This window comes from Streptomyces adelaidensis (genome assembly GCF_016598475.1).
Lineage (GTDB): Bacteria > Actinomycetota > Actinomycetes > Streptomycetales > Streptomycetaceae > Streptomyces > Streptomyces adelaidensis.
In genome coordinates, this window is sequence record NZ_JAEMUX010000010.1 from 115343 (window position 1) to 171123 (window position 55781).

Genomic DNA, 55781 nt, shown 5'->3' on the forward strand with positions numbered 1-55781 from the left:
GCTCGCCGACCACATCAGGCACAGCGTCGAGGAGGGCGAGATCCCGCCTCCCGCCGCCCTGCCCGAGACGCACTGGGAGTGGCACGCCCGCTTCCCCGAGCTCGGCCAGTTCCTGGGCGGCTGGTTCTCGCAGGACATGCCCGACGAATTCGGCGACCACGACGCCGCCGTACGCGACTACGGGAGCACGACCGACCGCACACTCGTGGCCCGCCTCGTCGGCGAGCTCCATGAGCTGCTCACTCTCGACCTGGACGAAGGCGACTACTCCCTCGCCGTCGCCGAACTCGGCATGGAGGTCGACCCCCCGGCCCCGTACGGACCCAGAGGCTGGCTCGCCCACGTCGCCGACCGCCTCGCGAGTCCACGCGCGGAGTACGGGCCTCCGAGCCCGGAGGACGGCGCCGGAGAATGACCCCGTGGCTCGGCCCCACGCCCGAGACGTTGGTCACAGGCCTCGGCCGTGACCGGCGTCACTCACGTCCTGCGCCTCGTCCTCCCGCCAGGTGAACCCCACCGGCCCGGACGAAGCTCCCTTCTCCTCGGCGGCCCGGCCGCTGCCCGACCGCACCAGCCGGACCGGCCCCGTCGGCCCTCCACCTCACCAGAATCATGAAGACGGGGCAGGTCAGGACCAGGGTCGTCGTGCCGAGGAAGCCGTACTGGGCCGGCCTCCATGGGGCCTGTTCCTCGCCGCGGCCCGCACGCTCGCAGGTCCCGTTCCCCCGTTCGCCGCCCACCGTCGGCGGCGTTGTCGGCGGTGCCGCTCGCGCGACTCCAGGTTGTCCGCCACGGCTGCCCCGGTACACCACGTAGCGGAACAGTCGCGCGCTGGTGATGGTTCCGGAACGGCGAAGTGGCGCGGACGTGGTATCCGTGGAGGTGGGAATCGTCCGGGCACCCCCGGACGTTTAGACGATGGGATTCGCGGGCAACCCCGGCGTTCCCTGGGAGCCCCGAGGTCCACCCGCCCGAAAGGCGGATGGGCATACCCATCACTGCCGATACGTATGCGTTGAGCGACCGAAAACTTCCCCTCAGGGGCTGATTTTTTGTTGATCGTGGGTTAGTCGGTCGCCCGATCGCCCTACCCTTCAGAGGGTGAACCAACTGATGTCCCGAGAGTCCGAGGCCGATCTGCCCGGGGAAGCCGAAAACCTGCTCCCCGGCGCGTTGCCGGAAGCCCTGCGTGCCGAACTCGTCGCGTTCCGCCGTGACTTGCACATGCACCCGGAGCTTGGCAACCAGGAGTTCCGCACGACCGCCGCGATCAAGGCACGCCTGGAGAAGGCGGGCCTTCATCCGCGCGTGCTCGACACCGGAACCGGGCTCATCTGTGACATCGGCGACTGGGACGGCCCCGACCAGTCCGCCCTCGCCCTGCGCGCCGACATCGACGCGCTGCCCATCCCGGACACCAAGGTGGACTGCGACTACCGCTCCACCGTCCCGGACCGCGCCCACGCCTGCGGCCACGACGTGCACACCACCGTCGTCCTGGGCGCCGGCCTCGTCCTCGCCGAGCTGCACCGCGAGGGCCGGCTGCCCCGCCCCGTACGGCTGATCTTCCAGCCCGCCGAGGAGGTGCTGCCCGGCGGTGCCGCCGACGTGATCAAGACCGGCGCGCTCAACGGCGTCGGGCGGATCATCGCCGTGCACTGCGACCCGAGGGTCGACGCGGGCCTCATCGGACTGCGCCACGGACCCATCACCTCGGCCTGCGACCGGCTGGAGATCTCGCTGGACGGGCCCGGCGGCCACACCGCCCGCCCCCACCTCACCACCGACCTCGTCACCGCCGCCGCCCGCGTCGTCACCGACGTGCCCGCGCTGGTCGCCCGCCGCTTCGACGCCCGCGCCGGGCTCGTGGTGACCTGGGGCCGCGTCGAGTCGGGCCACGCCCCGAACGTCATCCCGCAGCACGCCGAGCTCTCCGGCACCGTGCGCTGCCTGGACATCAACGCCTGGCGGCAGGCCCCCGACCTGATCCATGAGGCGGTCCAGGAGGTCGCGGTCATGCACCGCGCCAAGCCCGAGATCAACTACATCCGGGGCGTCCCCCCGGTCGTCAACGACCCCGTCGTCACCGAACTGCTCCAGGACGCCATGACCGCCCGCCGCGGCGCCCACTCCGTCGAGGACACCGAGCAGAGCCTGGGCGGCGAGGACTTCTCCTGGTATCTGGAGCACGTCCCGGGCGCCATGGCCCGCCTCGGCGTCCGCCGCCCGGGCGACCTCACCGTCCGTGACCTCCACCAGGGCGACTTCGACGCCGACGAACACGCCATCACCGTAGGCGTCGAACTCTTCACGGCGGCCGCCCTCCTGGACGCCCGCATGCGCGCCCTCCACCCGGCGGGCCTGTAACCCGTTCGAGATCCGTTCCGGTTGCGCCCCGCCCACCCTCGCGGCAGCCTGGTGCGCGTGTCCGTACGACCCCGTACGGTGCGCGCACCGACACGCTGAAGTCACCCCACGTACACGGAACGCCAGAGGCGCGAGCGGGCTTATGCCCCAAGCGCCCCTTTCGGTCCCATGGTTCACGAGGACGTAACCGGCCATCGGCACGAATGGATAACGGCCAGTCGAAACCCCGTTCCCAGGAGTGTCTACGCGCGTTAATGTGCGCCGAACTGAGCACCCGGATGCGGGGCTTTGGAGAAGATGGGGAACTTCAAGATGCGTCGGATTTCCAAACTGACCCGCGTCGCGGTGGGGGTCGCGTCGCTGGCGCTCGCCGCCACGGCCTGTGGTGGTACCAGCAGCGACAGCAGCAGTGACAGCGAGACCACGAAGGGTGCGAAGGGCCTCGCGATCGCGTACGACATCGGCGGCAAGGGCGACCAGTCCTTCAACGACGCCGCGTACGCGGGCCTGGAGAAGGCGAAGAAGGAGTTCGGGTACGAGACCCAGGACATCGAGCCCACCGAGGGCGAGACGGACGCGGACAAGCAGCAGCGCCTGGAGTCCCTGGCCAAGCAGGGCTACAACCCGGTCATCGGAGTCGGCTTCGCCTACGGCCCCGCGATGGAAGCCGCCGCCAAGAAGTACCCGAAGGTCTCCTTCGGCATCGTCGACTCGGTCGTCGAGGGCGACAACGTGGCGTCCCTCGTCTTCGCCGAGCAGGAGGCCTCGTACCTCGCCGGTGTCGCGGCCGCCAAGGCCACCAAGACGAACACCGTGGGCTTCGTGGGCGGTGTGGACATCCCGCTCATCCACAAGTTCGAGGCCGGCTACAAGCAGGGCGTCGAGGACACCAGCGGCGGCAAGGTCAAGGTCATCTCGCAGTACCTGACCCAGACGGCCGAAGAGGGCGGCTTCTCCAGCCCCGACAAGGGCAAGGCCGCCGCCGAGGGCCAGATCGAGAAGAACGCCGACGTCGTCTACCAGGCCGCCGGTCTCTCCGGCCAGGGTGTCATCGAGGCCGCCGCCAAGGCCAAGGTCTGGGCGATCGGCGTCGACTCCGACCAGTACGACCAGGAGGCCCTGGCCCCCTACAAGGAGTACATCCTCACCTCGGCCCTGAAGGACGTCGGCGGCGCGGTCTACGCCCTCGCCAAGTCCGTCGAGGACGACAAGCCCCTCACCGGCACCCAGACCTTCGACCTCAAGGTCGACGGCGTGGGCCTCGCCGACTCCAACCCGGAGATGTCCGAGATCGCCGGCCTCTCCGACGCGGTCGCCAAGGCCAAGAAGGAAATCATCGACGGCACGATCAAGGTGAAGACCGAGTAGTCCCACCTCTCCGAGTGCCGTGAAGCGGGCGGGTGTCCCTGGACCCCCGCCCGCTTCGCTTTTTCCCCCGGTGGGAACGGCGCCGCCGCTTTGAGGGGCGCGGGGAACTGAGCGACCAGCCACAACGAACCCGCACCCGACGCTCACCCCCCACCCGCCCACACCACCCCCGCCGCACCCCGCAACACGGCCCCATAACAACGTGGTCCCCCGCCCTTTCCCGCCAGGTCTACGCGCGTTACCCTCGCCGAAAGCCATAAGGCGCCGACGCTGTGCAGCACCACCTGGCAGTACCCCCGGCGCTTGTACGACAGGAGCACCAACACATGCGCCGGGTTTCCCGTACAGCGGTCGCAGGCGCAGCGGCCGCCTCCCTCGCCCTCGTCCTCTCCGCCTGCGGCGGCACCTCGACCGAGGCGTCGTCCGCCGCCGACTCCGAGGGCGACAAGGGCCTCGCCATCGCCTACGACGTCGGCGGCAAGGGCGACCAGTCCTTCAACGACGCCGCGTACGCGGGCCTGGAGCAGGCCAAGAAGGAGTTCAGGTACGAGACCCAGGACATCGAGCCCACCGAGGGCGAGACGGACGCCGACAAGGAGCAGCGCCTGGTCTCCCTGGCCAAGCAGGGCTACGACCCGGTCGTCGGCGTCGGCTACGCGTACGCGACGGCCGTGAAGGCCGCCGCCGAGCAGTACCCGGACACCACCTTCGGCATCGTGGACGACTCCACCGTCCAGCTGGAGAACGTCGCGGACCTGGTCTTCTCCGAGGAGCAGGCCTCCTACCTCGCGGGTGTCGCGGCCGCCAAGGCCACCAGGACGAACACCGTCGGCTTCGTCGGCGGTGTGGACATCCCGCTGATCCACAAGTTCCAGGCGGGCTTCGAGCAGGGCGTCAAGGACACCAACCCGAAGGCCACGGTCCTCTCCCAGTACCTCACCCAGACGGCGGAGGAAGGCGGCTTCTCCAGCCCGGACAAGGGCAAGACGGCCGCCGAGGGCCAGATCGAGAAGAAGGCCGATGTGATCTACGCGGCGGCCGGTCTGTCCGGCCAGGGCGTGATCGAGGCCGCCGACACCGACCAGATCTGGGCGATCGGCGTCGACTCGGACCAGTACAAGCAGGAAGCCCTCGCGAAGTACCGGGATTCCATCCTGACCTCGGCGACGAAGGACGTCGCCAAGGCGGTGTACAACCTGGCGAAGTCGGTCGAGGACGGCAAGCCCGAGACCGGTATCGTCAGGGGCGATTTGAAGACGGGCGAGGTCGGCCTCGCCGAGTCCAACCCGAAGTTCAAGAATGACACCGAGCTCCAGAAGGCCATCAGCACAGCCAAGGCGAAGATCATCAGCGGTGAGATCAAGGTCGAGACCAGCTGACCCAGCTACACCACGAGCAGCCGGGTGACTCCGGGGAGGTTCAGGCCCCTCCGGAGTCGCCAGTAACCGCGGGGTTACCTGCGCTCAACGGGGTACGGGGAGTATCGCTCCCTGTACCCCGTTGTCCGAGCGGCCCCGGGGGAGTCGAGGTACGTGCCCACGCCCTTCGACTTCCCCGGCACCGCTGGGTGCGTAGCCCGCTTTCGATGCCGTAGGGGCGCTACGCGCGTAGACGACCCCCTTTCCCAGGAGAGTGCGCCATCAACGCGTCCAGCAGCCCTCCGGCCGACGTGGCGGTCAACGAGTCGGTGACCGCCGTCGAACTCGCCGGGATCACCAAGCGATTCCCCGGCGTGGTGGCCAACCACGACATCCACCTCACCGTCCGCAAGGGCACCGTCCACGCCCTCGTCGGGGAGAACGGCGCCGGCAAGTCGACCCTGATGAAGATCCTCTACGGCATGCAGAAGCCGGACGAGGGCACCATCGAGGTCGACGGCGAGCAGGTCTCCTTCTCGTCCCCGGCCGACGCCATCGTGCGCGGCATCGGCATGGTCCACCAGCACTTCATGCTCGCCGACAACCTCACGGTCCTGGAGAACGTGGTCCTCGGCAGCGAGAAGCTGTACGGCATCGGCGCCAAGGCCCGCCGCAAGATCAAGGAGATCTCCGACCGGTACGGCTTCGGGGTGCGCCCCGACGTCCTGGTCGAGGAGCTGGGTGTCGCCGAGCGCCAGCGCGTGGAGATCCTCAAGGTCCTCTACCGCGGCGCCCGCACCCTGATCCTGGACGAGCCCACCGCCGTCCTGGTGCCGCAGGAGGTCGACGCGCTCTTCGCCAACCTGCGCGAGCTCAAGACGCAGGGCCTCGCGGTCATCTTCATCTCGCACAAGCTGGGCGAGGTGCTCTCCGTCGCCGACGAGATCACCGTCATCCGGCGCGGCACGACCGTCGGCACGGCGATCCCCGCCGAGACCACCTCGCGCCAGCTCGCCGAGCTGATGGTCGGCAGCGAGCTGCCCACCCCGGAGACGGCCGAGTCGACGGTCACCGACCGCCCCGTCATCACCGTCAAGGACCTCCGTCTCGAGGCGGCCGGCGGCAAGGCGCTGCTCGACGACATCACCTTCACCATCCACGCGGGCGAGGTCCTGGGCCTGGCCGGCGTCGAGGGCAACGGCCAGACCGAACTGGTCGACGCCCTCATCGGCCTGAAGTCCGCCGACTCGGGCACCATCTCGCTCGCCGACGACGAGATCACCGGCTGGGCCACCCGCAAGCGCCGCGAGCAGGGCGTCGGCTACATCCCCGAGGACCGCCACCGGCACGGGCTGCTCCTGGAGGCCCCCCTCTGGGAGAACCGTATCCTCGGCCATGTGACCGAGCGGCCCAACGCCAAGGGCGTCTGGCTCGACCCGAAGGCCGCCCAGGAGGACACCCGCCGGATCGTCGCCGACTACGACGTCCGCACCCCCGGCATCGACGTCACCGCCGCCTCGCTGTCCGGCGGCAACCAGCAGAAGCTGATCGTCGGCCGCGAGATGAGCCACAAACCGCGCTTCCTGATCGCCGCCCACCCCACCCGCGGTGTGGACGTCGGCGCGCAGGCCCAGATCTGGGACCAGATCCGCGAGGCCCGCCGCGACGGCCTCGCCGTTCTGCTGATCTCCGCGGACCTGGACGAGCTGATCGGCCTGTCCGACACCCTCCGGGTGATCTACAACGGCAAGCTGGTCGCCGACGCCGACCCGGCCACCGTCACCCCCGAGGAGCTGGGCTCGGCCATGACCGGGGCCGTCACCGGCCACCTCGAACACGAAGAAACCCCTGGGGCCCCCGAGTCCCCGGAAGACGAGGCCCGCTGATGAAGAAGTTCGACAGGGAGCGCGTGCTCCTCGCGGTGGCCGGACCGGTCCTCGCGCTCGCCGTGGCCTTCGCCCTGACCGCGATCGTGCTGCTCGCCTCCGGCAAGAACCCGATCGAGCCGTTCACGCTCATGTTCGAGCAGGCCTCGTTCTCCGACATCCAGGTCCGGATCATCAACCAGGCCTCGCTGTACTACATCGCGGCACTCGCGGTGGCCATCGGCTTCCGGATGAACCTGTTCAACATCGGTGTCGACGGCCAGTACCTGCTCGGCGCCATGATCACCGCGATCGTCGGCGCCCACGTCGACCTGCCCGCGGTCATCCAGATCCCGCTGCTGATGCTCACCGCGATTCTCACCGGCGCCTTCTGGGCCGGCATCGTCGGTGTCCTCAAGGTCACCCGGGGCGTCAGCGAGGTCGTCGCCTCGATCATGCTGAACGCGATCGCGACCTCCGTCATCGGCTACCTCTGGCTGCCGAACGTCTTCGGCGTCAAGGTCGGCAACAACAACACCACCGGCGAGATGGCCGAGTCCGGCTGGGTGCCCGGCATCGACATGGGCGACGCCGGCGAGATCTACGGCCTGGTCGTCCTCGCCGCGCTGCTCGGCATCGGCTACTGGGTCGTCATCAGCCGCACCCGCTTCGGCTTCGACCTGCGCGCCTCCGGCGCCTCCGAGTCGGCCGCAGCCGCCAGCGGCGTCGACCCGGGGCGCATGGTGCTCACCGCGATGCTGCTCTCCGGCGGCGTCGCGGGCCTCGCCGGCCTGCCGATCCTGCTCGGCGACACCCACACCTACAGCCTGAACTTCCCCACCGGTATCGGCTTCCTCGGTATCGGCATCGCCCTGCTCGGCCGCAACAGCCCCGTCGGCATCGCCTTCGCCGCCCTGCTGTGGGCCTGGCTCGACAAGGCCTCCCCGGAGCTGGACTTCCACGGCTACGACAAGGAGATCGCGGTCATCATGCAGGGCCTGATCGTGCTCTCGGTCGTCGTCTCGTACGAGACCGTCCGCGAGTGGGGTCTGCGCCGCCAGCAGCGCCGGGTCGGCGCCGAACTCGCCGCGGGCCATGTCCTCGGCGCCGACGGCTCCGCCGACAACAACGTCAAGAAGGAGGTGGCTGGCCGATGACCACCGCAACCGACGTCAACCAGCCCACGCTGCAGCCGGCCGCCCCGACCGGCCGCAAGCTGTCGCTGCCCGTGCTGCTGCTGGTCATCGCCGGCGTCCTGGCCCTGACCTCGATCGTCCGCATCATCACCGGCGCCGACGGCATCACCAACGTCAGCCAGATGTCCACCGCGCTTGAGCTGGCCGTCCCGATCGGCCTGGCCGGTCTCGGCGGTCTGTGGGCCGAGCGCGCGGGCGTGGTCAACATCGGCCTCGAAGGCATGATGATCCTCGGCACCTGGTTCGGCGCCTGGGCCGGTTTCCAGTGGGGCCCGTGGACCGGTGTCCTGGTCGGCATCGCCGGCGGCGCGATCGGCGGCCTGCTGCACGCCTTCGTCACCATCACCTTCAACGTCAACCACATCGTCTCCGGTGTGGCCATCAACATCCTCGCCCTCGGCGCCACCCGCTACCTCGCCCCCCTCGCCTTCGTGGGCCACCAGGGCGGCTCGGCCAAACAGTCCCCGCCGGTGGACTCCCTCGGCGACTTCACGGTCCCAGGACTCTCCGACGCACTGCGCGACCTCAACGACCAGGGCTGGTTCTTCATCTCCGACATCGCCGGCCTGCTCGGCGGTCTGGTCACCGACGTCTCCTGGCTGACCCTCCTCGCCGTCGCGCTGATCCCCGCCACCTGGTGGATCCTGTGGCGCACCGCCTTCGGTCTGCGACTGCGCTCCTGCGGTGAGAACCCGGTCGCCGCCGAGTCCCTCGGCGTCAACGTCTACAAGTACAAGTACCTCGCCGTGATCATCTCCGGCGGTCTGGCCGGCCTCGGCGGCGTCTTCCTCGCCATCGTCGCCAACCCCTTCTACCTGGAGGGCCAGACCGGCGGCCGCGGCTACATCGGTCTCGCCGCGATGATCTTCGGCAACTGGATGCCGGGCGGCCTCGCCATCGGCGCCGGCCTCTTCGGCTACACCGACAGCCTCAACCTGCGCGGCGGCTCCGAGAACGTCCACGCGCTGCTGCTGCTCGGCGCCCTGCTGCTGATCATCGGCGCGATCTGGCAGGCCGTCCGCAAGAAGTACGTCGCCGCCGCGATCACCTTCGTCATCGGCGCCCTGCTTCTCACCTGGTACTCCGTCACCAACGAGGTCCCGAACCAGGTCGTCTCCGCCACGCCGTACGTCATCACGCTGATCGTCCTCGCGCTCTCCGCGCAACGGCTGCGGATGCCGAAGGCGGACGGCCTGCCGTACCGGAAAGGACAGGGCAAGTGACCGCCGGCGCACTGGCCGAGGCCGACTGGGACGAGCTGCGCTCGGCCGCGCGGGACGCCATGTCCCACGCGTACGCCCCCTACTCGGGCTACCCGGTCGGCGTCGCCGCCCTCGTCGACGACGGCCGCACGATCTCGGGCTGCAACGTCGAGAACGCGTCGTACGGCCTCGGCCTGTGCGCCGAGTGCGGGCTGGTCTCGGAGCTGCACCGCACGGGCGGCGGCCGCCTCACGCACTTCACCTGCGTGGACGGCCGCGGCGAGATCCTCGTCCCGTGCGGCCGCTGCCGGCAACTGCTGTACGAGTTCGGCGGCCCGGACCTGCTCCTGGAGACCCCGGCGGGCATCCTGCCCCTCTCGCAGATGCTGCCCCAGGCCTTCGGCCCGGACCATCTCACCAAGTAACTCCCGTGCGGCCCCTCTGAGTTGCGCTCAGGGGGGCCGCGCACTTTCCCGCACAACCCTGGAAGGAACGCCATGGCCATGTCGATGGACGCCATCTCCGTCATCCGCACCAAGCGCGACCGCGGCGAGCTCAGCGACGAACAGATCGACTGGGTCATCGACGCCTACACCCGCGGCGAGGTCGCCGACTACCAGATGGCCGCCCTCAACATGGCCATCCTCCTCAACGGCATGGACCGCCGGGAGATCTCCCGCTGGACGGCCGCGATGATCGCCTCCGGTGAGCGCATGGACTTCTCGTCCCTGTCCCGCCCGACCGCCGACAAGCACTCCACGGGCGGCGTCGGCGACAAGATCACGCTCCCGCTGGCACCCCTGGTGGCGGCCTGCGGCGCGGCCGTCCCCCAGCTCTCCGGGCGGGGCCTCGGCCACACGGGCGGCACCCTCGACAAGCTGGAGTCGATCCCGGGCTGGCGCGCGCTCCTCTCCAACGAGGAGATGCTGTCCGTGCTGGACGGCGTCGGCGCGGTGATCTGCGCTGCGGGCGACGGCCTGGCCCCGGCGGACAAGAAGCTCTACGCGCTGCGCGACGTGACGGGCACGGTGGAGGCGATCCCGCTCATCGCCTCCTCGATCATGTCGAAGAAGATCGCCGAGGGGACCGGCTCGCTGGTCCTGGACGTGAAGGTGGGCACGGGCGCCTTCATGAAGACCATCGAGGACGCCCGCGAGCTGGCCTCCACGATGGTCGGCCTGGGCACCGACCACGGCGTGAAGACCGTCGCCCTGCTGACGGACATGGCGACCCCGCTCGGCCTGACGGCGGGCAACGCCCTTGAGGTCCGCGAGTCGGTCGAGGTCCTCGCGGGCGGCGGCCCCGCGGACGTCGTGGAGCTCACCATCGCCCTGGCCCGCGAGATGCTCGACGGGGCCGGCGTGAAGGACGCCGACCCGGCGAAGACCCTTGCCGACGGCTCCGCGATGGACACCTGGCGCCGCATGATCGCGGCCCAGGGCGGCGACCCGGACGCGCCGCTCCCGACCTCCCGCGAGCAGCACGTGGTGAAGGCGGGCGCCTCCGGCGTCCTGACCCGCCTCGACGCGTACGACATCGGCCTCGCCGCCTGGCGCCTCGGCGCCGGCCGCGCCCGCAAGGAGGACCCGGTGCAGGCCGCCGCGGGCGTCGAGATGCACGCCAAGCCGGGCGACACGGTGACCGAGGGCCAGCCGCTGCTGACCCTCCACACGGACACCCCCGAGCGCTTCGAGTACGCCCTGGAGGCCGTGACCGGCTCCTTCGACATCGCGGCCCCGGGCACGCCCTTCACCGCGAACCCGATCGTGCTGGACCGGATCGCCTGACCCCACGTCGGGCGCCGTCGCCCTCCGCGATGAGTTCCGGGGCCGTGCCTGGTCTACCGATCGTGGACGCGACGACACCCGCCGTACTCGTACTGCCAGGCCCCGTCACCCGGGACGAGGTGCCTCGGCTCTGTGACGAGGTGCGCGCGCATCTGGAGGGGGCCGGGGGCGGCATCGTGGTGTGCGACGTCGCCGGGATCGGGCCGCCGGGCCTGGGCGTCATCGACGCACTGGCCCGGCTCCAGCTCACGGCGAGACGGGCCGGCGGCCGGATACGGCTCCGGGACCCCGACCCGGCGCTCCGCGCGCTACTGGGTCTCGTCGGGCTTGCCTTCGATGTGGAGGGGCAGGCCGAAGAGGGGGAACCAGCGGGCGGTGTCGAGGAAGCAGTGGAACCCGGCGATCCGGCCCGCTGAGATCTCCAGCACCTGCACGGCCCACGCGCTGAAGCCGCCCTTCTCCGGGTCCGGCTTGTACTGCGCGAAGCCCGGCAGGCCGTTCACCGCGACCGGCACGAGGTGCGACCCCGCACAGGGCGCGCCGAGCGTGGTCATGAACCCGGTGATGTCGCTCGTCCCGGTCAGCCACAGGTCGAACGGCGGCATCGTCATGACCGCGTCCTCGTGCAGCAGGGCCGTCAGCGCCGCCATGTCGTACCCCTCGAACGCGGCGACATAGCGGTCCAGGAGCTTCTGCTGCTCCTCGTCGAGCGGGTCGGACACCTCGGCCGCCGCCGCGTGCCCGTCGCTCACCGCGAGGGTCGCGCGGGCCCGCTGCAACGCGCTGTTCACCGAGGCGACCGAGGTGTCCAGCAGCTCGGCGACCTCACTGGCCTTCCAGGCCAGCACCTCGCGCAGAATGAGCACCGCGCGCTGCTTCGAGGGCAGCTTCTGCAGCGCGGCGACGAAGGCCAGCCGCACGGACTCCTTCGCCACGGCCGCCTCCGCCGGGTCGGCGGTCGACGGCAGCACCCGAGCGTCCGGCACCGGCTCCAGCCAGGTGTTGTCGGGGCGCGGTGCGAGGGCGGCTTGCGCGAGGGGGGTGGACTCGGTGAGATCCATCGGACGGGCCCTCTTGTTCCCCGCGGTCAGCATGTCCAGGCACACGTTCGTGGCGATCCGGTACAGCCACGATCTCAGCGACGACCGTCCCTCGAACTTCTCGTAGCTCCGCCAGGCCCGGATCATCGTGTCCTGCACGGCGTCCTCCGCCTCGAAGGACGAGCCCAGCATCCGGTAGCAGTACCCGGTCAGCTCGACCCGGTGCTTCTCCAACCGCACGTCCAGCTCCGCTGTCGCCGTCGCCGTACCGTCACTCATGGCCAACCCACCCCTGTGGCTCATCCGGTCGCGCGCACCTTCGCGCACCAACACCTCGGAAGCTACCGCAGCCCACTGACACTGGCTCCTCGAAGAGAGGAAAGCGCAGGTCAACCCCATCCGGCCCAGCTCCCGGGTGGGGTACCGGTCGTCTCAGTACGCCGCCGTGACCCTGCGCTCGGCGCGGGCCGCGCGTGTGCCCAGGACGGTGATGGACACGACACCCACGACCGCCAGCAGCCCCAGTGAGACGGTCCCGGCCCAGCCGCCCGCGTGGAAGGCGACCGCACCCAGCGTGCTGCCCGCGCTGGACCCCACGTAGTACGCGGACTGGTACAGCGCGGATGCCTGCGCCCGGCCCTCCCGGGCCGTGTGGCTGACCGCCGACGAGGCGACCGCGTGGCCGGCGAAGAAGCCCGCGGTGATGAGCACGAGGCCCAGCAGTACCAGTACGAGGGAGTCGGAGAGGGAGACCAGCAGACCGGCGGTGGTCGTACCGCCCGCGAGGTACAGCGCACCGCGACGCCCCAGGCGCCCCACCAGCCGTCCGGCGGTGGACGCCGAGACCGTACCGACCAGGTAGACGAGGAAGATCGAGCCGATGACGCCCTGCGGGAGGGAGAAGGGGGCCTCGGTCAGGCGGTAGCCGATGACGGTGTAGACGGCGCCGAAGACGGTCATGAAGAGCGCGCCGATGGCGTACAGGCGGCGCAGCAGCGGGTTGGCGAGATGCGTGCGGACCGTGCGGGCCAGCACCGCGGGCCGCGGCGAGCCGCTCACGAAGTGCTTCGGCGCGGGCAGCAGCAGCCGGAAGGCCACCGCGCAGCCCACCGCGATCAGCCCGAGCACACCCAGCGCCACCCGCCAGCCCCACTCCTGCGCGACCCATCCGGTGACGACCCGCCCGCTCATGCCGCCGACACTGTTGCCGGCGACGAACAGACCGATCGCGGTGATGAGGGCCTTGGGCCGGACCTCCTCGGCGAGGTAGGCGGTGGCCGAGGCCGGCACCCCGGCCAGCGCGGCGCCCTGCACGGCCCGCAGCACGACCAGCGCGCCCAGCGACGGCGCGAAGGGGATCAGCAGCCCCACCGTGACCGCGACAGCCAGCGACGCCGTCATCAACGTACGCCGCCCGAACCGCTCCGACAGCGCGCTCATCGGCAGCACGAACAGCGCCAGCGCCCCGGTCGCCGCCGACACCGTCCAGCTCGCCGCGCTCGCCGTGCTCCCGAAGCCGTCCGAGATCAGCGGCAGCAGAGCCTGCGTGGAGTAGAGGAGGGCGAAGGTCGCGACACCGGCGAGGAACAGCGCCAGACTCATCCGGCGGTAGCCGGGGCCCCCGGGGGCCACACGGGAATCGACGGCGGACGCGGACGGGGACGCGGACGGGGACGCGGACGGGGCGATGGCTGATACGGCGCCCACGGTGGTGGGCGCCTCGGTACTGGCGGAAGGCATGCCTCGAAATTACGTACGACGCCACTCATCCGTCCAATGCACGGAACCCCCATAATCGTTCCCGTGATGCATCAGCAGAGGTCAGAGCCGCGTCTGTCACCGTCCGGTGACACAGAAGACATCGAACGCACCGAGCGGGCCGAAGGTATCGAGCGCGTCGAGCGCCCCCGGCGCATCGAGAACACCGACACCTTCGAGGACATCGAGGACATCGTCCTGCGCCTCGCGCCCCGCCTCGCCTACTTCGCCGGCGTCGCCCGCACCGAGCACGTCACCCGGGCCGCGCAGGAGATGCAGGTCCCGCAGTCCACCCTGTCGCGGGCGATGGTCCGGCTCGAACAGGACCTGGGTGTCGACCTGTTCGCCCGCCGGGGCCGCACGGTCTCCCTCACTCCCGCCGGGCGCACCTTCCACGCCTCCGTCGAACGCGCCCTCGCCGAGATCGAGCGCGCCGCCGACGAGGTGCGCGCCGACGCCGACCCCGCCACCGGCAAGGTCGCCTTCGGCTTCCTGCACACCATGGGCGCCGAGACCGTCCCCGGCCTCCTCCAGGCCTTCCGCACCGAACACCCCCGCGTCCGCTTCAGCCTCGTCCAGAACTACGGCGAGGCCATGCTCGAACGCCTGCGCGCCGGCGAACTCGACCTCTGTCTCACGTCCCCCGTCCCGGACGCCCCCGACCTCGTGGCCCGCCGCCTGGACGAGCAGAAACTCCGCCTCGTCGTCCCCGCCGAGCACCGCCTCGCGGCCCGCAAACGCGTCCGCCTCGCCGAGGCCGCCGACGAAACCTTCGTCACCCTCGAACCCGGCTACGGCATGCGCCGCATCACCGACGACCTCTGCAAGGAGGCCGGCTTCAAACCCCGTATCGCCTTCGAGGGCGAGGAGGCCGAGACCCTACGAGGCCTCGTGGCGGCAGGCCTGGGCGTGGCTCTGCTCCCGCCCCCGGCCGTCCCGAGACCGGGTGTCGTGGAACTGACGGTCACCGCCCCACGAGCGGCCCGGGAAATCGGCGTCGCCTGGCTCGACGGCCATCCGGACACACCCCCGGTGGCAGCCTTCAAGAAGTTCCTGCTGTCAAGGCGAGGCCGGCTCCTCCACGACTGACCTGCGCCGCCGCCTTGGCTTCAGGGGCGCGCGGAACTGCGCGACAAGCCTCCACCGACCCACAGCCGCTACACAACCTCAGCCACCCTGACGCGAGCGAGCCACCCCGAAGCCGGAGGCAAGAGGCATACGCAACCCCAACGGCGGCGGAGCCGCCAACGCGTCCTCCACCGGCCGCGAGAACGCCCGCCCGAACAACACCCCCATCACGAAGTCCGAAGCCAACGCGTGCACCTCGTCGCGGTACTGCTGCAACCCATGCCGATCCGCGTGCACCTCGAACCGGCAGATATCGGGGTTCGTCTTCTTCGCCCGCGCCGCGAACCGGAACGACAACTCGGGATCCACCCGCTCGTCGTTCGTGCCGTGCACGATCAGCACCCGCCGCCCCGACAGCTGTTTCACCGGTTCGGGCGGCGCGGCCACATCCTCCTCGGGCAGCCACGGGGCGATCGCCAATACGGAGTTGACGGCGTCGTGCCCCCCGGCGTGCAGCGCCGCCCGCGCACCCATGTGGAGCCCGACGAGACAGACCGGCACATCGCCATGGCGCCGCACCACCTCGTCCACGGCCCACTCCGCGTCCCGCGCGAGTCCTGCCTCCGTGCCGTTCCAGCCCCGGTAGCGGTAGTGCACGACATGCGTGGCCAGGCCCTCCGTACGGCCCGCTCGGGCGAGCCGGCGGCCGAGGGTGAGCACGGAGGCCGCGGCCATCATGGGGGAGGGTCTGCGGGTGGATGCCTCGTCACCGGCCGGGAGCAGCAGAACGACTCCGCCGACGGTGCCCGGCTCAGGGCCGATCGCCCGCCCAAGTCGGGGCGTACGGACCGGCATTGCTTGCTGCGCCATGACAGAACAGTGTCAGAAGTCATGGTGTACGCCACCCGTCCTGTGGGTCACCGTTGGGTATCGACGGAACCGCCCGACAGGCGCTCTACGCGCGTAGGCGTTATCGTGCGAAAATGACGAACCAGACCGACCCGACCGGTAACACCCCGGACTCGGACCAGATCCGCCGGGCGCCCAAGGTTCTGCTGCACGACCACCTCGACGGGGGCCTGCGCCCCGCCACGATCGTCGAGCTCGCCCACATCTCGGGCTACACCCCCCAACTCCCCGAGGCCGACCCCGACCGGCTCGGCGTCTGGTTCCGCGAGTCCGCCGACTCCGGTTCGCTGGAGCGGTACCTGGAGACCTTCTCCCACACAGTCGGCGTCATGCAGACCCGCGACGCGCTCCTCCGCGTCGCCGCCGAGTGCGCCGAGGACCTCGCCGCGGACGGCGTCGTCTACGCCGAGGTCCGCTACGCCCCCGAGCAGCACCTGGGCGGCGGGCTCAGCCTCGAAGAGGTCGTCGAGGCCGTCAACGAGGGCTTCCGGGAGGGCGAACGGCGAGCCAGGGCCGCAGGCAACCGCATCCGTGTCGGCGCCCTGCTCACGGCCATGCGCCACGCGGCCCGCTCCCTGGAGATCGCCGAACTCGCCAACCGCTACCGCGACCTGTCGGGCGGCGGTGTCGTCGGCTTCGACATCGCGGGCGCAGAAGCCGGCTACCCGCCCACCCGGCACCTCGACGCCTTCGAGTACCTCAAGCGCGAGAACAACCACTTCACCATCCACGCCGGCGAGGCCTTCGGCCTCCCCTCCATCTGGCAGGCCCTCCAGTGGTGCGGAGCCGACCGGCTCGGCCACGGCGTACGCATCATCGACGACATCCAGGTCCAGGACGACGGCTCGGTGAAGCTCGGCCGCCTCGCCTCCTACGTCCGCGACAAGCGCATCCCGCTGGAACTCTGCCCCAGCTCCAACCTCCAGACCGGCGCCGCCCGTTCGTACGCCGAGCACCCCATCGGGCTGCTGCGGCGGCTGCACTTCCGGGTCACCGTGAACACCGACAACCGGCTGATGTCCCACACCGATATGAGTCGCGAATTCGAGCACCTTGTCGAGGCCTTCGGCTACACGCTCGACGACATGCAGTGGTTCTCGGTCAATGCTATGAAGTCAGCATTCATTCCTTTCGATGAACGACTGGCCATGATCAATGACGTGATCAAGCCCGGCTACGCCGAGTTGAAATCCGAATGGCTGTTCCGGCAGACGGCTTCCACCAGCGGTTCTGTCGACGAACAGGCCTGAACGGCGGTGTCGGGAAGTGGTTACGCGGAAGGTGACGCGGCCGTTTTTCGATGTTTGCCTCCGGCGGGACTTTGGTGTTTACGTTTCGGCACCGCTCACCACCCGTCAAACGCATTCAAGGACGCATTCAACATGAAGCAGTCTGCTGCCAAGACCCTCGGTGTCGCCGTCGTCGGTGCCGCCCTCGCCGCTGCGGGCGCGGGCGCCGCCAACGCCGCTCCGAGCGCACCGAGCGCCCCCGAGGCCTCCCAGGCCCTGGGCACCGTCACCCAGGCGCTGCCCGTGGAGAACGTTTCGAAGGCGCTGCCGGGCGCCCTCGGCACCGTCACCCAGGGCCAGAGCGCGCTCGGTGCCGGCCTGGAGGCCGCGCAGCCCGCCGCCAACGTCCTCGCCGAGGGGCCGGCCGCCCCCGGCGCCGGACTGCTCGGCGGCCTCCCCGTCGGCAAGACCCTCCCCGCCAAGGGCCTCGGCGTGAACGGCCTGCCGCTCGGCGGTGGCGTCGGCGCCTGAACCGGACGGCTCCGCCCGTACGGACCTGGATGGGGCGCACCCCTGCGGAGGGGTGCGCCCCATCGGCGTACGCGACGACCGGTCGTACGGCCGGTACCACGGCCGATCGTGCCGTCGAACGTGCCGTCGGTCGTGCCGTCGGTCGTGCCGTCGGTCCGGGCGCGTGTCACCAAGCCGTGCGGGCCTTGTCCTCCGAGGGGAACAGGATCCAAAGGGCTATGTAGAGCAGGAACTGCGGGCCCGGCAGCAGACACGACACCAGGAAGATCACGCGCATCGTGGTCGCGGAGGTGCCGAAGCGCCGCGCCAGCGCTGCGCACACTCCGCCGATCATCCGGCCTTCGCTGGGGCGGGCAAGGCGGCTCATGGGGACTCCTTCGTCGGCGTGGGGCGGGGCCTTCCCTTGGCCGCCGCGCTCATTTCCACACCTTCGACGCTACGGTGACGAAGCGGACGAAGCGTCCCTCTATGGAGCCATCCCGACCCTGGGAATCGTCGGGGTCCGACCCTGAGACAGTTCCTCGGGGCGCAGACCCGCCGCCCGCACCCGGGTCTCCGCCCTGCGCCGCAGCACCGACCTGACCAACGGCACGACCGCGAGATGCGCGAGGCCCACGCCGACCGTGTTCAGCAGGATCGAGTCGATGTCGACCACCTGACCGGGCACCCCGGTCTGCAACAGCTCGATGGCCAGCGACAGCAGCGCCCCGGCCGCGACCGAACGGGCCAGCGAGGCCAGCGGCGACCCGGCCAGCCTGCCGTGCACCATCGGCAGCAGTACGCCCAGCGGCGCCAGCAGCGCGAGCCCCGCACCGATCCGGTGAGCCGCCTCCGGCCACCCCAGGGCCAGATCCGCTCTGATCCCCGCGAACGGCCGCAGATTCGCGGGACTCATCCAGGTGACATCCAATGGACGCAGCGTGATCCAGGCAACGACCGCGAGATGTACGGCGAGGAGGACACCCCCCGCCGCACGGACACGGATCCCGGCGCTACCGCCGTTCGTACCTTGACGCTGCACGCCCCCCAAGACGCGAGCCCCGACACAATCGGTTCCGCTCTCCCTTTTTTGGGCGCGGTTCGCCTCCGGGGCGCTTGTGCCGGTGTCGAGACGGCGATCGTGCTCGACCCTTCGGGCCTCCGCGCGTTCGCCGTCTCGACACCGGCGCGCCCCTTCGGCTCACTCGCCTGCTCTTCCGGGGTTGCCCAGGCAATGGGGCGCCGGATCGGGTGGTGCTCCTGCTTCAGGAGCCCTCGACCTCTGTCGACGGGGGTGTGCTCGTGCCGGGGGAGGACTGGACGTCCGGGGTGCACTCGTAGCGGCGCAGGGTGGCGGCGCTCGTGCCGCCCAGGACCACCGAGCCGTTGTCGCCGGCGGCCGCCGAGTCGGCGAAGGTGCAGACGATCTGGGCGAGGGCGTACTTGGGGAGGGCGTCGGGGGCCGTGGACAGGCGGAGGGCGTCCTCGGGGTCGCCGGGGCGGGGCCCGGTCACCGTCAGGCCGGACGGTACCGCGGTGTCGTAGCCGGCCTCGTCCTCGACGTCGGACGGGTTCCCGGCCAGGGCGTCCAGGAGGCCCTGTGCCACCACGACGCGCCGCCGCGGCTCCTCGGTGCCCTCGGCCACCTCCACCGAGCGGTTCACCCGCACAAGCGCTCCTGAGCAGAGCAGGAACACCTCGACGGGAACGCCGGACGGGGTGGCCTGGGTCGCGATGTCCGACACCGACAACTCGCAGGGGACCATCGAGGGCGCGGGACCGAAGTCCGTCGGCACCTGCGTGGCCCGGATGCCGCAGCCGGCGAGCAGCCCGGCCAGCACCCCGGTCGCCGCCAGGACCCGTACACCCCGCCCGCCCGGCAGTGCTCGCTCGCCCCGCGGCGCGCGGCCGTCCCGTGTTCGTATGTCTCGTCGTATCGTCACTGGCCGTCCCCCTCGGTGCCCTGCGGGCCGTCGGTGTCCTCGTCGTCGGCCCGCTCCTCCTCGATCAGTGAGGCGGCGTCGCGGGGCAGGCGGAGGGTGAACACCGCACCGCCCTTCGGGGCGTTGGCGGCGCTGATCCGACCGCCGTGGATGTGGGCGTTCTCCAGGGCGATGGACAGGCCGAGGCCGCTGCCCTCGGAGCGCGGGCGGGAGGCGCTCGCCTTGTAGAAGCGGTCGAAGACATGCGGGAGGACGTCCTCGGGGATACCCGGGCCGTGGTCCTGGACCTCGATCAGCAGGTCCTCGCCCTCCTCGCGCACCGACACCCGCACCGGCGAACCGCCGTGCTTGAGCGCGTTGCCGATCAGGTTGGCCATGATCACGTCCAGGCGGCGCGGGTCGAGGTTGGCCATGAGGCCGCGCTCGGCGTCCAGGTCCACCGCGTCCAGCCACGCGCGGGCGTCGATGCAGGCGGTGATCTGGTCGGCGATGTCCACGTTGTCGAGCACCAGTCGGGCCGTGCCCGCGTCGAAGCGGGTGACCTCCATCAGGTTCTCGACCAGGTTGTTGAGGCGGCGCGTCTCGCTGACGACGAGCCGAACGGCCGGTTCGATCATGGGGTCGAGGCTGCCCGTGTCGGCGTCCAGCTCCTCCTCCAGCACCTCCGTGACGGCGGTGATCGCCGTCAGCGGCGTACGGAGCTCATGGGACATGTCGGCGACGAAGCGGCGGGACGCCTCCTCGCGGGCGCTCATGTCGTCGACCTTCTTCTCCAGGGACTCCGCCGCCAAATTGAACGTCCGGGAGAGATCGGCCAGTTCGTCCGTGCCGGAGACGCGCAGCCGGGTGTCGAGCTTGCCCTCGCCCAGGCGCCGGGCCGCCACCCCGAGGCGCTGCACCGGCTTCAGCACGGTCGTCGCGGCGGCCTGCGCGAGCAGCGCCGAGCCGATCAGCGCGAGACCCGTCGCGATACCGAGCGACCAGGCGAGCGAGTTGAGGTCCTTCGCCTCCGGCTCCAGCGACTTGCGCATGTAGCCCGTCGGGCCGCCGCCGATCATCTTCGCGCCGCCCACCAGGTAGGGGGTGTCGCCGTCGATGATCCGCTGCCAGTACAGGTGGTACGCGTGCTGGTTGCCGGAGGTGAGCTTCTGCCGCTTGTTGACGGCCTTCTGGAGGGACTCGGGCACGTCCTCCAGGGCGAAGCCGTTCAGCGAGCTGTCGGTCGACGCGCCGTACAGCGTGCCGCCGTCGGCGTCCTCGGCGATGAGCAGCACGCTGAAGCGCTGGCCGCCGTCGGCCATCTGCCGGGCCGTGACGCGCAGTTGGTCCTGCGTCGGGTTCGGGCGCAGGGTGCTCGCGTGGCTCTGCATCTCCCGCTCGAAGTCGTCGAGCGCCGCGTCCTGCGCGCGCGTCAGAACGGCCTCGCGGTTGAGCCAGTACGCGATCCCGGACGCCGACACGGCGGCGGTGAGCGCCACCAGCCCGAAGACGACGACCAGACGCAGCCGCAGACTGGTGAAACGGATCCGGGACTGCACTTTCCTACGAGCCGCGGACCAGCCGCGGATCCCCCCTCGAGCCTTCGTCACAGTGTCCGACCGCTACCTTCTCCGCTGCCTTCTCCGTCGCCTTCGCCGCCCGCGTGTGCCTCGCTCACGAAGGGACGTCCAGCCGGTACCCCACGCCGCGCACGGTACGGATCAGGGTCGGCGACGACGGTACGTCCTCGACCTTGGCGCGCAGCCGCTGCACGCACGCGTCCACCAGCCGGGAGTCGCCGAGGTAGTCGTGCTCCCAGACCAGACGCAGCAGCTGTTGCCGGGACAGGGCCTGGCCGGGGCGCCGGCTCAGCTCCAGGAGCAGCCGCAGCTCGGTGGGCGTCAGCTGGAGGTCCTCGCCGTTCTTCGTCACGGTCATCGCCGCACGGTCGATCACCAGACTGCCGTAGGTCGCCGCGTCGTTGGCCTCGCGCTCGCCGCGCCGCAGGACCGCGCGGATACGGGCGTCCAGCACGCGCCCCTGTACGGGCTTGACCACATAGTCGTCGGCCCCGGACTCCAGGCCCACGACGACGTCGATGTCGTCGCTGCGCGCGGTCAGCAGGATGATCGGCAGCTGGTCGGTGCGCCGGATGCGCCGGCACACCTCGAAGCCGTCGATGCCAGGCAGCATCACATCCAAAACGATCAAATCCGGCCGCTGTTCGCGCAGCAGCTTGAGACCATCCTCGCCGGTGGCGGCGGTGGCGACACGGTGCCCCTGGCGCGTCAGTGAGAGCTCCAGGGCCGTGCGGATGGCGTCGTCGTCCTCGATCAGCAACAGGGAAGGCACGGGCTCATTCTGGCCCATGGCATGGCGCCGAATCGACCGTTGGAGCGCTCCCACCCATCACCCGCACAGGATCGTGCCGATCGCGTAGCCGTACGACTCTTCTCTGTGATCAACCTGTGCCCCGACTGGGCCCGTCCCCTGTGACAGGTCTGTGACAGTCGGCGGACACGGCCATGAAGGTGAACGGGCAATCTTCTCGGCACAGGCAAGAACCGGAACTCCACGACGGGGGGCGCGAGATGAACACGCTGCACGGCAACAGCACTGGCGCAGTTGTCACGCGTCTCCATGACGTCATCCGGAGCACGGAGAAGTCCGGTGCCGATGGGGGTCCCTCCCGCGCGAGCGCAGCCGAGCGTGGGGGAGGGCGGGGGTGCGCTCGCGGCACCGGGCGTCAGCACACCACGTACATGTCGGTGGTTGACGCACATGTGGGGGGAAGCAACACGGGGGTCGCCCACGGGGGATCGGGGGCAACGGGGACCGCGTACGGGGAGGGCACGGGGGAACGCCGGTCTGTGTCGGAGGCGGAGTTCACCGCCTACGTCCAGGAGCGTCGTGCCTCCCTGTACGCAACCGCCTACCACCTGACCGGTGACCGCTTCGAGGCCGAGGACCTGCTGCAGAGCGCGCTGTTCTCGACCTACCGGGCCTGGGAGCGGATCAGTGACAAGGCCGCGGTCGGGGGCTACCTCCGCCGCACCATGACCAACCTGCACATCAGCGCGTGGCGCCGCCGCAAGCTGAACGAGTACCCGACCGAGGAGCTGCCGGAGACGGCCGGCGACACGGACGCGATGCGCGGCACCGAGCTGCGCGCCGTCCTGTGGCAGGCGCTCGCCCGGCTCCCCGAACTCCAGCGGACGATGCTGGTCCTGCGTTACTACGAGGGCCGCACCGACCCGGAGATCGCGGAGATCCTCGACATCAGTGTCGGCACGGTGAAGTCCAGCATCTGGCGGTCGCTCCGCCGGCTGCGCGAGGACGAGGTCCTCAGCTTCGGCCGTGACGAGGAGGAGTCCTTCGGGGAGCTTGTCGCCTGAAGGTCTGTGGGGGGAGTAGGTAAGCGGGGGGAACACGGGGGAGCGGAAAGGTCGCGGTGGCGCTGGGGAGCGCCGTCGCGGCACCGGGGGAAAACTGTCGGGGGCCACGGGGGACCGCGACGGGGGAACACGGGGGAAGCGGGACTGGAGGGCCGGGGGGTCCGTCCAGTCCCGCTTTTGTCTGTGCCCGGACTCGTACGGTTGCGTCGGTACGGTTGCCTCCGCACGCGTACGGCGTTCTTTACGCCGTCGCCTTCGCGCAGTGGCCCGCGGCGGCTGCCGCCAGGCGGCCAAGGGCCTCGTCCTTGTCGCACGGGTGGGCGCCCAACTCCGTCTGACGGGCCACGATCGAGCGTTCCAGGCGCATCAGCCGCCAGCCGCGCCGCAGCAGGAAGGGCACCGACTTGCGGGCCTCCTTCAGATCGCGCAGGAAGCGGCGGCGGAACGTCCTGACCGGGCCGCGGGTCAGGCACAGCGCGTCGGCGAGGACCCCGAGTTCACGGCAGCGCCCGACGATCTCGGCGGCGAAGATGCCCTCCGCGACGAACACCGGGGTCCGCTCGATGGACAGGGCCTCCGCGCCGGTGCGGGCGCTGAGGGAGATGTCGTACGTCGGCACGGTCGTACGGCCCGTACGGCACAGCTCCTCGATCGAGGCGACGGCGGTGTCCGCGTCCCACGACAGCGGATGGTCCCAGTCGATGTCCGTGCTGCCCTCCACCTGCGGCAGCGTCGGATCGAGGCCCTCCTTGTAGAAGTCGTCGAGCCGCAGCACGGGCAGGCCGGAGCGGGCGGCGAGGAGGGATTTGCCTGAGCCGGAGGGACCGGACAGCAGGACGACCCGGGTCGGTATCGGGGGATGCGAACTCACGAGAGTCCAGTGTGAGGCATCGCGCCGCTCTCGCCGAGTCGGCGGGTCGCCCTTGGAGCGCACATCACACCTCAACTACCGTATGTGTCTCCATGATTACTTTCCGCAGCAGGATTGAGCAGGAGAAGGTGGCACCGCTGATGGCTCGACCCACGGCTCCCCAGAACTCCACCGCCCGGCGCGCGTTGCTGGCCGTCACCACCGCGGGGGTCGCACTCGGCACGGGCGCCGGTACCGCCGCGGCGGGGGACGGCGCCGCCCCGGTCGTCGACGTGACGCGCACCCGGCCCACGTCGTTGGGCAAGGTCGACCCGCAGGCCGGCCTGCAGACCGTGACCGGCACAGTCGGGTACGTCACCGGGCCGGTCGCGGGCCTCAAGCCCAACCCGCTCGCGGGCACCGGGGTCGATCCTCTCGACAACGGGGTGGGCACACAGTTCGCCGACTTCAAGCCGCTGAAGTCGACGGCTCTGACGGGGCCGGTGGCGCAGGCGCCGTCGATCGGGAGCATTCCGGTGGCGGGGCCGGTGGTGGGCGGACTGAAGGGGTGAGGGCGCCCCGGGTGGGGGCGCTCCTCGGCTCGTCAGTACGACGAGCCCGACGCGCCCAGTGAACCCGTCGGGTGCCACACCGTCTTCGTCTCCAGGAACGCCGTCATGCGGTCGGTGCCGGGCATCGCCGACCAGTCGTCCACAGGCTGTGGACGCAGGACGCGCTTGAGGTTGTCGGCCGCGGCGATCTCCAGTTCCTTCGCCAGGACGTCGTCCGCGCCGGCCAGGTCGATCGCGTTGACGTCCTGGTGGGCGGCGAGGGGGGCCGCGATCTCCGCCGTACGGCCGGAGAGGACGTTGACGACACCGCCGGGCACGTCGGAGGTGGCGAGGACCTCGCCGAGGGAGAGGGCCGGGAGGGGGGACCGCTCGCTCGCGATCACGACCGCCGTGTTGCCCGTGGCGATCACCGGGGCGAGGACCGAGACCAGGCCCAGGAAGGAGGACTCCTGGGGGGCCAGGACCGCGACCACGCCCGTCGGCTCGGGGGAGGAGATGTTGAAGTACGGGCCCGCGACCGGGTTTGGGCCGCCGACCACCTGGGCGATCTTGTCGGTCCAGCCCGCGTACCAGACCCAGCGGTCGATCGTCGCCTCCACCTGGGCGGCGGCCTTCGACTTCGACAGGCCCTCGGCGTCGGCGACCTCGTGCACGAACTGGCTCTTGCGGCCCTCCAGCATCTCCGCGACCCGGTAGAGGATCTGGCCCCGGTTGTACGCCGTCGCGCCGGACCAGCCGCCGAACGCCTTGCGGGCGGCGACGACCGCGTCACGGGCGTCCTTGCGGGAGGAGAGCGGCGCGTTCGCCAGCCACTTGTCCTTGCCCGCCGCGCCGGCGGCTGATGTCCTCGTCGTCACCTCGTACACCCGGCCGCTCTCGGAACGCGGGAACTTCCCGCCGACGTACAGCTTGTAGGTCTTGAAGACACTCAGACGCTGCTGCTCGGACTTGTCAGACATCGAGGTACGCCTCCAGGCCGTGGCGGCCGCCCTCGCGGCCGAAGCCCGACTCCTTGTACCCGCCGAACGGCGAGGCCGGGTCGAACTTGTTGAACGTGTTGGACCAGACGACACCCGCGCGCAGCTTGTTCGCCACGGCCAGGATCCGGGAACCCTTCTCGGTCCAGATGCCCGCCGAGAGGCCGTACGGGGTGTTGTTGGCCTTGGCGACGGCCTCGTCCGGGGTGCGGAAGGTCAGGACCGACAGGACCGGGCCGAAGATCTCGTCGCGGGCGACGGTGTGCGCCTGGGTGACGTTCGTGAAGAGCGTGGGGGCGAACCAGTAGCCGGCGGAGGGCAGTTCGCAGGCGGGGGACCAGCGCTCGGCGCCCTCCGACTCGCCCCGCTCGACGAGCGAGGTGATGCGCGTGAGCTGCTCCTCGGAGTTGATCGCGCCGATGTCCGTGTTCTTGTCGAGGGGGTCGCCGAGGCGGAGGGTGGAGAGCCGCCGCTTCAGTGAGTCCAGCAGCTCGTCCTGGACCGACTCCTGGACCAGGAGGCGGGAGCCCGCGCAGCAGACCTGGCCCTGGTTGAAGAAGATGCCGTTCACGATGCCCTCGACGGCCTGGTCGATCGGGGCGTCGTCGAAGACGATGTTCGCGCCCTTGCCGCCCAGTTCGAGGGTGAGCTTCTTGCGGCTGCCCGCGACCGTCTTCGCGATCTCCTTTCCGACGGCCGTGGAGCCCGTGAAGGCGACCTTGTTGACGTCCGGGTGCGCGACCAGGGCCGCGCCCGTGTCCCCGTAGCCGGGGAGGATGTTGACGACGCCCTTCGGGAGGCCCGCCTGGCGGCAGATGTCCGCGAAGAAGAGGGCGGAGAGGGGGGTCGTCTCGGCGGGCTTGAGCACGACCGTGTTGCCGGTCGCCAGCGCCGGGGCGATCTTCCAGGCCAGCATCAGGAGGGGGAAGTTCCAGGGGATGACCTGGCCGGCCACACCGAGGGGCCTGGGGTTCGCGCCGAAGCCCGCGTGGTCGAGCTTGTCGGCCCAGCCCGCGTAGTAGAAGAAGTGCGCGGCGACCAGGGGGAGGTCGGCGTCGCGGGTCTCCTTGATGGGCTTGCCGTTGTCGAGGGTTTCGAGGACGGCCAGCTCGCGGGAGCGCTCCTGGACGATGCGGGCGATGCGGAACAGGTACTTCGCGCGCTCCGCGCCGGGCAGCGCCGACCACTTCTCGAAGGCCTTGCGGGCGGCCAGCACCGCGCGGTCGACGTCGGCCTCGCCCGCCTGGGCGATCTCCGAGAGGACCTCTTCGGAGGCGGGGCTCACGGTCTTGAAGACCCTGCCGTCGGCCGCCTCGGTGAACTCGCCGTCGATGAACAGGCCGTACGAGGGCGCGATGTCGACGATCGCGCGGGACTCGGGGGCCGGGGCGTATTCGAATGCGGATGCCATGGGGATCAGTCCACCGTCACGTAGTCGGGGCCGGAGTAGCGGCCGGTGGCCAGCTTCTGGCGCTGCATCAGCAGGTCGTTGAGGAGCGAGGACGCGCCGAAGCGGAACCAGTGGTTGTCCAGCCAGTCCTCGCCGACGGTCTCGTTGACCACCACCAGGAACTTGATCGCGTCCTTGGTGGTACGGATGCCGCCGGCGGGCTTCACGCCGATCTGGACGCCGGTCTGGGCACGGAAGTCGCGGACGGCTTCCAGCATGAGGAGGGTGTTGGCGGGGGTGGCGTTCACCGCGACCTTGCCGGTCGAGGTCTTGATGAAGTCCGCGCCCGCCAGCATGCCGAGCCAGCTGGCGCGGCGGATGTTGTCGTACGTCGAGAGCTCGCCCGTCTCGAAGATGACCTTGAGGCGGGCGGCCGTTCCGCAGGCCTCCTTCACGGCGACGATCTCGTCGTGGACCTTGAGATAGTCGCCCGCGAGGAACGCGCCCCGGTCGATGACCATGTCGATCTCGTCGGCGCCGGCCGCGACGGCCTCGCGGACGTCGGCCAGCTTCACAGCGAGGGGCGCGCGGCCGGCCGGGAAGGCGGTGGCGACCGAGGCGACCTTGACCGGGGACCCGGCCACGGCCGCCTTGGCGGTGGCCACCATGTCGGGGTAGACGCAGACCGCGGCCGTGGCCGGGGCCGTCCGGTCGGTCGGGTCGGGGCGGACCGCCTTGGCGCCGAGCGCCCGGACCTTGCCCGGGGTGTCCGCGCCTTCCAGCGTCGTCAGGTCGACCATGGAGATGGCCAGGTCGATGGCGTACGCCTTGGCGGTCGTCTTGATGGAACGAGTGCCGAGGGAGGCGGCACGCGCCTCCAGGCCGACCGCGTCTACGCCGGGCAGCCCGTGGAGGAAGCGGCGCAGCGTGCTGTCGGACGCGGTGACGTCGGCGAGAGCGTGGGGTGCAGCTGTGGACATGGTCACCAGACGAGCATATCTACGCGCGTAGCGGGTGTACAGCCCTGGCGGGTTTATGGGATGGGCTCGTGGAAGGGGGTGGGGGACGGGTCCCGTTTCCCGGTGTCGTGCAGAATCGGAAACATGACCACCCCGGATCGACCGTCGTCGCCCGCCCAGCAGCCGTCGTCTGGGAAGCCCTCGGAGGCCTCTCAGGCATCAGTGCCCTCGGAGAGCCCCAAAGCAGTCAAGCCCGTGTACAAGGACCGGGTCTACCGGTCGCCCTTCGGGCTGGTGGGCGGGGTGCTGCTGCTCGGCGTCCTGGGGTGGCTCGGCGGGGACGCGGTGGTCTCGGGGGAGGGGCGTACGCCCTGGCTGGCGTTGGCCTCGTTGTTGCTCGCCGTGCCGTTGGTGGTCGCCTTCTCGGTGCGGCCCGCCGTCTTCGCCAATGACGACCGGCTGCGGGTGCGGAACCCGTTCCGGGTGATCGACCTGCCCTGGGCCGCCGTCGTCTCGTTGCGGTCGGGGTTCTCCAACGAGGTGATCGACGAGGCCGGCGCCAAGTACCAGCTCTGGGCCGTTCCCGTCTCGCTGCGCGCTCGCAAGAAGGCCGCCCGACGGCAGGCCCGGCAGGCTCATGCCGTGGCCAAGGGGGACAGCAGCGGCCGTACCTCCTTGGTCGACGCGTCCCCCGTGCGCGCCGAGACCGATCAGGTCATGGCCGATCTGCGGGAGCTGCGCGAGGCGCGGGCCAAGGCGACCGGCTCGCAGGGGGAGCCGAGTGTGCGGTGGGCCTGGGAGGTCATGGGGCCGGCGGCCGCGGGGGCCGTACTGCTGGCGGTACTGATCGCGCTGGGCTGAGGCGGGCGCCGTCCTGTGAGGGCAGCCGCCGCTTGAGAACTTTCCTGGGTGCAGGCCGTACGGTCGTACGAACGACAACCACCGTGGCGGTCCGAGTGTCTAGGTAGTGATGAGCACGAACTTGCAGTCTCCGGGGCGGCCGTTGCGGCGACTGCCCGAATCCGCCGTGCCCGAGGGCTGTCCCGCCTGGAGCGGGGAGCAGGTGGGGGTGTGGACGCGGGCGCAGCCTCCGCGGTGGGTGCCGGTGCGGACGCGGTTCCTGCATCTCCTCGCCGTGGCCATGGTCGGACTGATAGGCGGCTTCTGGCTGGTGAACTCCAGGGACGTACCGCCCGCCCTCGCCGCGCTGCTCCCGCTGCAGCTGGTGTGGACCCTGGCGCGGCCCGAGATCGTGCGGTTCTCGGCGCCCCTGCTGACCCTCCTGCTGGCTGTGTTCGGCGAGACGCACGACCCGGCGATCGTGGTGGGCTTCCTCGCCGTCAACACCACCTGGGCGGTGGTCGAGTTCCGGCTGAGCGCGGGGCGGATGCAGCGGCGGTGGGCCGTGAGCGCCACCGGGGGTGTGACCGCCCTGCTCCCGGAGGGGGTCGGGCCGCTGCGGCGCGGACGGTTCCTCATCGGGCTGGGGATCGCGCTGGCCGCCGTCGGAGCGGTCTTCGTCTTCCTCGTGTCGGGCTGGGAGACCGCCGCCGACCGCCGTGAGGCCTCGCTGATGGGCTGGTTCCTGGTCGGCTGGGGGTTCACCACGCTGCTCTCCGGTTGGTTCGCGCGACGCCGCGCGGCCGCCCTGCGCCGCGCCCCCGTCCCCGTGCTCCGGGTCCTCGTGCGCGAAGCCGTCAACTGCGATCTGGAGGTCTTCGCCGCCGACGACGTGGCCGCGCTGCGCCCGCTGTTCACCGTCGCCGCCGACGAGAGCTACGACGACGATGACGACGACGAGGACAGCGAGGAGGCGCGTCGGCTCAGCTCGGAGGAGATGGACGCGCTCCTCGACTCGATCGAGAACGACGAGGGCGACGACGAACAGCCCGGTCCGCTGCGCGAGGCCGTGCTGTACGGGGCGCCGTACGAGGGCGCCGAGATCGTGATCGTCAGCGCGCCCGAGGACGCCGAGGACGCCGAGGACGCCGAGAGCGCTGAGGGCGCCGAGGGCGCCGAGGGCGCCGAGGGCGAGGGCAGCGCGGACGAGGAACTCGTCGTGGAGTCCTCGTCCGATCCCGTGCGGGTGCTGTCCGAGCGGGCCGTACGGCGTCGGGTCGCGGCGGAGAAGACGCGGGTCGCGCGGGTCGCCGCCTTCGCGGACCGGCGCGAGGCCGCCGCCCTCCTGACCGCGAAGAGCCTGGGTTCGGGGGCCGTACGGCGTTGGCGGGCCGGCTGGCTGGACTGGGCTATCTGTCTGCTCGGCATGCTGTGGGCGGCCGTGCTGATCCTGACCGAGGACACCGGCGGGTGGAGGTACGTCCCGGGCGCCTTCGTCGGGCTCGTCGGTGTGGTCGTGCTGCCCGGCATGGCCGCGTGGCGGGTCACCGCCGACCGGGACGGCCTCTGGTTCAACGGCACACTCCGGGCCCGGCACATCGAGTGGGACCACATCATGACCGTCAAGTGCGAGGGCGGCATGCTGAAGGTGGACAGCCGCCGGGCCCGGTTCGGCGGGGCGTGGATGACACACGCGCCCAGGTGGGCCCGGCTGGAGCGGCGCTTCGGGCTGATCCACCCGTACGAGCGGGCGGCCGCCGAGATCACCGCCATGTGGAACGACCCGGCGCTGCGCCCCACCGAGGTGATCGGTGAGCGGGAACGGGGCCGGGCGCTGTGGCCGCTGGGTGTGGTGCTGGGGCTGCTGTGGGTGGCGGCGCTGGTGTTCGTGCCCTAGCGGGGGTCCAGGGATGCCGAAAAAGCCCCGGTCGGTGGTCGGGGCTTTCCGGTGCGCTGGGGTGGGCTCTTCGGCCCGGACGGGGTCAGATACCCGCCGCCGCCGACAGGTCCCGCTTGATCCTCGTCAGCAGGTCCGTCGCCTTGGCGCGGGCCGCCGGGAGGTCGGCGTGGGTGGGGACCGGGACCACGACCTCCAGGTAGCACTTGAGCTTGGGCTCCGTGCCGCTGGGGCGGACGATGACGCGGGCGCCGTCGAGCGTGTAGCGCAGGCCGTCGGTGGGCGGCAGCCTGTCCGTGCCCCGGGTGAGGTCCTCGGCCCTGGTGACGGCGAGGCCGGCGAGGGCGGTCGGGGGCTGCTCGCGGAGCCGCTCCATGGCGCGGGCGATGACCGAGAGGTCCTCGACGCGGACCGAGAGCTGGTCGGTGGCGTGCAGACCGTGTTCGACGGCGATGTCGTCGAGGAGGTCGAGGAGAGTGCGGCCCGAGGCGGAGCCGCCGCCGGACCTGGCCTCCTTGAGCTCGGACGCCAGCTCGGTGATGAGGAGGGCCGCCGTGATGCCGTCCTTGTCGCGTACGCCCTCGGGGTCGACGCAGTAGCCGAGGGCCTCCTCGTAGCCGTAGCGCAGGTCCTCGACGCGGGCGATCCACTTGAAGCCGGTGAGGGTCTCCTCGTAGGGGAGGCCGGCCTTCTCGGCGATCCGGCCGAGGAGGGACGACGAGACGATCGACTCGGCGAAGGTGCCGCGGACGCCCCGTGCGACGAGGTGGGTCGCGAGGAGCGCGCCGACCTCGTCGCCGCGCAGCATCCGCCAGTCCGCGCCGTCCTTGACGGCCACCGCGCAGCGGTCGGCGTCCGGGTCGTTCGCGACGATCAGGTCGGGGTCGCTCTCGCGGGCCTTCGCGAAGGCGAGGTCCATCGCGCCGGACTCTTCCGGGTTCGGGAAGGCGACGGTCGGGAAGTCCGGGTCCGGCTCGGCCTGTTCGGCGACGAGCACCGGCTCCGGGAAGCCCGCACGGGCGAACGCGGCGACGAGGGTGTCCTTGCCGACGCCGTGCATGGCTGTGTAGACCGTGCGGGCGGTCCGGGCGGAACCGGGCGCGAGGACCGCGTCCGTACGGGTCAGATAGGCGTCCAGGACGGAGTCGTCCAGGGTGTCCCAGCCGCTGTCCGGGCGGGGGACGTCGGCGAGGGCGCGTACGGCGTCGATCTCCGCGGCGATCTCGGCGTCGGCCGGGGGGACGATCTGTGAACCGTCGCCGAGGTAGACCTTGTAGCCGTTGTCGCGGGGCGGGTTGTGGCTGGCGGTGACCTCGACTCCGGCGACCGCGCCCAGGTGCCTTATGGCGAAGGCCAGGACGGGCGTGGGGAGGGGGCGGGGGAGGACGGCCGCGCGGAAGCCGGCGCCGGTCATCACGGCGGCGGTGTCGCGGGCGAAGTCGGCGGACTTGTGGCGGGCGTCGTAGCCGATGACGACGAGGCCGCCGCGCTGGTTCCGCTGGGCGAGGTATGCGGCCAGACCTGCCGCCGCGCGGATGACCACCGAGCGGTTCATGCGCATCGGGCCCGCGCCGAGTTCGCCGCGTAGGCCGGCGGTGCCGAACTGGAGGGTGCCGGAGAAGCGGGCGGTCAGTTCCGCCGTGTCTGCCGTGTCCGTCGTGTCGATCAGCTTGGCGAGTTCGTCACGGGTTTCCGGGTCGGGGTCCTCGGCCAGCCACGCCTTGGCGCGGGCGATCAGGTCGTCGTGCACGGGGGGTCAACCTCTCGTTCCTTGTTCGTGCGGGTGCGTGGGGTGCGGAGTCGGGGTTTCGCCCCCGCCGCCCCTACCCGTCCCATCCTCCAGGGGCTGTGCCCCTTCTACCCCCTTGCGCGGCGGAGCTCGGGGGTTCGCGTGCGTTGGCGGGTGCGGGGTCGTTGGGGTTGCTCGCGCAGTTCCCCGCGCCCCTTGAAAGCGGGGGGCGCGCCCCGCCTCCTTGGCTACAGGCGGTCCAGGACCCGGGTCAGGAGTTCGCCCATGCGGGTCGCCGAGTCGCGGCCCGCCTGGAGGACTTCCTCGTGGTTGAGGGGCTCGCCCGTCATCCCCGCGGCGAGGTTGGTGACCAGGGAGATGCCGAGGACCTCCGCGCCCGCCTCGCGGGCGGCGATGGCTTCCAGGACGGTGGACATGCCGACCAGGTCCGCGCCGATGATGCGGGCCATGCGGACCTCGGCCGGGGTCTCGTAGTGCGGACCGGTGAACTGGGCGTAGACGCCCTCCTCGAGGGTGGCGTCGATCTCCTTGCACAGGGCGCGCAGGCGGGGGGAGTAGAGGTCGGTGAGGTCGACGAAGTTGGCGCCGACGATCGGTGACGTGGCCGTCAGGTTCAGGTGGTCGCTGATCAGGACCGGCTGGCCGGGGCGCATGCCCTCGCGGAGGCCGCCGCAGCCGTTGGTGAGGACGATCGTCTTGACGCCGGCGGCGACGGCGGTGCGGACACCGTGCGCGACGGCGGCGACGCCGCGGCCCTCGTAGTAGTGGGTGCGGCCCAGGAAGACGAGCGCGCGCTTGTCACCGATCCGGTACGAGCGGATCTTGCCGCCGTGGCCCTCGACCGCCGGAGGCGGGAAGCCGGGCAGCTCGGTGACCTGGAACTCGGCCTCGGGGGCGCCGAGGGCATCCACGGCCGGGGCCCACCCGGAGCCCATCACAAGAGCGACGTCGTGGGTCTCGGCGCCCGTGAGCTCGCGCAGGCGCGCGGCGGCGGCGTCGGCGGCGGCGTACGGGTCGCCCTGGATGTCGTCCGGAAGAAGAGATGCGTTCACGCGATGAGGGTATCCGGTCTGAGCCTACGCGCGTAGATGAGGAGACCCACGGCAACGGGATCGTTGTCTTGTCGTTTCCGGTCGGCAGGGCCCGGCGACCGGCGGCCGAGGCGGGACGATCAGCCCTCGGGGATGAGGACGTCCTTGTCGTTGAAGACCTCGACGATGAAGATCAGCAGGCGGCCCCGGCTGACCGTGTACTCGACCAGGATGCTCTGCGTGAGCCGGATCGTGCGGTCGTCACCGGTGGAGCCTATGGGGCGCGACAGCGAGAGGAACGGGTCGCGGGCCAGCAGCGCCATGCCCTTGTCGAACGCGACGCGCTGCTCGTCGTCCAGCCGGTCGCGCGCCGCGGCGGCCTGCACCGTGTAGTAGACGTCGTACGTGGGCGTGGGGGGCATGCGTTCTCCCGTGGGTACGTCGGTCTCCGAGTCTAGGCGCGTGCGTCCTCAGCAGGGTCGCTTGCGCAGCTCCATCACGTAATCGTGTGGCGCTCCCGCGGACTCGGCGGCATCGGCGACCTCGCCGAGGTACCGCGCCGAGGGCAGGCCGCCCTCGTAGCCGTTGAGGACATAGACCCAGGCCGCTTCCTCGCCGTCCAGGGTGTGTACGCGCACCCGCATCCGGCGGTAGATGTCGAGGCCCACGCCGACCCAGCGGTCCATCGCCTCCTCGTCCATGGGGGCGATCTCGTACAGCGCCACGAAGACCTGGGAGCGCGGCGCCTCGACGACCGTCGCGAGCGCGCCCTCCCAGCCCATGTGCTCGCCGCCGAACGTCAGCCGCCAGTCGTTCAGCCAGCCGGTTGCGCGCAGCGGGGAGTGGGGAGCGCGGCGGGTCATCAGCCGCGCGTCCATATTGCCGGAGTAGGCGGCGTAGAGCGACATGGGGGAGAGAGTACGGCAGCGCTCCGCTGGGGGAGCCGGGGAACTTGGGTCGTGGGTCGGGTGCGGGTTCGTCGTGGCTGGTCGCTCCCCCACTCTCGGCTTCGCTCGAACGGGGGGACCCCCCTCGCGGCGGAGCCGCATATGCCGAGCCCCGCGCCCCTTACGGGGCGCCCTGTACCCCGGGGACGTGGCACCGGCGCCCATACGGGACAATGGAGTACGTGACTCGGATCGTGATCATCGGTGGCGGACCCGGTGGATATGAAGCGGCGCTGGTGGCCGCGCAGCTCGGCGCGGAGGTGACCGTCGTGGACTGCGACGGTCTGGGCGGGGCGTCGGTGCTGACCGACTGCGTGCCGTCGAAGACCCTCATCGCGACGGCCGAGGTGATGACGACCTTCGACTCCTCGTACGAGGAGCTGGGGATCATCGTCGCCGACGACACCCCGCACATCGACACGCCCGCGCGTGTCGTCGGGGTGGACCTCGGCAAGGTCAACCGGCGCGTGAAGCGGCTCGCGCTGGCGCAGTCGCATGACATCACCGCATCGGTGACGCGCGCCGGCGCGCGGGTCATGCGCGGGCGCGCACGGCTGTCGGGGCAGCAGGATCTGGACGGGTCGCGCAAGGTCGTCGTACGGGCCGCCGACGGGTCCGAGGAGACGCTGACCGCCGATGCCGTGCTCATCGCCACCGGCGGGCACCCGCGCGAGGTGCCGGACGCGCAGCCGGACGGGGAGCGGATCCTCAACTGGACACAGGTGTACGACCTGGACGAGCTTCCCGAAGAGCTGATCGTCGTCGGGTCGGGTGTGACCGGTGCGGAGTTCGCCGGCGCCTATCAGGCGCTCGGGTCGCATGTCACGCTCGTATCCAGCCGTGACCGCGTGCTGCCGGGCGAGGACCCGGACGCCGCCGCCGTCCTGGAGGACGTGTTCCGGCGGCGCGGTATGAACGTCATGGCGCGCTCCCGGGCCCAGTCCGCCAAGCGGGCCGGGGACCGGGTCGAGGTCACGCTCGACGATGGGCGGGTCATCAGCGGCTCGCACTGTCTGATGGCCGTCGGCGCCATCCCCAACAGCGCGGGCATGGGGCTGGAGGAGGCCGGGGTCAAGGTCAAGGAGTCCGGGCACATCTGGACCGACAAGGTGTCGCGGACGACGGCTCCCGGCGTGTACGCCGCCGGTGACGTGACCGGGGTGTTCGCCCTCGCGTCGGTGGCCGCCATGCAGGGCCGGATCGCCATGTACCACTTCCTCGGTGACGCCGTGGCCCCGCTGAACCTGAAGACCGTCTCCTCGAACGTCTTCACCGACCCCGAGATCGCCACCGTCGGCTACACCCAGGCCGACCTGGACGCCGGTGTCATCGACGCCGTCGGGGTGAAGCTGCCGCTGCTGCGCAACCCGCGCGCCAAGATGCAGGGCATCCGGGACGGCTTCGTCAAGATCTTCTGCCGGCCGGGCACCGGCATCGTCGTGGGCGGCGTCGTGGTCTCCCCGCGCGCCTCGGAACTGATCCACCCGATCTCGATCGCGGTCGACAACAACCTGACCGTCGAACAGATCGCGAACGCCTTCACCGTGTACCCGTCCCTGTCGGGCTCGATCGCCGAAGTGGCGCGACAGTTGCACACGCGCAAGTCCGGCGGCGGCGTCTGAGAGGTGCGGTCGAAGGCCCGCACGCCCGTTTCCTGAATTCGCCCCGGATCGTTGCTGGTCACGGGGCGCGTTCGTGCATGCGTACGGCATGGACGGCCCGAATGCGTCACGGATGGGTCCTATATCACCTCTCGACCTGCCGTGCGAACAACTTCTGCTATTCGGCGCAAACTGCTGAAAGCAGATGGTCGTTGGCGTTACTGTCAGTTTCGTGTTCGCTGCAGAACGTCGCCAATTGATCCTCGAAATGGTGCGGGCCAACGGAGCCGTGTCGCTCCGTGAGCTCGCCCGCGTCGTCCAGACCTCCGAAGTGACCGTACGGCGGGACGTGCGCGCGCTGGAGGCAGAAGGACTCCTCGACCGCCGGCACGGCGGTGCGGTATTGCCGGGCGGGTTCACGCGGGAGTCCGGCTTTCCGCAGAAGTCTCATCTCGCGACCGCCGAGAAGACGGCCATCGCCGATCTCGCCGCGAGCCTCGTCGAAGAAGGCGAGGCCATCGTGGTCGGGGCGGGGACCACCACGCAGGAGCTGGCACGCCGGCTCGCGCGGGTCCCCGGGCTGACCGTCGTCACCAATTCCCTGCTGGTGGCCCAGGCGTTGGCCCACGCCAACCGTGTGGAAGTCGTGATGACCGGCGGCACCCTGCGCGGTTCCAACTACGCCCTGGTCGGCTCCGGCGCCGAGCAGTCCCTCCAGGGGCTGCGCGTCTCCAAGGCCTTCCTCTCCGGGAGCGGACTGACCGCCGAGCGCGGCCTGTCCACGTCCAACATGCTGTCGGCGTCCGTCGACCGCGCGCTGGTCCAGGCCGCCGCCGAAGTCGTCGTCCTCGCCGATCACACCAAGCTCGGCACCGACACGATGTTCCAGACGGTGCCGACCGATGTGATCACCCGGCTGGTCACGGACGACCCGCCCGGCCACGACGACCGCGCGGTCACCGAGTTGCAGGCCCTGGCCGATCAGGGCGTGCAGATCTCCGTCGCCGGGTCGTCCGGCGGCGGTGGTACGGGAGGCGATCCCGTCCCGGCACGCCAATCGCGCCGGGACATGTCTCTTCCGGCGCCGCGTCGCAACCAGGTCCATGGCTCCGCGCCGCAGTTGCGCAGCGCCACGGTCATGGGAGAGCAGCCGTCCACGGGTGAGCGGGAGAGGGAGCGGGCGGCGCGGGTCGCGGACCTCCGGCGACGCTAGAACCACATCGGTTACGGCTTCAGGCCGCACAGTGTCAGGGTCAGCAGGCGGTCGGCCAGCTCCGGGTCGTCCGGGGTTTCCTCGGCCGCCAGCGCGATCGCGTGGGTGAGCTGGAGCAGATCGCCGATGGACACGTCGTCGCGTACGGCATGAGCCCGCTGCGCCCGCTGGAGGAGGGCGGTGCCCGCCTCACGGATGGGGGCGCAGCATCGGGCCAGGTCCGACGTGTCCTGCCGCTCGGCGCGGGAGTCGGCGTACGAGACCGTCATCAAGGCCTGGGCGAGGCCCCGATATTCGCCCGCGTGGGTGATGATGTCGCGCAGCCATGACATGAGCGCGGCGCACGGCCGGTCCGCGTCGAGCCCCTCCTGGGCGCGGGCCAGCAGATCGCTCACCGCTTCCTCGAAGACCGCGCTCAGCAGGGCCTGGCGGTTGGGGAAGTGGCGGTAGAGGGTCCCGATGCCCACGCCGGCGCGGCGGGCGATGTCTTCGAGAGAGGCGTTCGTGCCGTGGGCCGCGAAGGTGTGGCGGGCCTCGGTGAGGAGGCGGTCGTGGTTGCGGCGGGCGTCGGCTCGCATCGGACGCGTGGTCAGCAACGGGGTCACCTGCTCTCTATGCCGGGATGAGTTCAGCCTAAGAGCTCGGGGGGTGGGGGCGAGCCGGCGCGCCCCTTGAAGCCTGGGGCGGGCCCGGGAGTTTTCAGGGGCGCGGGGAACTGCGCGAGCAACCACGACGGACCTGTAGCCCCAGACGCACATCGATCCACCGCGGCGGAGCCGCGTATGTCACAGCCCCGTCCCCCTGAAGCGTTCAGGGGGACGGGGCTGTGGCCGTGACGTTCTCAGTCCTTGATCTCGCAGATCGCCGCACCGGAGGTGACGGACGCGCCGACCTCCGCGCCGAGACCCTTGATCGTGCCGGACCGGTGCGCGTTGAGAGGCTGCTCCATCTTCATGGCCTCCAGGACGACGACCAGGTCGCCTTCCTTGACCTCCTGGCCCTCCTCGACCGCGACCTTGACGATCGTGCCCTGCATCGGGGACGCGAGGGTGTCGCCGGAGGCGACCGGGCCCGACTTCTTCGCCGCGCGGCGCTTCGGCTTGGCGCCCGCGGCGAGGCCGGTGCGGGCGAGGGTCATGCCGAGGGCGGCCGGGAGGGAGACCTCCAGGCGCTTGCCGCCGACCTCGACGACGATCGTCTCGCGGTCCGTCTCGTCCTCCGCCTCGGCGTCGGCGGGCGCCGCGAAGGGCTTGATCTCGTTGACGAACCCGGTCTCGATCCAGCGGGTGTGGACCGTGAAGGGGTCCGTGGAGCCGGTCAGCTCGGGGGCGAACGCCTCGTCCCGTACGACCGCGCGGTGGAACGGGATCGCGGTCGCCATGCCCTCGACGGTGAACTCGTCCAGGGCTCGGGCCGCGCGCTGCAGGGCCTGCTGACGCGTGGCACCCGTGACGATCAGCTTCGCCAGGAGGGAGTCCCAGGCCGGGCCGATGACCGAGCCGGACTCGACGCCCGCGTCCAGGCGGACACCGGGGCCGGTGGGCGGGGCGAACGTGGTGACCGTACCCGGGGCGGGCAGGAAGCCACGGCCCGGGTCCTCGCCGTTGATGCGGAACTCGAAGGAATGGCCGCGCAGCGGCGGGTCGTCGTAGCCCAGCACCTCGCCGTCCGCGATCCGGAACATCTCGCGGACCAGGTCGATGCCCGTGACCTCCTCGGTCACCGGGTGTTCGACCTGGAGACGGGTGTTGACCTCCAGGAAGGAGATCGTGCCGTCGACGCCGACCAGGAACTCGACGGTGCCCGCGCCGACGTAGCCGGCCTCCTTGAGGATGGCCTTCGACGCCGCGTACAGCTCGGCGTTCTGCGCCTCGGAGAGGAACGGCGCCGGGGCCTCCTCGACCAGCTTCTGGTGGCGGCGCTGGAGGGAGCAGTCACGGGTCGAGACGACGACCACGTTGCCGTGGCTGTCCGCCAGGCACTGCGTCTCGACGTGGCGCGGCTTGTCCAGGTAGCGCTCCACGAAGCACTCGCCCCGGCCGAACGCCGCGACGGCCTCACGGACGGCCGAGTCGTACAGCTCCGGGACCTCTTCGAGAGTGCGGGCGACCTTGAGGCCGCGGCCGCCGCCGCCGAACGCCGCCTTGATGGCGATCGGCAGACCGTGCTCCTCGGCGAACGCCACGACCTCGTCGGCGCCCGACACCGGGTCCGGGGTGCCCGCGACGAGCGGGGCGCCCGCGCGCTGGGCGATATGACGGGCCGCCACCTTGTCGCCGAGGTCGCGGATCGCCTGCGGGGGCGGGCCGATCCAGATCAGGTCCGCGTCCAGGACCGCCTGCGCGAACTCCGCGTTCTCCGAAAGGAAGCCGTAGCCGGGGTGGATGGCGTCCGCGCCGGAGTCCTTCGCGGCCTGCAGCACCTTGCCCATGTCGAGGTAGCTCGTCGCCGGGGTGTCACCGCCCAGGGCGAACGCCTCGTCCGCGACCCGGACATGCAGCGCGTCCCGGTCCGGCTCGGCGTACACGGCCACGCTCGCGATCCCGGCGTCCCGGCACGCCCGGGCGACGCGGACAGCGATTTCGCCTCGGTTGGCGATCAACACCTTGCGCACGATGGCTCCCTCTCCTTGAAACAAGCCGAGTTTAGGGACTGCCGACACGGCGTTTCGACCCGTCCACAGTGGTGAGCTTGCCCACACGGAGCGTGAACCGGGGCCTGCTCGACCGATGAAATCCCTTGTCGCACAGCATTGCGCGGGACTCCACGCGAAAACCCTAGCCCTCTGATGTGGTCAAGGTCTCTGTGTGGCTGTGCTGCGGCCGGTTGGGATTCTTTGTGGAGTCCCTACTAATGGCCCAACGATTCTTTGCTCTCGCGAGAACCCTTGTCCCGGGGTTTACCCGTTAGTAGCGTTCACGATGTCTCGAACGCGTGCTTCGAACGCGTACCTCGGGTAACGGAGAAGTGGAAGTGGGTGGGGCCGGTGATCCGCAGACCGGTGGCGGTGGTCACGGCGATCGTGCTGTTCCTGGAGGGGCTCGGCATCGCCGGGCTGCAGTGGCTCCTCGGCACTGTCGTCGACCGGCAGCAGATGTCGCTCGCCGGGCTCGATCCCGATGCGATGTCCGTCTCCACGAAGGCCGGGGGTGTTCTCTTCGGTCTCTACTTCGTCTTCTGCGGTGTCGTCGCCCTGCTGATCGCGTTGCGCAACCGGCCCGCCGCCGGGCTCGGGCGCATCCTGCTCATCAGCGTCGCCGTCGTGCACGGGCTGCTCGGGGCGCTCGCTGTGGGGCTGGTGGGGTGGGGGGCGTTCGCGTTCATGATGGTGGTGCTGGGGCTGGTGTTGCTCACGCTGATGACGTACGACCGGCAGAGCGGGGGTGCGGGGGTCGTGTCGGGTGGTGACGGTGATGTCGACGGGCCGTCGGACGGGCCGTCGGCTGGGCTGTCGGACGGGCCGTCGCATGGTGTGGAGCGGTCTGTTCCTGTTGTGCCTCCGGCGCCCAGTGCCTCGTGACTCCTCAGGTCACTTTTCGCTCGGCATCCACAACTGCGTGATGCCCACGCCCAGTTCGCCCAGGAGGCGGCGGACCAGGGGCAGGCTGATGCCGATCACGTTGCCGTGGTTGCCGTCGATGCGGTCGATGAACGGGGCCGAGCGGCCGTCCAGCGTGAACGCGCCTGCCACGTAGAGGGGTTCGCCGGAGGCCACGTACGCGGCGATCTCCTCGTCGGTGGGGTCGCCGAAGTGGACCACGGTGGAGGCCACGCCGGAGACGTGGCGCTCGCTCGCGGTGTCCCAGACGCAGTGGCCGGTCTGGAGGGTGCCGGCGCGGCCCCGCATCTGCTTCCAGCGGGCGGTGGCCTCCTCCGCGTCGGCGGGCTTGCCGAGGGCTTCGCCGTCGAGGTCGAGGACCGAGTCGCAGCCGATGACCAGGGCGCCCTTGACCTCGGGCTTCGCCGCTACCACGGAGGCCTTTGCCTCGGCGAGGGCCAGGGCCAGGTCGGCGGGGGTGGGGGCGGTGACGGCTTCCTCGTCCACGCCGCTGACGATCACCTCGGGTGCCAGGCCGGCCTGGCGGAGCAGGTTCAGGCGGGCGGGGGACTGGGAGGCGAGGACGAGGCGGCGGTGGGGGTGCTGATCGGTCATGGGGTCAGGGTATCCGTGGGGGCGCGGGCGCTTGCGGCGGCTGCGGCTGCGGGGTTGTGGGTCGGGGGCGCGCCGGGGGGTGTCCGTCCTCGGTCCGGCGCGGAATCGGTCGCCTGAGAAGTGCGACCTGTTGACGCGCCGGCCGCTGCGGGCGGACACCCCCCCCGGCACGCCCCCTTCCGTGCGTACGCGGCCGGCTCGCCGTCGGGGACGAGTTCGCTTCCCCGCTGTCCTCGCCGGCTCAGACGATTCCCAGGACGAGCATGGCCAGGAGCATGGCGCAGGCCATGAGGATGCCGAGGCGCCGGAGCATGGCCTGCGTGTCTCGCAGTTCCTTCGGCGGCTCGTTCTCAGGGTCGGACCAGAGCATGCCCCCGATGGTGCGTCGGGCGGGGGGAAGGGCGCCTGAGTACGCGTACTCAACTTGAAGCGGGGATTCCGGCTCAGCCGGGCCAGTAGGTGCGGCTCCAGGTGGTGGGGCCCGGGGCGGGCAGACGGTGGGCGGCGATGCGGGACGGGTCGGACCAGGAGTCCGCGGGGGCCGGCGCGCCGGGCGGCTCGGTGGCTGCCGCCGCGGCGCGGGCCCGGACCACCGCCAGGGCGGCGGCCAACTCCTCCGGGGTCGGATTGCCCCGTACGACCTTGATGTTCATGGAGGCTCCCTGCCGGGTCAGAGGGGGATGTTGCCGTGCTTCTTCGGGGGGAGGGATTCCCGCTTGGTGCGCAGTTGACGCAGGCCGCGGACGAGGTGGCGGCGGGTGTCGGAGGGGGTGATCACGGCGTCCACATAACCGCGTTCGGCCGCCGTGTAGGGGTTGAGGAGGGTGTCCTCGTACGCCTGGATGAGGCGGGCGCGGACCTCCTCTCGCTCGTTCTCGGGGGCGGCGGCGATGGTGCGGCGGTGGAGGATGTTGACCGCGCCCTGGGCGCCCATGACGGCGATCTGGGCGGTGGGCCAGGCGAGGTTGAGGTCGGCGCCGAGGTGCTTGGAGCCCATGACGTCGTAGGCGCCGCCGAAGGCCTTGCGGGTGATGACCGTGATGAGGGGGACCGTCGCTTCGGCGTAGGCGTAGATCAGCTTCGCGCCTCGGCGGATGATGCCCTCGTGCTCCTGGCCCACGCCGGGGAGGAAGCCGGGGACGTCGACGAAGGTCAGGACCGGGACGTTGAACGCGTCGCAGGTGCGGACGAAACGAGCCGCCTTCTCGGAGGCGTCGATGTCCAGGCAGCCCGCGAACTGCATCGGCTGGTTGGCGACGATGCCGACCGGGTGGCCCTCGACCCGGCCGAAGCCGGTGAGGATGTTCGGGGCGAACAGGGCCTGGGTCTCGAAGAACTCGGCGTCGTCCAGGACGTGTTCGATCACCGTGTGCATGTCGTACGGCTGGTTCGCGCTGTCCGGGACGAGGGTGTCCAGTTCGCGGTCCTCGTCGGTGACGTTGAGGTCCGCCTGCTCCGGGAACGCCGGGGGCTCGCTGAGGTTGTTGGACGGCAGGTAGGACAGGAGTTGCTTGACGTACTCGATGGCGTCCTTCTCGTCGCCCGCCATGTGATGGGCCACGCCCGAGGTCGCGTTGTGGGTGCGGGCGCCGCCCAGTTCCTCGAAGCCGACGTCCTCGCCGGTGACCGTCTTGATGACGTCCGGGCCGGTGATGAACATGTGCGAGGTCTGGTCGACCATCACCGTGAAGTCGGTGATCGCGGGGGAGTACACCGCGCCGCCCGCGCACGGGCCGACGACCAGGGAGATCTGAGGGATCACGCCGGAGGCGTGGGTGTTGCGGCGGAAGATCTCGCCGTACATGCCGAGGGCCATGACGCCCTCCTGGATGCGGGCGCCGCCGGAGTCGTTGATGCCGATGAAGGGGCATCCGGTCTTCAGGGCGAAGTCCATCGCCTTCATGATCTTCTGGCCGAAGACCTCGCCGAGGGAGCCGCCGAGGACGGTGAAGTCCTGGGAGAAGACGGCGACCGGGCGGCCGTCGATTGTTCCGTAGCCGGTGACGACGCCGTCGCCGTAGGGGCGGTTGTTCTCCATGCCGAAGTCGGTGGAGCGGTGCCGGGCGAACTCGTCGAACTCGACGAAGGAGTCCTCGTCGAGGAGGAGTTCGATCCGCTCACGGGCCGTCAGTTTGCCCTTGGCGTGCTGCTTCTCCACCGCGCGCTCGGAGCCGGCGTGTGTCGCTTCGTGGACACGGCGCTGGAAATCCGCGAGCTTGCCCGCGGTCGTGTGGATGTCGGTCTCTTCCGGCTCGGACATCGGGCTGCGGCTCCCTGCCTGCTCATGGGGACGTGAGGGCTCAGTACTTGCTGCTGGGTACGTGCTCGGGGCGTGCTCAGAAGGGGGGTGGGTTACTCATCCGTAGCGTAGTGCTGCGCCTACCGTTCGGCAGTGCGGCGTTTACCACACTCGCGCCCCCTTTCCGGCAGCACGATCGCTGTGTCGCGGCGGGACACGTCGGAGGGGTGACGTCACGAGAGTGATCGAGCGCCCGTGAACCTCAGCTCGTCAGGGCTGGAATCCGTCCCCTTCTCGCGGGACGGAGGATGTCAAACCTAGGGTGGGTTGCATGATGACTCCACCAGGTGCACAAGGAGACCCGTCCAGCGGACCGGGTGAGCCGAGGTCGGACCGTTGGTCCGACCTCGGCCGGCCGCCCCTCAACTCCGCCTCCCTGCGCCGGGCGCTGGTCCGCGAGGGCGGGCTGTGGAGTTCGCTGGACGTGGTGCCCGTCATCGGCTCCACCAACACCGACCTCGCGGGGCGCGCCGACCGGCTGCCCGAGGGCGCGGTGCTCGTCGCCGAGGAGCAGAACGCGGGGCGCGGGCGCCTCGACCGCAGCTGGACCGCGCCCGCCCGCTCCGGGCTCTTCTTCTCCGTCCTCCTCAAGCCGGGCGACGGCATCCCCCTCGAACGCTGGGGCTGGCTGCCGCTGCTCACCGGCGTCGCCGTCGCGACCGGGCTGTCACGCGCCGCCGGCATCGATACGGCACTCAAGTGGCCCAACGACCTGCTCGTGACCGTGGACGGTGAGGAACGCAAGGCCGGCGGCATCCTCGCCGAGCGCGCGGGTGCGGAGGGCGTGGTCGTCGGGACCGGCATCAACGTCACCCTGCGCGCCGACGAGCTGCCGGTCCCCGCGGCCGGTTCCCTGGCGCTGGCCGGTGCCGTGACCACCGACCGCGATCCGCTGCTGCGGGCCGTGCTGCGCGCCCTGGAGGACTGGTACGGGAGGTGGCGTGCGGCCGGCGGAGACCCCGTGGCGAGCGGCCTCCAGGAGACCTACGCCGCCGGATGCGCGACCTTGGGCCGGAAGGTGCGCGCCGAGCTGCCCGGGGACCGCTCGGTCGTGGGGGAGGCCGTGGCGGTGGACGGGGACGGGCGGTTGGTCCTCGCCACGGAGGAGGGGGTGCAGGAGCCGGTGGGGGCGGGGGACATCGTGCATCTGCGGGCTGCGTGAGGTGGAATTCAGCCCGTCCGGCGTTTGAGGACGAGCCCGAAGGTCGATCGGCGGGGGTCTGGGGGCGCGGCCCCCAGTAGGGCCGGCACGGGGCGAGGGCGCCTTGTCGGCCGCCGGGTACACCCCGTGGCCCCACCTGACGGAGTGAGCTGGCGCACACCTGCCGTAGAGTTGAGGCCGGTCGAGTACGTGACCGCGGGAGATCGGAAGGGCAGCAGGAGTGAGCGTCGAGGACACGGGCTCCGGCACCGACGGGCAAGGCCACGTGGACCCTCCCCCGCTCTCGGCTTCGCTCGGGCGGGACCAGCCCCAAGGCGCGGACGTCGGCGAGGAGGACCCGCTGGCGTTGCGGCTCGAAGGGCTCATCCTCGGGGCCGAGCGCCGCTACACCCCTTTTCAGGCGGCGCGCAGCGCGGGCGTGTCCATGGAGCTGGCGTCCCGTTTCTGGCGGGCCATGGGCTTCGCGGACATCGGCCAGGCGAAGGCGCTGACCGAGGCGGACGTGCTCGCGCTGCGGCGGCTCGCCGGTCTCGTCGAGGCGGGGCTGCTCAGTGAGGCCATGGCCGTACAGGTGGCCCGTTCCACCGGACAGACCACGGCGCGGCTCGCCGAGTGGCAGATCGACTCCTTCCTGGAGGGCCTTACCGAGCCCCCGGAGCCGGGCATGACCCGGACCGAAGTGACGTATCCGCTGATAGAGCTGCTGTTGCCGGAGCTGGAGGAGTTCCTCGTCTATGTCTGGCGGCGGCAGCTGGCCGCCGCGACCGGGCGGGTCGTGCAGGCCGCGGACGACGAGGAGATGGTCGACCGGCGGCTGGCGGTCTGCTTCGCCGACCTGGTCGGCTTCACCCGCCTGACCCGTCGGATGGAGGAGGAGGAGCTCGGCGAGCTCGTCGAGGCCTTCGAGACCACGGCGGCGGACCTGGTGGCCGCGAACGGCGGCCGGCTCATCAAGACCCTGGGCGACGAGGTCCTGTACGCCACCGACGACGCCGGGGTGGCCGCCGAGATCGCCCTCCGGCTCATCGAGACCATGGCCAACGACGAGACCATGCCCGAGCTGCGCGTCGGCATGGCCTTCGGCACGGTGACGACCCGGATGGGCGACGTCTTCGGTTCCACCGTGAACCTCGCCAGCCGGCTGACCTCGATAGCGCCCAAGGACGCGGTCCTCGTCGACGGCGCCTTCGCCGAGGAACTGACCCGCACCGGCGAAGCCCCCGCCTCCGAGACGGAGGCCGCCGAAGCCGCGGCCGCCGCCGAGAAGGAGGGCGAGGAGTCGCCCACGTACCGTTTCGCCCTTCAGCCCATGTGGCAGCGCCCCGTGCGCGGCCTGGGCGTCGTCCAGCCGTGGCTGCTCACGCGGCGGCCGGGGAAGCCGTGAGGGCGTAGGCCTCCGCCGGCTCTGGTCCCGGGGGACCGGGGGATGCCCGTCACCTGCGCAGGGCGTCGTTGACGCACAGTCCGACGATCGGGACGCACAGGCCCGGCTTTCCGGGGTTCGCGGGAGTCGTCTCCGGGTTTTTGGGAGTGGTCGGGGAGTCCGGGAAATGGGGTGCTGCCGGCTGCTCGGGTGCCGCTGCCGGTGGCTGGGCGGGCGCGGGCGGGGTGGGGCGGGGAGTTTCCGGCGTGCGGGCCGTCGCCGGGGTGTCCGGGGCGGCCGGGTCGTCGGGCAGGTCTCGGGCGCCGGGGCGCGAGGGGAGCTCCACGCCGATCGACGGGGAGGGCGCGAAGCCCGAGGGGGTCGGCTTGGGGGCGGCCGCTCCCGGTGACCGCGGCGGCGCCGACTCGCGGCCTCCGCCACCCATCGGGGTGTCGACGGCGGGGCTCTCCGGGTCCGCCGAAGGTTCGCTCCCCACGGACGCCCCGGCATCGGTCGCCTCGTCCGTGAACTCGTCCGGCGCGCTCGGCGCCGGACCCGCCGACGCACCGCCGACGCCCGCCGGTTCCGAGGCCAGCCGCAGCAGGCTCAGCGCTCCTGCCGCCAGCGCCATCCCGCCGACCGCGAACAGCAGCTTCCGGGGCCGGGGGCGGCGGTGCCGGCCCCGTGGGCGGTCCGCCGGTGACACCGGCGTCACGGGCGTGATCGGCGGCGCGGGCCGCACGGATGCCGTCGGCGCCGCAGGCGTCACCGAGGGCCGCCATGGCGCGGCCGTCGTCGCGGTCGGCATCGCGCTCGGCATCGCCGTCCCCGGCCCCGTCGTCGGCCTGGTCATCGTGTTCGTCGTCATGGCCCGTCCTCGTCCCTCCCCTGCGCGCCCGTGTCCCCCGGTACGCCTGTGGCGGAGCGCAGATTATGTGCCGGGGTGCGCGGTGTGATCGGAAAAGGGCTGGATGTCACTCGAATGGGGAGACGGTCGCCGGTGATGTGACGTCGCCGTCAAGGGCCACCGTCAACGGACGCCACCAGGCCCGCCGGGGCGGCCGTCGCCGGGTCGCTGTCCGGGCTTTCCCCGGCGGGGCCCGGCTGCGATGATCGGGGCGACGATAGTTAACCCGCGTTAACCGGGAGGGTGTCATGGGTGACGGGGCGGCAGCGGAACCGACGGAGTCGGCGGAGCAGGCGGAGTCCGTGGAACAGGCCGAGCGGCTCGGCGAGCGGCGGTACGGGGAGTTCGTCGTCGTACGGCGGCACGGGTATGTCGCCGAGCTCGTGCTCGACCGGCCCAAGGCGATGAACGCCGTGTCGACCGACATGGCCCGTTCCCTCGCGGCGGCGTGCGGGGCGCTGGCCGGGGACCGGGACGTGCGGGTGGTCGTGGTGACGTCGACGCATGAGCGGGCGTTCTGCGTGGGGGCGGATCTGAAAGAGCGGAACTCGTTCAGTGACGCCGAACTGGTGCGGCAGCGGCCCGTGGCGCGCGCGGCGTACACCGGTGTACTGGAACTGCCCATGCCCACCGTCGCCGCCGTGCACGGCTTCGCGCTGGGCGGTGGCTTCGAACTGGCCCTGGCCTGCGACCTGATCGTGGCCGACCGTACGGCGGTGGTGGGGTTGCCCGAGGTGTCGGTGGGGGTGATTCCGGGCGGTGGCGGTACGCAGTTGCTGCCGCGTCGGGTGGGGGCCGCGCGGGCGGCCGAGCTGATCTTCACGGCGCGGCGGCTGGAGGCCGTGGAGGCGCGGGAGCTGGGGCTCGTGGACCAGTTGGTGGCGCAGGGGCGGGACCGGGACGAGGCGTTGGTGCTGGCCGCGCGGATCGCCGCGAACTCGCCCGTCGGGCTGCGCGCGGCCAAGCAGGCGCTCCGGCTCGGCCAGGGGCTCGACCTGCGGGCCGGGCTGGAGGTCGAGGACGCGGCCTGGCGGTCGGTCGCCTTCTCGGGGGACCGCGCGGAGGGTGTGGCCGCCTTCAACGAGAAGCGGAAGCCCGACTGGCCGGGGGAGTGAGTGAGGCTCCGGGCGCGGTCGGATCCGGCCCTGGCCTGGGCCGTACCCCTGTTCGCCCCGCCAACGTCTCAAATCATCGCAAAGCTCCCTAGCCTGGAGTGATGGGTGAGGACAGACGGCTGAGGGCCGTGGTGGCGTTGGCGCGGGGGATGGCGGGAGCCCACGCGCCGCGGGAGTCGTGGTGGGCGGCCGCGGACGGCGCGTGCCGGGCCCTGTCCGGCAGCTTCGCCGCGCTGTCCGTGTGGGAGCGGGAGCGGGGGCTGCTGCGGGTGCTGGTGAACGTGGGGAAGCGTGCGCCGGGTGAGGAGGAGTTCCCGGAGGACGAGACGTACCCGGTGCACGAGTTCCCGGAGATCGCGGAGTTCCTGCACGAGCGGTGGCTGGAGGGCGGGGAGCCCAACGCGTGGGTGGAGACGGCGGCCGGTCCGGCCGCCGGGCGGCGCCCCGGCGGCTACTGCCATCAGCGGGTCGCGGCGCTGCGCCGGCGCGGGCGCGGCTGCTGTGTCGTGGCGCCCATCGTGCTGAACGGCCGGGCCTGGGGCGAGCTGTATGTGGCCCGGCCCGCCGGGGAGCCCGTCTTCCACGGGGACGACGCCGCGTTCGCGACCGTGCTCGCCTCGGTCGTCGCGGCCGGGATCGCCCAGTCGGAACAGCTGGAGGAGGCCCGGCGGCTCGCCTTCACCGACTCCCTCACCGGGCTCGGCAACCGGCGTGCGGTGGACCTGCGGCTCGACGAGGCGATGGAGGCGTACCGGAACGACGGCACCGTGATCAGCCTGGTCGTCTGCGACCTCAACGGGCTGAAGAAGGTCAACGACTCCTACGGGCACGCGGTGGGGGACCAGGTGCTGGAACGGTTCGGCTCGGTCCTCTCGCGCTGTGCGGCCGAGCTGCCCCAGGTGCTGGCCGCACGGCTCGGCGGCGACGAGTTCTGTCTGCTCGCGGTGGGGCCGTCGGCGGACGAGGTCGTACGGGTCGCCGGTGACCTCTGTGTACGGGCGCGGGACCTGGAGCCGGGCGACGGGGTGGCGTGCGGGGTGGCCTCGACCGGGGACCCGATCGGGCCGCTGCGCTCGGCGCGGCGGCTCTTCCGGCTCGCGGACGCCGCGCAGTACCGGGCCAAGGCCGCCGGCTCCGTCGAGCCGGTCGTCGCGGGCCGTGAGGGCGACGGCGGCGAGGACCCGGTGGTCAGCCTCGCCGACCGGCCGCCCGCCCCCGCCGACCCCGCGCACCCCGGGGACCGGCGCCGCATTCGCGGGCGCCGGTCCTAGGGCGGGCCGCGCGTGGGTCGAGTCAGCGCGTGGCCCTGGGCTGCCCACGGCCAAGGGGGGAGTAGACCGTGGGCCTGTCTGTGGTTCGACCGTCCGGCCGAGGTGAGGAGCGCGGCCGTGTGCGGTCCAGTGCTCCGACCCTACGGGGAGCGGGCGACGGCAAGGCTCTGACCTGCGGGATTCTGATCAATCTCGGATCGTTCTCTGACCGTTTTCTGAGCTGGTTCTGATCTACGCGGATAGCCCGGCGGGCGGTGTCGGCAGGGCTGGGGCTCGGTGTGAACGCGCCGGGTAAGGAGTCCTTCCCTCGTTCGGTCGTGACAATCGGCGATTCAGTCCCTACGATCCTGAATATGGATATGCACTCTGTGGACCCCGTGGTGCTCGGGACGTCCGGGGTCACCCCGGCCGACGTCCTCGCCGTGGCGCGCGCCGGCGCCCGGGTCGAGCTCTCCGGCGAGGCGGTGGCGGCCCTCGCGGCGGCTCGCGAGATCGTCGACGCGCTGGCCGCCAAGCCGGAACCCGTCTACGGGGTCTCCACCGGCTTCGGCGCCCTCGCCAGCCGGCACATCAGCCCGGAGCTGCGCGCCCGGCTCCAGCGCAACATCGTCCGCTCGCACGCGGCCGGCATGGGGCCCCGGGTGGAGCGCGAGGTCGTCCGCGCGCTGATGTTCCTGCGGCTGAAGACCCTCTGCTCCGGCCGCACCGGCGTACGGCCCGAGGTCGCGCAGACCATGGCCGACCTCCTCAACGCCCAGATCACCCCCGTCGTGCACGAGTACGGCTCCCTCGGCTGCTCCGGTGACCTGGCGCCGCTGTCGCACTGCGCGCTCACCCTGATGGGCGAGGGCGACGCCGAGGGCCCCGACGGCGTCGTGCGGCCGGCCGGTGAGCTGCTCGCCGAGCACGGCCTCGCGCCCGTCGAACTGCGCGAGAAGGAGGGGCTGGCCCTCCTCAACGGCACCGACGGCATGCTCGGCATGCTGATCATGGCGCTGGCCGACCTGGAGCGGCTCTACACGTCGGCCGACATCACGGCCGCGATCTCCCTGGAGGCCCTGCTCGGCACCGACCGGGTCCTCGCACCCGAGCTGCACGCCATCCGCCCGCATCCCGGGCAGGGGGCCGCCGCGGCCAACATGCTCGCCGTGCTGAAGGGCTCGGGGCTCACCGGCCACCACCAGGACGACGCGCCGCGCGTCCAGGACGCCTACTCAGTGCGGTGCGCTCCGCAGGTCGCCGGGGCCGGGCGGGACACCGTCGCGCACGCCCGGCTCGTCGCCGAGCGGGAGTTGGCGGCGGCGGTCGACAACCCCGTCGTCCTGGCGGACGGGCGGGTGGAGTCCAACGGCAACTTCCACGGCGCGCCGGTCGCCTACGTCCTCGACTTCCTGGCCATCGCGGTCGCCGACCTCGCCTCGATCGCCGAGCGGCGCACCGACCGGCTGCTCGACAAGAACCGGTCGCACGGGCTGCCGCCGTTCCTCGCGGACGACGCCGGCGTCGACTCCGGGCTCATGATCGCCCAGTACACCCAGGCGGCCCTGGTGAGCGAGCTGAAGCGGCTCGCCGTACCGGCGTCCGCCGACTCGATCCCGTCCTCCGCGATGCAGGAGGACCACGTCTCCATGGGCTGGTCCGCCGCGCGCAAGCTGCGCACCGCCGTGGACAACCTCACGCGCGTCCTCGCCGTCGAGCTGTACGCCGGGACGCGCGCCGTCGAGCTGCGCGAGGGGCTGACGCCCGCGCCGGCCACTCGGGCGGTGGTGGACGCCGTACGCGCCGCCGGGGTCGAGGGGCCTGGGCCGGATCGTTTCCTCGCGCCGGACCTGGAGTTGGCCGACGGGTTCGTCCGGGACGGGCGGCTGGTGGCGGCGGCGGAGTCGGTGACGGGGCCGTTGGCCTGAGCGGGCCGGGGTGCGGTTTCGGCCGCCGGTCCGGTGGGGGCTTGTCGCGCGCTTCCCCGCGCCCCTGAAAAGCTAGGGGCTGTGCCCCGTGCCTTCGCGTCGAATCAGTACCCCTCGCGCTCGCGGCGCATCGAGTACGCCACGAAACCCGCGCCCAGGCCCAGCATTGCCGTGCCGCCGACCAGGTAGGGCGTGGTGTTGGGGCTGCCGGTGTCGGCGAGCCGGGTGCCGGGGCCGCTCTTGGTGGACGGGGCCGAATCCGTCGTCGTGGTCGTCTGCTGCTCTGTGACCGCCTCGTCCTGGGTCGCGTTGGCCGACGGCACGAACCAGAGGGCGCCCAGGAGGGTGCCCGCGGCGGTGGCGGTCAACAGCGATCGGCGGGCGGTGGACGACGCGCGACGTGCGACGGACACGGAATATCGATCCCCTTGTGGCGCTGGCGAATTGGCCGTAGGGAGCGATGCTAATGAAAGGCGCGGGTCGTGGGAAAGTCGCGTGACCTGTGAGCCGTACGCTCCGGAGCATGAGTACAACTGAGACATCACAGTTTGTCAGGCTTCGGGTCGAATTGGTGGTAGAGATCGAGAACGTCGAGACCGTCACCGGGGCCGCGCTTCGGCGGATCGCGGACGACTCCGATATGCCTGCCGATGAGCGGGTGCACGCCGAGAGCGCGGTGACGGAGGACACAGCGGAGGCCCTCGCCTACCTGGTCGACCCGTTCGACCTGATCGGAGAGGTGCCGGGGGTCGATCTCGCCCAGGCGTCATGGAGCAGCGAGAGCATCGACTACGACCCCGATTCGCCGGAATGGGACCTCGGCGAGGATGATGGTCGTGGGAACGACGAGGAAGACGGGCTCGGCTGAGCCGCTCGGGAGATTGATGACCCCGGGCGGCAACCACCGCCCGGGGTTTTCTCGTCTCATGGGGCGCATCAGTCACTCGCGCACCGTCGCCGGGTCGTCAACGATCCGTTGCGGGTGGAGTGGCGTATCCCACATATCCGCGGGAAGCGGAACGGCTCGGTGCCGTAGTGGTGTTTAAGTGCTTACGGGGATTCTCTGGTCTGGGGATTTCGGCAACGATGGAGAAGCGTGTGATGACGAACAGTAAGCGGCGCAGGGGCCTGTCGGTCGCGTCCGCACTGCTCGGCGGGGTGCTGGTGCTCTCTGCGTGCAGCGGGAGCGACGGCGACAACGCGTCCGGTAACGACGGCGGGGACTCCTCGCAGGCCAAGGTCGACGAGGCGGCAGCCAAGAAGACCTCCGAGGCCGACATCGAGATCGCCCCGAAGGACGGCTCGGACAACGCCTCCATCAACAACTCGGCCAAGGTCACGGTGAGCAAAGGCACGCTCACCGAGGTGACGATGACCACCGCCGAGGGCACCGCCGTCGAGGGCGAGATATCCGCGGACAAGAAGAGCTGGGCGCCGACCGGCCAGCTGGAGCGGTCCACCGGTTACAAGATCGCCGCCAGCGCCCAGGACTCCGAAGGCCGCGAGGCCCACGAGAACTCGGCGTTCACCACGGTCTCGCCCGCCAACAGCTTCATCGGCAACTTCACGCCGGAGGACGGCTCCACCGTCGGCGTCGGCATGCCGGTCTCGATCAACTTCGACAAGGGGATCACCGACAAGGCCGCCGTCCAGAAGGGGATCACCGTCTCCAGCAGCTCCGGCCAGGAGGTCGTCGGGCACTGGTTCAACGCCAACCGCCTCGACTTCCGCCCGGAGGACTACTGGCAGGGCGGCTCCACCGTCACCCTGAAGCTCGCGCTCGACGGGGTCGAGGGCGCCGAGGGTGTCTACGGTGTGCAGCAGAAGACGGTGACCTTCAAGATCGGCCGCAATCAGGTCTCGATCGTCGACGCCACGACCAAGACGATGAAGGTCACGCAGGACGGCAAGGTCGTCAAGACCATCCCGATCTCGGCCGGTTCGCCCGAGAACAAGACGTACCAGGGCGTCATGGTGATGTCGGAGAAGTTCAAGGAGACGCGCATGAACGGCGCGACCGTGGGCTTCACCGATGACGACGGCAAGGGCGAGTACGACATCAAGGACGTGCCGCACGCCATCCGTCTCACCACCTCCGGGACGTTCATCCACGGCAACTACTGGGGCGCCGACTCCGTCTTCGGCAGCGTCAACACCAGCCACGGCTGTGTCGGTCTGAACGACACCAAGGGCGCCAACGACCCCGACACCGAGGGTGCCTGGTTCTACAACAACTCGATCGTCGGTGACGTCGTGGACATCCGGAACACCGGTGACAAGACGGTCGCCCCGGACAACGGCCTCAACGGCTGGAACCTGAGCTGGGCGGACTGGACGGCCGGCTCCGCCGCCTGACCCTCCGCCAACCGCGTCGTACGGATGCCGCCCCCGATGTCGTCCCCGATGCCGTTCCAAGGGGCGGCATCGGCGTTTCCGGGGCTAAACACAGGGTTCTCATCAGGCTCTCATCAAGGGCTTATCCCTTCATCACATGACGTCCCTAGCTTTCGGCCATGTTCTTCACCTATCTGAGGCGCGAACTGCGCCGCCGCAGAAAGGCGGCGCTCGTCGTCGCCTCCGGCCTCGCCCTGGGCATCGCGCTGGTGATCGTGGTCAGTTCCGTGTCGTCGGGCATGGAGAAGGCGCAGAGCAAGGTCCTCGAATCCCTGTACGGGCTGGGGACGGACATGACCGTCACCAAGGCCGCCGAGGCGTCCGGCGAGAACAGCGGCCAGCGCCCGCGGTTCGAGTTCGACGCGCAGGACAGCGACTCCGACGAGGAGCAGAGCAGCGACATCGTCCAAGTCCAGGGCTTCCAGACCCTGGCCGGCTCCACCGTCACCGAGGTCGGCGAACAGGAGGGTGTCGCCGAGGCCGTCGGCGGCCTCAGCCTCCAGGTCGTCAAGGTCAACGGCCAGTTCCGGGCCGGCCAGTTCGAGCAGCAGGAGGGCTCCGGCGGCCAGCAGCAGGGCGGCCCCGGCGGCGGTCAGAACAGCGGCGGCACCGGACAGCCCGAGGGCCGGGTCGAGGGCGGCGGCGCCGACTTCGACGTCGACAACTACTCCGTCTACGGCACCGACGTCACCCAGCCCGCCCTCGGCCCCCTGACCTCCTCGAAGATCACCAGCGGTCGTACGTTCAAGGCGTCCGAGACCGATGCCGAGGTGGTCGTCGCGGACAAGTCGTACGCCAAGGAGAAGGAGCTGAAGGTCGGCGACAGCGTCACCGTCAGCGGCGTCAAGTACAAGGTCATCGGGATCGCCACGCCCGACAGCGGGGACGCGGCGGCCAACCTCTACATCCCGCTGAAGCAGGCGCAGACGCTCAGCGACTCCAAGGACAAGATCACCACGATCTACGTCAGGGCGAGCGACTCGCAGCGGATCGACGGCGTCAAGGCGGCCATCCAGAAGAACATCGACGGCACGACCGTCACCACCTCCGCCGACCTCGCCGATACCGTCTCCGGGTCCCTGTCCACGGCCTCCGGCCTCGCCTCCAACGTCGGCAGGTGGCTGTCCGTCGCGGTGCTCATCGCCGCGTTCCTGGTCGCCGGGCTCCTCACCTCCTCGGCCGTCTCCCGCCGCGTACGGGAGTTCGGCACGCTCAAGGCGCTCGGCTGGAAGTCCGGCCGGGTGACCCGCCAGGTGGTCGGTGAGGCCGTCGTCAACGGGCTCGTCGGCGGCGTCCTCGGCATCGCGCTGGGCCTCGGCGGGGCGTACCTCGTGACCGCGATCAGCCCCACGCTCCAGGCCGAACTCGGCACGACCGCCGGTGGGTTCGGCGGCGGGCCGGGCGGTGGCGGTCCCGGCGGCGGGGGCGGTTTCCCGGGCGGCGGTGGCGCCGGCGGCGGGCAGCAGACGGCTTCGGACACCCTGGAAGTGGCTCTCACGGCGCCCGTCGGCGTCTCCACGATCGCCCTCGCGGTCGGACTGGCCGTCGCGGGTGGGCTGATCGCGGGCGCCTTCGGTGGCTGGCGGGCGTCCCGGCTGCGGCCGGCCGACGCACTGCGCCGCGTCGAGTAGCAGGTCCGGGCCCAACCCCTTCACCTCTTCCAGGAGTTGCACCATGTACGTACTCACCGGCGTGACCAAGCGCTATGCGCGCGGCAAGGACACCGTCGTCGCGCTCGACGGGGTCGATCTCACCATCGCGGACGGGGACCGGCTGGTCATCCAGGGCCCGACCGGCGGGGGTAAGTCGACGCTGCTGCAGATGCTCGGCGGGCTCGACAAGCCGTCCGACGGCAGCATCGAACTCGACGGCACCGACCTGGCGAAGCTGACGGAGGCGAAGCTCACGAAGGTGCGCAGCGAGAGCATCGGGTTCGTGTTCCAGAGCTTCAACCTGATCCCGACGCTGAACGCGCAGGAGAACGTGGAGACGGCTCTCGTCCCCCTCGGCGTGAAGGCGAAGGAGCGGCGGGCACGGGCCGCCGAGGCGCTGGAGTCGGTGGGTCTGGGGGAGCGGCTGGGGCATCTGCCGGCCGAGCTGTCGGGCGGTCAGCAACAGCGGGTCGCGATCGCCCGCGCGCTGGTGAAGCGGCCGAAGGTGCTGCTCGCGGACGAGCCCACCGGCAATCTCGACGAGTCCATGCGCGACG

Annotated in this window: 53 protein-coding genes (2 of these 53 running past the window's edge); 29 read left to right on the forward strand and 24 right to left on the reverse strand. The window is 71.0% G+C overall.

The features are described 5' to 3' along the window. The 10 genes from I8N67_RS08250 to I8N67_RS08295 form a co-directional block, all read left to right on the forward strand. Positions 1–415, forward strand: partial view of a contact-dependent growth inhibition system immunity protein gene (locus tag I8N67_RS08250; protein ID WP_200301937.1) — the 3' portion only. Its footprint begins 290 nt before the window's first position; only the last 415 of its 705 coding nucleotides appear in the window; the start codon falls outside the window, past its left edge; the stop codon is at positions 413–415. Between the two features lie 698 nt (positions 416–1113). Continuing rightward, on the forward strand, positions 1114–2367 hold the full coding sequence (locus I8N67_RS08255) for an amidohydrolase (protein ID WP_200301989.1): 1254 nt from the start codon (positions 1114–1116) through the stop codon (positions 2365–2367). 312 nt (positions 2368–2679) lie between these two features. After that, entirely contained in the window at positions 2680–3735 is a 1056-nt protein-coding gene (locus I8N67_RS08260) for a BMP family lipoprotein (protein WP_200301938.1), read from the forward strand. A 326-nt stretch (positions 3736–4061) separates the two neighbouring features. Next, complete coding sequence (locus tag I8N67_RS08265) at positions 4062–5114, forward strand: BMP family lipoprotein (protein ID WP_200301939.1); 1053 nt, start codon at positions 4062–4064, stop codon at positions 5112–5114. A 308-nt stretch (positions 5115–5422) separates the two neighbouring features. After that, positions 5423–6979, forward strand: a complete 1557-nt coding sequence (locus I8N67_RS08270) for an ABC transporter ATP-binding protein (RefSeq protein ID WP_200301990.1) — start codon at positions 5423–5425, stop codon at positions 6977–6979. Beyond that, positions 6979–8115: an ABC transporter permease gene (locus I8N67_RS08275; RefSeq protein ID WP_200301940.1), complete on the forward strand. Its 1137-nt coding sequence runs from the start codon at positions 6979–6981 to the stop codon at positions 8113–8115. The genes I8N67_RS08270 and I8N67_RS08275 overlap by 1 nt, the downstream gene beginning before the upstream one ends. Further along, positions 8112–9377: an ABC transporter permease gene (locus tag I8N67_RS08280; RefSeq protein ID WP_200301941.1), complete on the forward strand. Its 1266-nt coding sequence runs from the start codon at positions 8112–8114 to the stop codon at positions 9375–9377. The genes I8N67_RS08275 and I8N67_RS08280 overlap by 4 nt, the downstream gene beginning before the upstream one ends. Further along, positions 9374–9781 carry a cytidine deaminase gene (locus I8N67_RS08285; protein ID WP_307835183.1) on the forward strand — a complete coding sequence of 136 codons (408 nt, stop codon included), beginning with the start codon at positions 9374–9376 and terminating at the stop codon, positions 9779–9781. Before I8N67_RS08280 ends, I8N67_RS08285 begins: the two co-directional genes overlap by 4 nt. Positions 9782–9859: 78 nt before the next feature. After that, positions 9860–11143 (forward strand): thymidine phosphorylase, encoded by a 1284-nt coding sequence (locus I8N67_RS08290; protein WP_200301992.1) that lies wholly within the window; start codon positions 9860–9862, stop codon positions 11141–11143. A 29-nt stretch (positions 11144–11172) separates the two neighbouring features. After that, positions 11173–11559 (forward strand): STAS domain-containing protein, encoded by a 387-nt coding sequence (locus I8N67_RS08295; protein ID WP_200301942.1) that lies wholly within the window; start codon positions 11173–11175, stop codon positions 11557–11559. Here I8N67_RS08295 and I8N67_RS08300 read toward each other — a convergent pair. Then, positions 11452–12462 carry a sigma-70 family RNA polymerase sigma factor gene (locus I8N67_RS08300; RefSeq protein ID WP_200301943.1) on the reverse strand — a complete coding sequence of 337 codons (1011 nt, stop codon included), beginning with the start codon at positions 12460–12462 and terminating at the stop codon, positions 11452–11454. The two genes, I8N67_RS08295 and I8N67_RS08300, sit on opposite strands and share 108 nt — an antisense overlap. Positions 12463–12615: 153 nt before the next feature. Then, positions 12616–13923 (reverse strand): MFS transporter, encoded by a 1308-nt coding sequence (locus I8N67_RS08305; protein WP_200301944.1) that lies wholly within the window; start codon positions 13921–13923, stop codon positions 12616–12618. 63 nt (positions 13924–13986) lie between these two features. Here I8N67_RS08305 and I8N67_RS08310 point away from each other — a divergent pair, with 63 nt between their 5' ends. Continuing rightward, entirely contained in the window at positions 13987–15030 is a 1044-nt protein-coding gene (locus I8N67_RS08310) for a LysR family transcriptional regulator (RefSeq protein WP_372443666.1), read from the forward strand. 78 nt (positions 15031–15108) lie between these two features. On the opposite strand, the gene I8N67_RS08315 is transcribed toward I8N67_RS08310, so the two are convergent. Further along, entirely contained in the window at positions 15109–15879 is a 771-nt protein-coding gene (locus I8N67_RS08315; protein ID WP_200301945.1) for a prolyl oligopeptidase family serine peptidase, read from the reverse strand. Between the two features lie 113 nt (positions 15880–15992). Here I8N67_RS08315 and I8N67_RS08320 point away from each other — a divergent pair, with 113 nt between their 5' ends. Continuing rightward, the gene (locus I8N67_RS08320; RefSeq protein WP_200301946.1) at positions 15993–17168 is read left to right on the forward strand and encodes an adenosine deaminase; all 1176 of its coding nucleotides are present in this window, start codon (positions 15993–15995) and stop codon (positions 17166–17168) included. Positions 17169–17300: 132 nt separating this feature from the next. Continuing rightward, positions 17301–17678, forward strand: coding sequence for an ATP-binding protein (locus I8N67_RS08325; protein ID WP_200301947.1), 378 nt, complete (start codon positions 17301–17303; stop codon positions 17676–17678). Positions 17679–17844: 166 nt separating this feature from the next. Here the strand turns inward: I8N67_RS08325 and I8N67_RS08330 are convergent, their stop codons facing one another. The 5 genes from I8N67_RS08330 to afsQ1 all read right to left on the reverse strand — a co-directional run bounded on the left by I8N67_RS08330 (position 17845) and on the right by afsQ1 (position 21931). Beyond that, positions 17845–18045, reverse strand: coding sequence for a PspC domain-containing protein (locus I8N67_RS08330; protein WP_200301948.1), 201 nt, complete (start codon positions 18043–18045; stop codon positions 17845–17847). Between the two features lie 99 nt (positions 18046–18144). Then, positions 18145–18699, reverse strand: a complete 555-nt coding sequence (locus I8N67_RS08335) for a VanZ family protein (RefSeq protein ID WP_200301949.1) — start codon at positions 18697–18699, stop codon at positions 18145–18147. Between the two features lie 223 nt (positions 18700–18922). Further along, positions 18923–19540, reverse strand: a complete 618-nt coding sequence (locus I8N67_RS08340; protein WP_200301994.1) for a hypothetical protein — start codon at positions 19538–19540, stop codon at positions 18923–18925. Between the two features lie 56 nt (positions 19541–19596). Then, positions 19597–21138, reverse strand: a complete 1542-nt coding sequence (locus tag I8N67_RS08345; protein ID WP_372443667.1) for an ATP-binding protein — start codon at positions 21136–21138, stop codon at positions 19597–19599. A gap of 115 nt (positions 21139–21253) precedes the next feature. Beyond that, the gene (afsQ1, locus tag I8N67_RS08350; RefSeq protein WP_200301951.1) at positions 21254–21931 is read right to left on the reverse strand and encodes a two-component system response regulator AfsQ1; all 678 of its coding nucleotides are present in this window, start codon (positions 21929–21931) and stop codon (positions 21254–21256) included. Positions 21932–22170: 239 nt separating this feature from the next. On the opposite strand from afsQ1, the gene I8N67_RS08355 reads away from it, so the two are divergent. Beyond that, on the forward strand, positions 22171–22974 hold the full coding sequence (locus tag I8N67_RS08355) for a SigE family RNA polymerase sigma factor (RefSeq protein ID WP_200301952.1): 804 nt from the start codon (positions 22171–22173) through the stop codon (positions 22972–22974). A gap of 241 nt (positions 22975–23215) precedes the next feature. Here the strand turns inward: I8N67_RS08355 and I8N67_RS08360 are convergent, their stop codons facing one another. Continuing rightward, complete coding sequence (locus tag I8N67_RS08360; protein ID WP_200301953.1) at positions 23216–23845, reverse strand: uridine kinase family protein; 630 nt, start codon at positions 23843–23845, stop codon at positions 23216–23218. Between the two features lie 140 nt (positions 23846–23985). Between I8N67_RS08360 and I8N67_RS08365 the strand changes: the two genes are divergently transcribed. After that, the gene (locus I8N67_RS08365) at positions 23986–24396 is read left to right on the forward strand and encodes a hypothetical protein (RefSeq protein ID WP_200301954.1); all 411 of its coding nucleotides are present in this window, start codon (positions 23986–23988) and stop codon (positions 24394–24396) included. 32 nt (positions 24397–24428) lie between these two features. Here I8N67_RS08365 and I8N67_RS08370 read toward each other — a convergent pair whose 3' ends face one another. From I8N67_RS08370 to deoC, 3 genes are read right to left on the reverse strand one after another with little or no spacing between them, the layout of a single operon-like run. Further along, positions 24429–25355, reverse strand: a complete 927-nt coding sequence (locus I8N67_RS08370) for an aldehyde dehydrogenase family protein (protein WP_200301955.1) — start codon at positions 25353–25355, stop codon at positions 24429–24431. Beyond that, complete coding sequence (locus I8N67_RS08375) at positions 25348–26784, reverse strand: aldehyde dehydrogenase family protein (RefSeq protein WP_200301956.1); 1437 nt, start codon at positions 26782–26784, stop codon at positions 25348–25350. The genes I8N67_RS08370 and I8N67_RS08375 overlap by 8 nt, the downstream gene beginning before the upstream one ends. Positions 26785–26789: 5 nt before the next feature. Further along, complete coding sequence (deoC, locus tag I8N67_RS08380) at positions 26790–27743, reverse strand: deoxyribose-phosphate aldolase (RefSeq protein WP_200301995.1); 954 nt, start codon at positions 27741–27743, stop codon at positions 26790–26792. A gap of 123 nt (positions 27744–27866) precedes the next feature. On the opposite strand from deoC, the gene I8N67_RS08385 reads away from it, so the two are divergent. Continuing rightward, the gene (locus tag I8N67_RS08385) at positions 27867–28583 is read left to right on the forward strand and encodes a PH domain-containing protein (RefSeq protein WP_200301957.1); all 717 of its coding nucleotides are present in this window, start codon (positions 27867–27869) and stop codon (positions 28581–28583) included. Between the two features lie 109 nt (positions 28584–28692). Next, positions 28693–30459 (forward strand): hypothetical protein, encoded by a 1767-nt coding sequence (locus I8N67_RS08390; protein WP_200301958.1) that lies wholly within the window; start codon positions 28693–28695, stop codon positions 30457–30459. Between the two features lie 85 nt (positions 30460–30544). Here the strand turns inward: I8N67_RS08390 and I8N67_RS08395 are convergent, their stop codons facing one another. From I8N67_RS08395 to I8N67_RS08410, 4 genes are all read right to left on the reverse strand, one after another. Beyond that, on the reverse strand, positions 30545–32209 hold the full coding sequence (locus I8N67_RS08395) for a phospho-sugar mutase (RefSeq protein WP_200301959.1): 1665 nt from the start codon (positions 32207–32209) through the stop codon (positions 30545–30547). 227 nt (positions 32210–32436) lie between these two features. After that, positions 32437–33261, reverse strand: a complete 825-nt coding sequence (locus tag I8N67_RS08400) for a purine-nucleoside phosphorylase (RefSeq protein WP_200301960.1) — start codon at positions 33259–33261, stop codon at positions 32437–32439. A gap of 119 nt (positions 33262–33380) precedes the next feature. Further along, positions 33381–33662, reverse strand: a complete 282-nt coding sequence (locus tag I8N67_RS08405; protein WP_200301961.1) for a type II toxin-antitoxin system RelE family toxin — start codon at positions 33660–33662, stop codon at positions 33381–33383. Positions 33663–33710: 48 nt separating this feature from the next. Then, positions 33711–34148: a gamma-glutamylcyclotransferase family protein gene (locus I8N67_RS08410; protein WP_200301962.1), complete on the reverse strand. Its 438-nt coding sequence runs from the start codon at positions 34146–34148 to the stop codon at positions 33711–33713. Positions 34149–34360: 212 nt separating this feature from the next. Between I8N67_RS08410 and I8N67_RS08415 the strand changes: the two genes are divergently transcribed. Continuing rightward, positions 34361–35809: an NAD(P)H-quinone dehydrogenase gene (locus tag I8N67_RS08415; RefSeq protein ID WP_200301963.1), complete on the forward strand. Its 1449-nt coding sequence runs from the start codon at positions 34361–34363 to the stop codon at positions 35807–35809. A 184-nt stretch (positions 35810–35993) separates the two neighbouring features. Next, the gene (locus I8N67_RS08420; protein WP_200301964.1) at positions 35994–37001 is read left to right on the forward strand and encodes a DeoR/GlpR family DNA-binding transcription regulator; all 1008 of its coding nucleotides are present in this window, start codon (positions 35994–35996) and stop codon (positions 36999–37001) included. An 11-nt stretch (positions 37002–37012) separates the two neighbouring features. Here the strand turns inward: I8N67_RS08420 and I8N67_RS08425 are convergent, their stop codons facing one another. After that, on the reverse strand, positions 37013–37579 hold the full coding sequence (locus tag I8N67_RS08425; protein ID WP_200301996.1) for a TetR/AcrR family transcriptional regulator: 567 nt from the start codon (positions 37577–37579) through the stop codon (positions 37013–37015). 263 nt (positions 37580–37842) lie between these two features. Then, entirely contained in the window at positions 37843–39615 is a 1773-nt protein-coding gene (locus I8N67_RS08430) for an acetyl/propionyl/methylcrotonyl-CoA carboxylase subunit alpha (protein ID WP_200301965.1), read from the reverse strand. Positions 39616–39987: 372 nt separating this feature from the next. On the opposite strand from I8N67_RS08430, the gene I8N67_RS08435 reads away from it, so the two are divergent. Beyond that, positions 39988–40521 (forward strand): hypothetical protein, encoded by a 534-nt coding sequence (locus I8N67_RS08435; RefSeq protein WP_200301966.1) that lies wholly within the window; start codon positions 39988–39990, stop codon positions 40519–40521. A gap of 9 nt (positions 40522–40530) precedes the next feature. On the opposite strand, the gene I8N67_RS08440 is transcribed toward I8N67_RS08435, so the two are convergent. The 4 genes from I8N67_RS08440 to I8N67_RS08450 all read right to left on the reverse strand — a co-directional run bounded on the left by I8N67_RS08440 (position 40531) and on the right by I8N67_RS08450 (position 43414). After that, a complete protein-coding gene (locus tag I8N67_RS08440; protein WP_200301967.1) occupies positions 40531–41154 on the reverse strand; it encodes a Maf family protein in 624 nt (207 codons plus the stop codon). A gap of 241 nt (positions 41155–41395) precedes the next feature. Beyond that, a complete protein-coding gene (gene mmpB, locus I8N67_RS43780) occupies positions 41396–41524 on the reverse strand; it encodes a morphogenic membrane protein MmpB (protein WP_267912686.1) in 129 nt (42 codons plus the stop codon). 73 nt (positions 41525–41597) lie between these two features. After that, a complete protein-coding gene (locus I8N67_RS08445) occupies positions 41598–41807 on the reverse strand; it encodes an acyl-CoA carboxylase epsilon subunit (RefSeq protein ID WP_200301968.1) in 210 nt (69 codons plus the stop codon). A gap of 17 nt (positions 41808–41824) precedes the next feature. Further along, positions 41825–43414 (reverse strand): acyl-CoA carboxylase subunit beta, encoded by a 1590-nt coding sequence (locus I8N67_RS08450; protein WP_200301969.1) that lies wholly within the window; start codon positions 43412–43414, stop codon positions 41825–41827. Positions 43415–43727: 313 nt separating this feature from the next. Here I8N67_RS08450 and I8N67_RS08455 point away from each other — a divergent pair, with 313 nt between their 5' ends. Both I8N67_RS08455 and I8N67_RS08460 read left to right on the forward strand, forming a co-directional pair. After that, a complete protein-coding gene (locus I8N67_RS08455; RefSeq protein WP_200301997.1) occupies positions 43728–44615 on the forward strand; it encodes a biotin--[acetyl-CoA-carboxylase] ligase in 888 nt (295 codons plus the stop codon). Positions 44616–44835: 220 nt separating this feature from the next. Further along, positions 44836–45999, forward strand: a complete 1164-nt coding sequence (locus I8N67_RS08460) for an adenylate/guanylate cyclase domain-containing protein (RefSeq protein WP_200301970.1) — start codon at positions 44836–44838, stop codon at positions 45997–45999. A 49-nt stretch (positions 46000–46048) separates the two neighbouring features. On the opposite strand, the gene I8N67_RS08465 is transcribed toward I8N67_RS08460, so the two are convergent. Then, a complete protein-coding gene (locus I8N67_RS08465; protein WP_200301971.1) occupies positions 46049–46846 on the reverse strand; it encodes a hypothetical protein in 798 nt (265 codons plus the stop codon). A 287-nt stretch (positions 46847–47133) separates the two neighbouring features. Between I8N67_RS08465 and I8N67_RS08470 the strand changes: the two genes are divergently transcribed. The 3 genes from I8N67_RS08470 to hutH all read left to right on the forward strand — a co-directional run bounded on the left by I8N67_RS08470 (position 47134) and on the right by hutH (position 51178). Next, entirely contained in the window at positions 47134–48000 is an 867-nt protein-coding gene (locus tag I8N67_RS08470; RefSeq protein ID WP_234045299.1) for an enoyl-CoA hydratase/isomerase family protein, read from the forward strand. Between the two features lie 101 nt (positions 48001–48101). Then, the gene (locus I8N67_RS08475) at positions 48102–49271 is read left to right on the forward strand and encodes a GGDEF domain-containing protein (RefSeq protein WP_200301972.1); all 1170 of its coding nucleotides are present in this window, start codon (positions 48102–48104) and stop codon (positions 49269–49271) included. Between the two features lie 368 nt (positions 49272–49639). Next, entirely contained in the window at positions 49640–51178 is a 1539-nt protein-coding gene (gene hutH / locus I8N67_RS08480) for a histidine ammonia-lyase (RefSeq protein ID WP_372443669.1), read from the forward strand. 104 nt (positions 51179–51282) lie between these two features. On the opposite strand, the gene I8N67_RS08485 is transcribed toward hutH, so the two are convergent. Beyond that, on the reverse strand, positions 51283–51591 hold the full coding sequence (locus I8N67_RS08485; RefSeq protein WP_200301973.1) for a hypothetical protein: 309 nt from the start codon (positions 51589–51591) through the stop codon (positions 51283–51285). A gap of 110 nt (positions 51592–51701) precedes the next feature. Between I8N67_RS08485 and I8N67_RS08490 the strand changes: the two genes are divergently transcribed. From I8N67_RS08490 to I8N67_RS08505, 4 genes are all read left to right on the forward strand, one after another. Beyond that, positions 51702–52046 carry a hypothetical protein gene (locus I8N67_RS08490; RefSeq protein ID WP_200301974.1) on the forward strand — a complete coding sequence of 115 codons (345 nt, stop codon included), beginning with the start codon at positions 51702–51704 and terminating at the stop codon, positions 52044–52046. A 233-nt stretch (positions 52047–52279) separates the two neighbouring features. Further along, positions 52280–53533 carry a L,D-transpeptidase gene (locus I8N67_RS08495; RefSeq protein ID WP_234045300.1) on the forward strand — a complete coding sequence of 418 codons (1254 nt, stop codon included), beginning with the start codon at positions 52280–52282 and terminating at the stop codon, positions 53531–53533. Between the two features lie 158 nt (positions 53534–53691). Further along, a complete protein-coding gene (locus tag I8N67_RS08500; protein ID WP_200301976.1) occupies positions 53692–55203 on the forward strand; it encodes an ABC transporter permease in 1512 nt (503 codons plus the stop codon). A 43-nt stretch (positions 55204–55246) separates the two neighbouring features. Continuing rightward, on the forward strand, positions 55247–55781 hold the 5' portion of the coding sequence (locus tag I8N67_RS08505) for an ABC transporter ATP-binding protein (RefSeq protein WP_200301977.1). Its footprint extends 149 nt past the window's final position; the window shows 535 of its 684 coding nt (coding positions 1–535); it begins with the start codon at positions 55247–55249; the stop codon falls past the right edge of the window.

Excerpts from the sequence above, each read along its gene's own strand:
- I8N67_RS08455 (WP_200301997.1), top strand. The coding sequence starts at position 43,728 with ATGACTCCACCAGGTGCACAAGGAGACCCGTCCAGCGGACCGGGTGAG.
- I8N67_RS08470 (WP_234045299.1), top strand. The coding sequence starts at position 47,134 with ATGGGTGACGGGGCGGCAGCGGAACCGACGGAGTCGGCGGAGCAGGCG.
- I8N67_RS08420 (WP_200301964.1), top strand. The coding sequence starts at position 35,994 with ATGGTCGTTGGCGTTACTGTCAGTTTCGTGTTCGCTGCAGAACGTCGC.
- I8N67_RS08445 (WP_200301968.1), bottom strand. The coding sequence starts at position 41,807 with ATGAACATCAAGGTCGTACGGGGCAATCCGACCCCGGAGGAGTTGGCC.
- I8N67_RS08425 (WP_200301996.1), bottom strand. The coding sequence starts at position 37,579 with ATGCGAGCCGACGCCCGCCGCAACCACGACCGCCTCCTCACCGAGGCC.
- I8N67_RS08275 (WP_200301940.1), top strand. The coding sequence starts at position 6,979 with ATGAAGAAGTTCGACAGGGAGCGCGTGCTCCTCGCGGTGGCCGGACCG.
- I8N67_RS08365 (WP_200301954.1), top strand. The coding sequence starts at position 23,986 with ATGGCTCGACCCACGGCTCCCCAGAACTCCACCGCCCGGCGCGCGTTG.
- I8N67_RS08500 (WP_200301976.1), top strand. The coding sequence starts at position 53,692 with ATGTTCTTCACCTATCTGAGGCGCGAACTGCGCCGCCGCAGAAAGGCG.
- I8N67_RS08300 (WP_200301943.1), bottom strand. The coding sequence starts at position 12,462 with ATGAGTGACGGTACGGCGACGGCGACAGCGGAGCTGGACGTGCGGTTG.
- I8N67_RS08390 (WP_200301958.1), top strand. The coding sequence starts at position 28,693 with ATGAGCACGAACTTGCAGTCTCCGGGGCGGCCGTTGCGGCGACTGCCC.
- deoC (WP_200301995.1), bottom strand. The coding sequence starts at position 27,743 with ATGTCCACAGCTGCACCCCACGCTCTCGCCGACGTCACCGCGTCCGAC.
- I8N67_RS08255 (WP_200301989.1), top strand. The coding sequence starts at position 1,114 with ATGTCCCGAGAGTCCGAGGCCGATCTGCCCGGGGAAGCCGAAAACCTG.
- I8N67_RS08375 (WP_200301956.1), bottom strand. The coding sequence starts at position 26,784 with ATGGCATCCGCATTCGAATACGCCCCGGCCCCCGAGTCCCGCGCGATC.
- I8N67_RS08465 (WP_200301971.1), bottom strand. The coding sequence starts at position 46,846 with ATGACGACGAACACGATGACCAGGCCGACGACGGGGCCGGGGACGGCG.
- I8N67_RS08290 (WP_200301992.1), top strand. The coding sequence starts at position 9,860 with ATGTCGATGGACGCCATCTCCGTCATCCGCACCAAGCGCGACCGCGGC.
- I8N67_RS08495 (WP_234045300.1), top strand. The coding sequence starts at position 52,280 with ATGACGAACAGTAAGCGGCGCAGGGGCCTGTCGGTCGCGTCCGCACTG.
- I8N67_RS08330 (WP_200301948.1), bottom strand. The coding sequence starts at position 18,045 with ATGAGCCGCCTTGCCCGCCCCAGCGAAGGCCGGATGATCGGCGGAGTG.
- I8N67_RS08415 (WP_200301963.1), top strand. The coding sequence starts at position 34,361 with ATGGAGTACGTGACTCGGATCGTGATCATCGGTGGCGGACCCGGTGGA.
- mmpB (WP_267912686.1), bottom strand. The coding sequence starts at position 41,524 with ATGCTCTGGTCCGACCCTGAGAACGAGCCGCCGAAGGAACTGCGAGAC.
- I8N67_RS08315 (WP_200301945.1), bottom strand. The coding sequence starts at position 15,879 with ATGGCGCAGCAAGCAATGCCGGTCCGTACGCCCCGACTTGGGCGGGCG.
- I8N67_RS08440 (WP_200301967.1), bottom strand. The coding sequence starts at position 41,154 with ATGACCGATCAGCACCCCCACCGCCGCCTCGTCCTCGCCTCCCAGTCC.
- I8N67_RS08305 (WP_200301944.1), bottom strand. The coding sequence starts at position 13,923 with ATGCCTTCCGCCAGTACCGAGGCGCCCACCACCGTGGGCGCCGTATCA.
- I8N67_RS08265 (WP_200301939.1), top strand. The coding sequence starts at position 4,062 with ATGCGCCGGGTTTCCCGTACAGCGGTCGCAGGCGCAGCGGCCGCCTCC.
- I8N67_RS08260 (WP_200301938.1), top strand. The coding sequence starts at position 2,680 with ATGCGTCGGATTTCCAAACTGACCCGCGTCGCGGTGGGGGTCGCGTCG.
- I8N67_RS08280 (WP_200301941.1), top strand. The coding sequence starts at position 8,112 with ATGACCACCGCAACCGACGTCAACCAGCCCACGCTGCAGCCGGCCGCC.
- I8N67_RS08475 (WP_200301972.1), top strand. The coding sequence starts at position 48,102 with ATGGGTGAGGACAGACGGCTGAGGGCCGTGGTGGCGTTGGCGCGGGGG.
- I8N67_RS08410 (WP_200301962.1), bottom strand. The coding sequence starts at position 34,148 with ATGTCGCTCTACGCCGCCTACTCCGGCAATATGGACGCGCGGCTGATG.
- I8N67_RS08320 (WP_200301946.1), top strand. The coding sequence starts at position 15,993 with ATGACGAACCAGACCGACCCGACCGGTAACACCCCGGACTCGGACCAG.
- I8N67_RS08385 (WP_200301957.1), top strand. The coding sequence starts at position 27,867 with ATGACCACCCCGGATCGACCGTCGTCGCCCGCCCAGCAGCCGTCGTCT.
- I8N67_RS08370 (WP_200301955.1), bottom strand. The coding sequence starts at position 25,355 with ATGTCTGACAAGTCCGAGCAGCAGCGTCTGAGTGTCTTCAAGACCTAC.
- I8N67_RS08355 (WP_200301952.1), top strand. The coding sequence starts at position 22,171 with ATGAACACGCTGCACGGCAACAGCACTGGCGCAGTTGTCACGCGTCTC.
- I8N67_RS08450 (WP_200301969.1), bottom strand. The coding sequence starts at position 43,414 with ATGTCCGAGCCGGAAGAGACCGACATCCACACGACCGCGGGCAAGCTC.
- I8N67_RS08325 (WP_200301947.1), top strand. The coding sequence starts at position 17,301 with ATGAAGCAGTCTGCTGCCAAGACCCTCGGTGTCGCCGTCGTCGGTGCC.
- I8N67_RS08405 (WP_200301961.1), bottom strand. The coding sequence starts at position 33,662 with ATGCCCCCCACGCCCACGTACGACGTCTACTACACGGTGCAGGCCGCC.
- I8N67_RS08295 (WP_200301942.1), top strand. The coding sequence starts at position 11,173 with ATGAGTTCCGGGGCCGTGCCTGGTCTACCGATCGTGGACGCGACGACA.
- I8N67_RS08490 (WP_200301974.1), top strand. The coding sequence starts at position 51,702 with ATGAGTACAACTGAGACATCACAGTTTGTCAGGCTTCGGGTCGAATTG.